Genomic DNA, 57,671 nt, shown 5'->3' with positions numbered 1-57,671 from the left:
GTCGGCGCTGCACCGGGGCGATCTGGTGCAGGTGCGCACCCAGCCGCAGTCCGATCCGCAGCTGCCGGTCCGGCTGATGCAGGTGGTGAACCTGACCACGATGCAGCCGCTGACCCCGCGGATCCCCACCCAGTGGTCGCACATGGGCCCGGTGATGTTGATGCAGGCCGCGGTCGGCGTGCTGTTCGCCGGAGCGGTGCTCGCACTGTGGCTGCGGTGACACCGGGATGATTCTGACGCCACGTGGGTAGAAAAGCCCGCCATGAAAGATCCATTGCCAGCCAGGCGCGAATGGGCGGTCGGCCTGAGGCGTACCGCCATTGACAGCGGTCATCATATGGCCGGGGGGATGACGGCTACGGCGCCGTGCGATCTCCTCCGTCTCTGACGGCTCGGAAGGTGGTGCGCGGTGGGCGAGAAAGTCGACCAGACCAATTTCACCCGTGAGGACCGGACCCGCTACCGGCAGAAGATCCGACGAAGTCTCGACGTGTTCGCGACGATGCTGCGCGAGGCACGCTTCGAGTTCGAACGGCCTCTGACCGGCATGGAGATCGAGCTCAACCTGATCGACGATCAGGTGGACCCGGCGATGCGTAACGCCGAGGTGCTGGGCGCGATCGCCGATCCCGACTTCCAGACGGAGCTGGGCCAGTTCAACATCGAGATCAACCTGCCACCGAGGAGGCTGGCCGGGGACGATTTCGCGGAGCTGGAGCGTGGCCTGCGGTCCAGCCTGAACCAGGCGGAGCGGCGTGCCCGGGCGGCCGGGGCGCACATGGTGACGATCGGCATCCTGCCGACGCTGCGGCGTGAGCACCTCACCGGCGAGGCGCTCACCGCGAACCCGCGGTACCAGCTCCTCAACGAGCAGATCTTCGCGGCCCGCGGCGAGGACCTGGACATCCGGATCGACGGGGTGGACCGGCTCGCGGTCACCACCGACACCATCGCCCCGGAGGCGGCCTGCACCAGCACCCAGTTCCACCTGCAGGTGAGCCCGGCGCAGTTCGCGTCGTACTGGAACGCCTCGCAGATCACCGCCGGCATCCAGGTGGCCCTGGGCGCCAACTCGCCGCTGCTGTTCGGCCGGGAGTTGTGGCGGGAGACCCGGATCCCGTTGTTCGAGCAGGCCACCGACACCCGGTCGGAGGAGATCCGGGCCCAGGGCGTACGGCCGCGGGTGTGGTTCGGGGAACGCTGGATCACCAGCGTCTTCGACCTGTTCGAGGAGAACGTGCGCTACTTCCCGGCACTGCTGCCGATCTGCGACATCCAGGATCCGGCGGAGATCCTGGAACGCGGGGAGATCCCGGAGCTCAGTGAGCTGCGGCTGCACAACGGGACGGTCTACCGGTGGAACCGGCCGATCTACGCGGTCGTCAACGGCCGCCCGCACCTGCGGGTGGAGAACCGGGTGATGCCGGCCGGGCCGACGGTCGCGGACACCATCGCCAACGCGGCGTTCTACTACGGCCTGGTCCGTACGCTCGCCGAGGCCGACCGCCCGCTCTGGACGCAGATGAGTTTCCGGGCCGCCGAGGAGAACTTCCACAACTGCGCCCGGCACGGCATCGACGCCACGGTGTTCTGGCCGGGGCACGGCACCCTGCCGGTGACCGAGCTGGTGCTGCGCAGCCTGTTGCCGCAGGCCGCCGCGGGACTGGACCTGTGGGGTGTCAACCCGGCGCAGCGGGACCGGCTGCTCGGCATCATCGAGCAGCGCTGCCTGCGGCACCGCAACGGCGCGTCCTGGCAGGTGGAGACGCTGCACGCGCTGGAGGCACAGGGTCAGGACCGGGAGCGGGCGCTGCACGAGATGCTGCGCCGCTACCTGCCGCTGATGCACGACAACATCCCTGTGCACGAGTGGCCGGCCGCCGCCAAGGCCTGAACCGTGCGCGAGCGGCCGACCGCGGACAAAGCGGCCGAGGCCTGAAGCCTCACGCCCGGTGCCGCCCCGCGCGGTGCCGGGCCGGAGCGGGTACCGGGGCGTTCTCGCGGACCACCGCGATGATGCCCACCCCGCCGGCCATCAGCATGGCGGAGAGCAGCACCAGCCCGGTGACCTGCGCCCCGGTGGTGGGCAGGTCACCGTCGCCGCCGTCGTCACCACCGCCGTTGTCCCCGTCACCGCTGTCGTCGCCGTCGTCACCGCCGTTGTCGCCGTCCCCATCACCGTCGCCGTCCCCGTCGTTGGAGGTGCCGGAGACCATCAGTGGGACACGCACCGAGTTGTCCTGGATGAACCCGTCGACGTCGGTGGTGCTGACCGTGACCGCCATCTGCCGCAGCCCGTTCTGGGCTCCGGCGCCGACCTTCAGCGTGATCGACACGTCGCTGATCGAGTCGGCCGACGCGTCCGGGGCGCCGCAGACCACCGCGTTGGCGGCCAGCGTGGTGTCGGCCTTGCAGCTGGCCTTCACCACGTCCGCCACCGCGGCGGCGGCCCGCACCCCCTGGGCGCTGACCCCGGTGCTCAGCGAGACCCCGGCGACCGTGACACCGACCGGCGGGACGATGCTCAGCGCCACCTGGGCGGCGGTCCTGCTGCCCCGGTTGGTGTACGGCAGGGTCACCACCACGTTCCCGCCGGCCGGCGCCGTGACGGTGCCGCCCGCGTAACTGATCTCCAGGTCGACGTCGTGCCGGCCGACGGTCAGGTCGGGCAGGGCCAGGTCACCCGTACCGCCGCAGATGGTGTCGGTCTCCGGGCCCAGGCACCCTCCGGTGAGCACACCGCCCTCGGTGACCGACGCCCCCACGACGGCGGGCAGGTCCAGGGTGACCGCGTCACCGGCGGGCACCGGCACCTCGCACGTCACGATCCGGGCGCTGTCGCCCGCCGCACACTCCGAGGGCAGGGTGCCGTGGGTGAGCCCGGTGGGCAGGACCACGGTCATCCGGTACGGGTCGGCGGCCTCGGTCCCCGCGTTGCTCAGGGTGATCGGCAGGGTGGCGGTCTGCCCGCGGGCCGGTGTCTCCGGGGACCAGGCGCCGGTCGTGACGGTCACGTCCGGGCCGGTGCCGGTGGTGCCGGTGCTGACCAGTTTCGCGGTCACGGTGAGGATGTCGTCCTCGGTCGCCGGGTCGGCCAGGGTGATGCCGGTGGCCTGCCAGTCGGCGTCGCCGGAGACCGTGACCCCGAGTTTCAGGACCCGTTCCACCCCGGCGGTCAGGTCGATGCCGGTGCAGGTGACCGCGTCGGCGCCGACGTCGCAGGTGGCGCCGTCGAGGGTGGCGCTGTCCACGGTGACGCCCGCCGGGCGGCCGGCCAGCGGGACGGTCAGCGTCAGGCCGGTGAAGTCGCCGGTGGCGGAGAAGGTGACGGCGGCGGTGCCGGAGCCGCCGGGCGGGACGACCGCCCCGGTGACCCCGACGGTGCCGCTGTCGCGCAGTGAGACCTGCGGCTCGGCGACGACGGTGATCGGGTCGATCGCGGTGTCCCCGGCGCCGCCGCACCCGGTGTCGCCGTCGGTGGAGACGCAGCCGCCGTCGAGTTTCTGCCCGTCGGTGGCGCCGGCGCCCACGGTCAGCGGCACCTCCCAGCTGAGGCTGGTGTCCGGTTCGAGGCCGGCGGTGCAGGTGAGCAGCTCGGCGCCGTCGGCCTTGCAGTCGCGGGCGGCGTTGCCGGCCAGGGTGCCGAAGGTGGTGCCGGACGGGGCCACCACCGCGACCGTGGCGCCGGTGGCGCTGGACGGGCCCTGGTTGGCGCCGGTGACGGTGAGGGTGCGGGTCGCGCCGGGCGCGGCGGTGCCTCCGGCACCGAGGACCGACCAGACCACCTTGGCGGTACGGGTACCGGCCTCGATTAGCCGGGCCACGCCGGTGAGCGACTCGGTGCCGAGACCGAAGGTCACGCCGGCCGGGGCCCAGGACGCGCCGGTCTCGACACCCGGGGCCAGCTGGACGGTGATCGACATCGCGGTGTTCGTGCCGGAGGCCAGGGCGACGCCGGTGCACTGGATCCGGACGGCGTCGCGGTCGCAGGCCGAGCCGTCCGGGCCGCTCGCCCCGGTGACGGTGAACCCGGTGGGCAGGCCGGTCAGCGGCACCGTGAGGGCGGCGCCGGTGACCGGCATGAGGCTGGTGATCCGGACCGTGCCGGTGCCGGAGCCGCCCGGTACCACGGTGGCCGGGCCGCCGGTGATCTGCAGCCGGTCGGCGAGCGGCTGGCGCAGCTGGATCGGCGGGATCGCCACGTCGGCGGCGGTGCAGGCGCCGCTGCGGTCGGTGTCGGCGCAGCCGCCGGTCAGCGGGGTACCCACGTCGGCGGCGCCGCTGACGGTGATCGGCAGCGGGAACCGGGTCCGGGCGTTGCCGCTGACGTCGACCGAGCAGTCCACCCGGAGCCCGGACTGGGACATCGCGCAGGTGGCGCCGGTGGCGGCGGCCGGGGCCCGGAACGTGGTGCCGGCCGGGGCGAAGAACGTGTACGGCAGTCCCCGGGCCGCCGAGCTGCCGGTGTTGGTGACGGTGGCGGTCAGGTCCGCGGCGTCGCCGGGCCGCAGGGTCTGTGCGGCCGGCACCTCGACGGCGACGCCGAGCGTGGTGTCGGCGGCGCCGACGGTGGCCGCGAGCAGGGTCCGGGCGGCGTTCTGCGCGCCTTCCACCACCGAGACGGTCGGGATCCAGGTGGTGCCGGGTTCGGCGGTGTCGCGCAGCACGGCGTTGAGGGTGATCTCCAGGGTGCCTCCGGCCGAGACGTCGAGCCCGAGGCAGGTGACCGCGGTGACGCCGACGACGCAGATCCGGCCGCCGGCCTGGGCCCGGACGATGGACATGCCGACCGGCAGCGAGGTCAGCGGGATGGTCACGCCGAGGCCGGTGCGGGCCCGGCTGGCGGCGATCCGGACGGTCAGCGTCCCGGTACGGCCCGGCTTGATCTCCGGCGGGTCGAGCGCCGAGATGGTCAGGGCCTGGGACAGCGCCGGGGTGAGGGTGACCGGCGGCAGCGGGGTGGTGCCGGCGCCGCAGGCGCTGCTGCGGCCGTCGACCAGGCAGCCGCCGGTGACCGCGGTGTTCGGGTCGGCGTTGGCCGGGATGCGGACCGGCAGTTCCCAGGTGAGCGCGGGCGCGTTGACCGCCAGGGTGGCCCGGCAGTCGAGCGCTCCGGTGCCGACCGCGGCGCAGCCGGCCGGGACCGGGGTGCCGAACGTGGTGCCGGCCGGGGCGTTGACCCGGACCAGGCGGTTGACGGCGTCGGACGGGCCGGTGTTGGTGATCACGGCCCGGAACGCCGCGGTGGTGCCCGGGGTGACGGTGACCGGCGGCAGGGACGGCGCGAACTTGAGACCGGGCACGGCCGGGCCGGTGCGCAGCAGGGTGCCGGTGAACTCGGCGACGTCACCGGCGGAGCTGGTCAGGGTGACCGGGGCCGCCGGGGTGAGCGCCCAGCCGATGCCCTCGGCCGCCGACGGGAGCGGCTTGACCTTGACGGTGACCAGGTCGGTGGTGGCCTGCGGCAGGTTGACGCCGGTGCAGACGATGGCGCCGGTCAGGGTGCAGACCGAGCCGTCCGGGCCCTTCGCGTCGACCACCTTGATCTCCGGCGGCAGGGCGGTCAGCGGGATCTCCACGGACATCCCGTTCAGGGCCCGGTCGGTGGTCGCCCGCAGCACGGTGGAACCGATGTCGCCCGGCGTGACGGCGCTGCCCGGGGCCACTCCGAGGCGGGCCTGGGCGCTGAACGGTTTGCCCAGGGTGAACGAGGCGAGGGCGGTGTCCCGGGAGTCGCCGCAGGTGCCGTTGCGGTCGCCGTCCAGGCAGCCGCCGCTGATCACCGCGCCGGGCAGGGTGGGCGCCGGCACGTGCAGCGGCAGCCGGAGCCGCCGGGTCTCGGCGCTCAGGTCGGCGGTGCAGGTGACCAGGGTCGACGACGCCTTGTCGCAGTAGGTGGCGGCCGGGTCGATCAAGTCGCCGAAGGTGGTGCCGTCCGGGGCCTTCACCCAGGCGGTGGCGCCGGGCAGCACGGACGGGCCCGGGTTGGTCATCACCAGCCGCAGCACGGTGTCGGCGCCGGGCAGCACGGTGCCGTCGGCCGGCGGGAGCACGCTGACGTCCAGGCCGCTGCCGGTGTCCGCGGCGCCGACGGTCGCGGCGAGCCGCTGCAGCAGGGCGGTCTCCGGGACGGTGCCGCCGGTGCTGACCCGGACCACCGGGCGCCAGGTGTCACCAGGCTTGGCGTCCGGGGTGGCGTCGACGGTCAGGTTCAGGGTGGAGCTGCCGCCGCCGGTGATGCCGACACCGGTGCAGGTGACCGTGTCGGTGGTGATGTCGCACGGGTTGCCGCCGATGCCGGCCGCGCTGATCGACAGACCGGCCGGGCGGTTGTCGGTGCCGACGGTGACGGTCAGATCGTTGCGGGCCGCCGTGGCGTCCAGCCGGATGGTGGCGGTGTCACTGAGGCCGGGGGTCACGGTCGCCGGCACGCCGCCGGCCGCGGTGATCACCGACGCGAGGGGGGTACGCAGGGAGAACGAACCGTAGTTCACGTCGCACCCGCCGCCGCCGAGGATCACGCAGCCGCCGGAGACGGTGCCGGACAGCTGCGGCGGGACGGCCAGCGGCAGGTCCAGGGTGGTGGACCGGCCGGCGTCCACGGTGACGGCGCATCCGGTGGCCACGGCGGTCAGTTTCAGGCACCCGTCCGGCAGGGGTGTGGTGAAGGCGGTGCCGGTGGGGGCGGTCAGCACGATCGGGACCGCGGTGGCCGTACCGGAGCCGGTGTTGTCGATCGTGGCCTTGATCGCCGTGACGGCGCCGGGCAGGACCGAGTCGTCGGCCGGCAGCGTCACCGCGGCGCCCAGCGTGTAGAGCGGGCTGCTGGTGCGGGCCAGGATGCCGCCGCCGGTGACGGTCTCGCCGGCGTCCCGGGTCACGGTGATGCCGGTGGCGTTCCAGACCGCGTCGGCACCCGGGGCCACCGTGATCGGCAGTGCGAGGGTGGCGGTGCCGGCTCCGGCGTACGTGGTGGTGCAGGTGATCGCGGCAGCCGTGGTGGCGCAGTTGCCGTTCGGGGCGATGGTCTCGCCGAGGATCGTCATGGCAGCCGGTTTGGTGTCCAGCGGAACCGTCACGGTCACCGGGTTCCCGGGTGCGCCGGGCGCGTCGACCAGGACCTTCGCGAGGCCCGCGGTGCCGGCCGGGATGACCGGGGTGTCCAGCTTGATCGAGGCCAGCCGGTCGAACGGGGTGGCCACCGACACCGGGCCGAGCAGGGTGTCCGGCGGGTCCAGGCAGACGCTGTCGTTGTTCAGGTCGACGCAGCCGCCGGTGAGGGTGGAGCCGGGGACGGCGCTGTCAGCGATCTTCAGGGTGAGCGGGAGCACCGGGTCGGGGCCGAGGGCCGGCACGTTCAGCGTGCAGGACAGCTTGTCGGTGTTGACCACGAAGGCGCAGCCGGGCGGCGGGGCGGTGAAGACGGCGCCGACCGGCGGGATCACGCCGAGGCTGATGCCCGTCGCGTCCGAGGTGCCGGAGTTGCCGATGGTGACGCCGAGGCTGCCGGTCCTCCCCGGTTCGACGGCGACGGCGGGCAGGGTGATCACCGGGTCGATGTCGATGTCGGCGGGGCCGATGACGGCCAGTTTGCGGTCCAGGGTGAGCAGGCCGTCGCCGTTGCCGACGGAGATCCCCGGTGCGGTCCAGACCGTGCCGGGCACCGCCGCCGGGCCGGCGTCCAGGTGGACGCCGACCTGCACCGGGACACCCGGGTTGACGGTGATCCCGGTGCACGCCGCGGCCGGGCAGGTGGTGCCGTTCACGTCCAGGTGGTCGATGGTGAGGCCGGCCGGCAGCCCGAGCGCCGGGACGCTGACCGCGACGTCGTTCAGGATGCCTTTGTCGGCGTTGAGCGCGACGGTGGCGATGCCGTCGGTGCCCGGCACGATGGTGGCCGGGGTGGTGTTCAGCGAGAGGGTGCGGGCGAACGGGACGGTCAGGTCGATGGCCGGGACGGTCTGGTCCTTGGCGCCGCAGCCGGGCACGCCGTCCAGGTCGACGCAGCCGCCGGTGAGCGCGGTGAACGGGTCGGCGAGCGCGGGCACCTTGACGCCGAGGCTGATCGGGCCGGTGTCGGCGCCGTCGGCGAGCGGGATCGCGCAGGTGGCGAGCAGTCCGGCGACCGACAGCGCGCAGCCGCTGGGCGGGGTGGCGGTCAGGTCGATCTTGGTGCCGAGCGGGGCGCTGACGGTGAAGACGGCCGGGCGGGCGTCGGACGGGCCGTTGTTGGTGACGGTGACGGCGAGCGGGGCGGTGCCGCCGGCCGGGACGCTGCCGGCCGCGGGCACCGAGACGACGGCGCTCAGGTCGCTGCGGGGCAGGCCCACCAGGGCCAGGTCACCGGCGTCGACGGCGATCTCGCCACCGCCGGTCACCAGGATCGGCGCGGCGGTCCAGATCCCCGGTGTGCCGCTGGGCGAGGACGCCACCTGCAGGTTCACCACGGCCGGGGTGCCGGCGGTGACGCTGAGGCCGGTGCACCGGACCGGTTCGGTGTTGGTGTCGCAGGTCCCGCCGCCGACCGGGGTGGCGGCGATCAGGTTCGCCCCGGTGGGCAGCAGCCCGGCGGTCGGGACGGTGACGCTCAGGTTGTTCTCGGTGCCGGTGGAGGTCACCTTGAGGACGGCGTTCGCGTCCTCGCCGGGCACCAGCTTGGCCGGGGTGGTGACGACGTCGATCCGCTGCTGCATCGGGGTGCCGACGTTGATGCCCGGGATGATCCGGTCGGCGGAGTTGCAGACGCTGTTGCCGTCCAGGTCGACGCAGCCGCCGGTGAGGGCCCGGCCGGACAGCACGTCGGTGCCGATGCCGACCTGGGCGCCGATGGTCACCGGGGCGCCGCCGGCGGGCAGGCTGACCTTGCAGTCGATCCGGGTGCCGAGCAGGGCGAGGCCGCAGTCCGGGGCGGCGGTGCCGGTCACCGCGCTGAGCAGGGTGCCGGCCGGGGCGATCACGCTGACCGGGACGGCGACGGCGTCGGACGGGCCGGCCGTGTTGGTGAGGCTGACCGCGAGGGTGCCGCCGCCACCGGGCAGCGGGCTGACGCCGGAGAGGTTGACGGTGGCGTCCAGGCCGGGCTGGGCTGCGGCGATCCGGGCCAGCTGCGGGACCAGGGTGATCTGGTCGGCGCCGAGCGACACGGTCACCGGGTTCGGGGTCCAGGTGCCGCCGGGGGTGGCGTTGGCGGCGGCCTTCAGTGCCACGTCGACGTCGAGGGTGGCGCCGTCCGCCACGGCCAGGCCGGTGCACGTCCAGACGGCGGAGTTGTCCCGGGCGCAGGTGCCGCCGGAGGGGCTGGACACGCCGGTGACGGTCAGCCCGGTGGGCAGGCCCGCCTCGGGGACGCTGACCGACAGCCCGGCCAGGTCGCCGTGCAGGGCCTTGACGTGCACGGTGGCGGTGCCGGTCCGGCCGGGCACGACGTCGGCGCGGTCGGTGGTGGCCGCCACCCGGGACGAGAACGGCGCCTTCAGCGCGAAGTCCGGGAACGGGCGGTCGCCGGAGCCGCCGCAGCCGGGGATCCCGTCGACGTCGACGCAGCCGCCGGTGACCGGGGTCCACGGGTCGGTGTTGGCGGCCACCGTGATCGGCAGGCTGAGCGGGCCGGTCGAGGCGTTGCGGGCCATCGACGCGACGGTGCAGGTGAGCACGTTGTCCAGCAGGAGCCGCAGGCAGCCCGCGGGCAGTCCGGTGGCGGCGAAGGCGGTCCCGTTCGGCGCCAGGATCCGGAAGATCGCCGGCGCCGCGGTGGACGGGCCGTTGTTGGTGACCGTCGCGCCGAGGGTGGTGGCGGCGCCGGGCAGCACGGTGTTGTCGGCGGGGACGGTGGCGGTGGCGGCGAGGGTGTAGTTGACGGTGCCGGTGGCGGCGAGCGGCCCGGTGAGGCTCGTCGACTCGGTGCCGCTGCCGACGGTGATCCCGGCCGGGATCCAGGCGGCCGGTGGCAGCACACCCTGGTCGACGGCGACCTTGACCGCGACGTCCTTGCCGGTGAGCGCGGTCAGGTCGACGCCGGTGCAGGTGACGGCGGTGGCGCCGACCGTGCAGGGGGTGCCGCCGGCGGTCGCGGACACCACGCTGAAGCCGCTGGGCAGGGCCGGCCCGGCCGGGATGGTGACGGTCAGGTTGCTCTCGTTCTGCAGTGATCGCAGGGTCAGCTTGCCGGTGCCGTCCTGACCGGGAGTGATCACCGCCGGGGCGAACGTGCCGGTGACCCGGACCAGGAACGGGGTGCGCAGCGTGATCGGGGGCAGCACCGGTTCGCCGGTCTGGCAGACGGCGTCGCCGTCCAGGCTGACGCAGCCGCCGGTGAGCGCCCGGGTGGGATCGGCGAGCGGGTTCACCGTCACCGGCACCGCGACGGTCAGTGCCGGCGCGGCCGCCGGGAGGTTGGCGGAGCAGGCCAGCTCGGTCCGGGTGAGGCTGCTGGTGCAGGTGGCGCCGGTCGCGGTGCCCAGGGTGGTGCCGGTCGGGGCGACCACGGTGAAGGTGGCCGGAGTGGCGTCCGACGGGCCGGAGTTCTCGATCTTCGTGGTGATGGTGGTGGTCTGCCCGGGGCTGACCGTGCCGGCCAGCGGCCCGGTGGCGGTGACCCCCAGGTTGAACTTGGGCGCCGGGGTGACGATCGAGCCGGTGGTGGTGCCGGTGGAACCCCCGGCGGTGGCGGTGATCGGCGCGACCGAGGTGGCGACCCACGGGGTGGTGACCGCCGGGGCCAGGGTGACCGGCACCGCCACGTTCACCGACTGCCCGGCCGGGACGGTGACGCCGGTGCAGGTCACGCCGGTGAGGCCGGTGGCGCAGGTGCCGCCGCCGGTGGTGGTGACCGGGGCGGAGACGGTGATGCCGGCCGGGGCCGCCGGGATGGTGATGGTGGTCGGGGAGGCGGCCAGCGAACCGGCGTTGGTGACCTTCACGGTGGCGGTGCCGGCCGACCCGCCGGGGATGGCGGTGGCCGGGACGACGGTGACCCCGCCGGACAGGTTCACCTCGGCGGCGCCGACCGTGATCAGGCGGCCGGCGCCGGTGACCGTGGTGCCGTTCATCAGGGCGGTCACCCCGGCCAGGTCCCAGGTGGTGCCGACCGGGGTGGTGACGGTGGCCGCCGTGTTGATCTTCACGGTGGCCTCGGCGCCGGCCGTGATCGGCACGGCGGTGCAGGTGATCGTGGCGGTGGTGACCGTGCACGGGGTGCCGTCCACGTCGGCCGAGGCGACCGTGACGCCGGTGGGCCGGTTCCCGATCGGGACGGTGATCGTGGCGGCGGCGTCCGACGGGCCCGGGTTGGTGACCTTGACGGTTCCGGTGGCGGTCCGGCCGGCCGCCAGGGTGACCTGGTTGACCGTGACGGTGCCGCCGGTGCTGGCCGGGACCTGCGGGTTCACCAGGGTGCCGTTGGCGGTCTGGGTCTTCGTCCGGTCGGCCTGCACGACCGGGGTGCTGGCCGCGCTGATCAGCTTGCCGGTGGAGGTGGCCCACGCGGGCGTGCCGGCGCCGGCCGACGACTTCAGGGTCACCGGCAGCGACACCTTGGCGTTGCCCCGGCCGGGAACTGTCACGCCGGTGCAGATCACGTAGTCCGGGTCGGTCGTCGAGCAGGTTCCGCCGCCGGTGGTGACGGGCGGGCCCAGGACGTACTGGGAACCGGGCTTGGGGATCTTGATCGTGGTGTTCTGCGCGCCGACGTCACCGCTGTTGGTGGCGGTCACGACCGGGGTGCCGGACTGGCCCGGGGCGAGCGCGACCGGGGTGACGGTCGGCTGGTCCAGGACGATCGTGCCGGAGCAGACCGACTCGGCGACCACGACCGAGCCGTTGGCGACGGTGCTGAGGATCCCGGCGCCGCCGAGCAGCGACACGTCGACGGCGCGGACCGTGTACTTGTAGACCCCGTTGGCGTCCCAGTCGGCCGTGCGGTGGTCGATGTAGACGCTGGCCAGGTTGCCGACCGGCAGCTTCAGGTTGACGTCCGGGTTGGCGATGGTCTGCCCGGCCACCTTCAGGTCGGCGATCTCGGTGGTCGTGGTGATACCGGAGCTCGCCATCACGCAGACCGTCCGGACCGCGCCGACCCCGATGCCGGTCGCGCCCAGGACCGACGCCCCGGCCACGCTCGACTCGGCGCGCCCGCTGGAGCCGGTGCCCGGCCCGGCGGTCGAGGTGACCACGCCGCTGCTCAGGATCGACTGGCCGAGCAGTTTCAGGCCCGGGTTCGCCAGCGTGGACGAGGAGGCGGCGCCGCCCTCGGTCCAGCTGCGTTCCGGGCTGGGCACCGCCACGGTCAGCGGCAGCACCCCGCTGAGCAGGTTGACCTCGGCGCGGATGCCCTGCGCCGTGGATTTCAGCACACCCGCCATCGCGGCCTCGGGCCGGGCGCACAGGGTGAGCACCAGCACCACGACTACCAGAATGGAGACTCTCCGACCCGATCGCACGGACGTATTGTCAGAAGACACGCCGCACGATCGGATGATTTTTAGGTAAATGTCGTGATTGATACCCGGGCGCTGTATAAGGCGACCGTCACTCCCCCGGCGGCCCGTTTGGGCAGGATCAACTCGGCGCCCGGACCGGCCGCCAGCAGGGCCGCGGCCTCCGCCACGCTCGGGGTGCCGACCGCGACCCCCGCGGCCCGGCCCGGGTTCGGGACCGGACAGGCGGCCAGCTCGTGCGCGGGGAATCCGGCCAGCCGCCAGCCGTGGCGCGCCGCCAAATCCCGCACCCGCGGTTCGGCCGCCCGGCGGTCCAGGGTCGCCAGCACCGCGACGTCACCCGGAGTCAGGCCCGCCACCGCCAGAGCCGCCCGGACCGGGGCTTCGAGATCGACACCGCTGCGGGCCCCGAGACCGAGAACGATCACCCGGCCGCCAGCTTCGGACTTCTCAGCCATCACCCGGCCGCCGGCCTCGGACTTCGCAGCGGTCACCCGGCCGCTGCGGTGACCAGCGAGCGGGCCAGCGCCGGTGTGCCCGCCCAGTGCAGGTGCAGGTAGGACGCGTGCAGCCGGGGCGACGCGAAACCCTCCGGATCGGCGCCCCGCCACGCCCACGCCGCGCCACCCGCCGGGGACAGCAGCAGGCCCGACCGCGGATGCACCACGGTGCGGTGGAACTCGTGCCCGGTCACCCGGGTGCCCGCCGGGCCCAGTGGGCTGTCCGACAACGCCACCGCGTCCCGGTACCCCAGCGTCAGCGACGGCGACATCACCGCCTCCGCCTCCAGGACCCCGCACATCGGCGCGCCGTCCAGCGACTCGCACAGCCACAGCAGGCCGGCGCACTCGGCGGCGATCACCCCGTCGAAGGCCTTGACCGCGGCGCGCAGCGGCTCGTTGGCGGACAGGGCGCTCGCGTACACCTCCGGGAAACCGCCGCCCACCACGATCGCCTTGGTGCCAACCGGCAGTTTCTCGTCGTGCAGCGGGTCGAACGACACCACCGTCGCACCCGCCCCGGACAGCAGTTCGGTGGTCTCGGCGTACGAGAAGGAGAAAGCCGGACCACCGGCAACCGCGACCACCGGACCGTTTTTGATCGGCTCTGCCGCGGCCGGGCTCCACGCCTGGTGCGGCAACGGCGCCGCCGACCGGGCCACCGCCGCCACCGCGTCCAGGTCCACCGACGCGGCGATCAGATCGGCCATCGCCTCCACCGACGCGAGGGCCTCCGCGCGCCGTTCCGCGGCCGGGATCAGCCCCAGATGCCGCGACGGCGCCGCCACCGCGTCGGCCCGCCGCAACGCGCCCAGCACCGGGGTGCCGACCTCCTCGCAGGCGTCCCGCAGAATCTGCTCGTGCCGCTCCGAACCCACCCGGTTCAGGATCACACCGGCCAGCCGCACCGACCCGAAACTGCGGAACCCGTGCACCACCGCCGCGATCGACCGCCCCTGCGCGGCCGCGTCCACCACCATGATCACCGGGGCGTCGAGCAGGCTCGCGACCTGCGCCGTCGAACCCTGGTCCCCAGAGCCGGTCCGCCCGTCGTAGAGCCCCATCACCCCCTCGACGATCGCCAGGTCAGCACCCTGCGAGCCGTGCGCGAACAGCGGCCCGATCAGGTCTTCCCCGACCATGACGGGGTCCAGGTTGCGCCCCGGTCGCGAAGCGGCGAGCGCGTGATAACCCGGATCGATGTAGTCCGGCCCCACCTTGAACGGCGCCACCCGCAGCCCGCGCCGGGCGAACGCCGCCAGCAGCCCGGTCGCCACCGTGGTCTTCCCGTGCCCACTGGCCGGCGCGGCGATGACAACCCGATTCACCATTCGATCCCCTGCTGACCTTTCCGCCCCGCGTCCATCGGATGCTTGATCTTCGTCATCTCGGTGACCAGATCCGCCGCCGCGATCAGATCAGCATGCGCATCCCGACCGGTGATCACCACATGCTGGGTGCCCGGCCGGTTCTGCAACGTCTCCACCACATCGGCGACATCCACCCACCCCCATTTCATCGGGTAGGTGAACTCGTCCAGAACATAGAACTTGTGCGTTTCCGCCGCCAGATCCCGCTTGATCTGCGCCCACCCCTCAGCGGCCTCCGCGGCATGATCCCGCTCGCTGCCGGCCCGCTGGATCCAGGACCAGCCCTCACCCATCTTGTGCCAGGTCACCGGGGTCGGACCGTGCTCACCGAGCGCCTTCAGCGCGGTCTCCTCCCCCACCTTCCACTTCTCCGACTTCACGAACTGAAAAACACCCACCGGCCAGCCCGCGCTCCAGGCCCGCAACGCCATTCCGAAAGCCGCCGTCGACTTCCCTTTACCCGGCCCGGTGTGCACCGCGAAAACCGCTTGCCGCCGCCGCTGACGCGTCGTCAGACCATCATTCGGAACGCTTGTCACTTTCCCTTGCGGCACAATCCAACCCCTTTTCTGATACGCCTTTCAGGTCCCGCCGGAACCACCCTGTCCCGCCCCCTACGCCCCACGAACTCAGCGCGGCTCCCGCCACGCACTCCCCGGCCCCACTCACCGGCTACCCCAGCCGCCCGCGCATCCCGGCCACCGCCCACGCGCCGCTGCACCCCGGCCGACAACCACACACCCGAGCCCATCACTACGCCCAAGCCGACCCGGTCCGGACCGGCCCTGGCCTTGGGCTGCCCTGGGTCCATGCGGTCCTGGGATCGGACGGTCCTGGGTCCATGCGATCCTGGGATCGGGCGGGCCTGGCCGAGCCTGGGCCTGGCCGAGCCTGGGCCTGGCCGAGCCTGGGCCTGGCCGAGCCTGGGCCTGGCCGTTGGCCGGCACCGGCTCGGCCTCGGTGGTCACTCATGTGGACTGGTCACCCATGCCGCGGATATTCGGGCCGTGGACTTTCGGGCCGTAGGCCTTCGGGCCGCGTGGTCGGAGGGCTGCCGGGACAGAGCGGAAATTGTCGGTTCCGGGATGTCACCGGATCATGCGGCGCGGCGGTAGGCACGATCGGGGGTGGACCCCGGGGCCGTGCCGGGCACCGTGCTGGAACCCCGGGCCGTATCGGAACCTCGGGCCGTGCTGGAACCCCTGGCCGCGCTGGAACCCCGGGCCGCGCTGGAGCCCGGGGCCGTGCCGGGGGTCGCGGTGGGCGACGCGGGGCGGGTTCGGACGGTGGCGGCTTCCAGCTGGTCGAGGGGCATCACCTCGGCGTTCAAGGCGGCGGCCAGGCGGCGGGCCAGGCCCAGGCGGATCGGGCCGGATTCGCAGTCGACGACCACGCTCGATACCCCGGACAGGGCTGGGACCAGGCGCAACGGGTCGGGGCCGCTGGTCGCGCGGCCGTCGGTGACCAGGACCAGCAGTGGGCGGCGGCGGGGGTCGCGGCGGCGTTCGGTGGCGATCGTCCGAGCCGCCGCCTGGAGACCGGCCGCCAGCGGGGTGCGGCCTCCGGTACGCAGCGCGGCCAGCTTCTGGACCCCGACCTCGTGGCTGGAGGTGGGCGGCAGCACCACGTCGGCGTCACTCCCCCGGAACGTGATCATGCCGATCCGGTCCCGCCGCTGGTAGGCGTCCCGCAGCAGGGACAGCACCGCCGTCTTGACCAGGGTCATCCGTTTCCGCGCGGCCATCGACCCGGAGGCGTCCACCACGAAGAGCACAAGGTTCGCCTCCCGCCCCACATGGACCGACTCCCGAACATCCCGCGGCAGCACCCGCACCATGGCTCCGGCCATCCCGGCGCCGCTCGCAAGCCCGGCACCCTCGCCATGGGTAAGGGACAGGCCGGCGGAGGAAGGATCGCCGGCGCCGAGAGCGGCGCGGTCCAGAGCGGCGCGGTCCAAGGCTGCCTGGTTCACCGCGGCATGGTTCACGGCAACGCGGTCCAGAGCGGCGCGGTCCAGGGCCGCTCGGAGGGTGGCGAACAGGTGCGGGGCGCCGGCCAGTTTACCCTGTGGGAGGCGACTTCCGACGACACGGCCCCGGCGGGCGAAGGCCGGGGAACGACGGCCGGTGTGGCCGCCTTCGCCGCGGGCCGCGATGCGGAGCGTGCGGGTGCGGTAGGCGGCTCCGGCGGAGGCCATCGCACCACGGGCAGGCTGGGACTCGCCCGTGGACTCGGCCGGGGACGACGATTCGGTGGAAGGCGGGGCGGGATCCGTACCCGCGGAGGGGTTGGGGGAACCGGCCGGGCCGCCGCTGTCGCGCTGACCGTCACCACCGCCGGGACCGCCACCGTCCGGACCACCTCCGGAAGGCCCACCTCCGGAGGGACCGCCGTCGGAAGGACCGCTGTCGGAAGGGCCACCACCGGAAGGACCACCGTCGCCGTCGGGATCGTCGTCCGGGTTCCGGTCCTCCTCGGCCTGGCGGTCCTCCTCGGCCTGGCGTTCGGCTTCGGCCAGGGCCTCGTCGAGTTTCTCCTCGTCGGTGCCGGGCGGGTCGAGCGGGTCGGTGCGGCGGCGGTGCGGCAGGGCCAGACGGGCCGCGTCGCGGACGTCGTCGGCGGTGACGCGGTCGCGGCCGTGCCAGGCGGCCATCGCGACGGCGCAGCGGGCCACCACGATGTCGGCGCGCATGCCGTCGACACCGTAGGCGAGGCAGACCCGGGCGATCCGGTCGAGTTCGGAGTCGGGCAGAGCCACCGCCGGGAGCTGGGCGCGGGCGGCGGCGATGCGGGCCGCGTACTCCTGCTCGTCGGCGCCGAACCGGGCCGCGAAACCGTCGGGGTCGGCCTCGTACGCGAGCCGCCGCCGGACCACCTCGGCGCGCTGCCGGGCGTCGCGGGGCGCGGCCACGTTGACGACCAGGCCGAACCGGTCGACGAGCTGCGGCCGGGGTTCGCCCTCTTCCGGGTTCATGGTGCCGACCAGCAGGAACCGGGCGGCGTGTTTGACCGAGACCCCGTCGCGCTCGACGTGGGCGCGGCCCATCGCGGCGGCGTCCAGGAGCAGGTCGACGAGGTGGTCCGGCAGTAGGTTGACCTCGTCGACGTAGAGGACCCCGCGGTGGGCGGCGGCGAGCAGACCCGGCTCGTACGCCTTGACCCCGTCGCTGAGGGCGCGCTGTAGGTCGAGGGTGCCGACGACCCGGTCCTCGGTGGCCCCGACGGGAAGCTCGACAAGGCTGGCGGGCCGGGAGACCGACGGAGCGGTGGAAACCACGGGTGCGGTGGAGACTGACGGCGCGGTGGAGACCAAGGGTGCGGCAGGGACCGGGGACTCGGCGGGAGCGTGCGGGCCGTCCGGGCAACCGGGGTCGGGGGCCGCTGGATCGCAGGCGAACCGGCAGCCGCGCACCACGTCGACGTGCGGGAGGAGACCGGCGAGGGCCCGGACCACGGTGCTCTTGGCGGTGCCCTTCTCCCCCCGGACCAGGACGCCGCCGACCGCCGGGGAGACCGAGGTCAACAGCAGGGCCAAACGGAGATCGTCGAGGCCCACCACGGCCGAGAACGGGTACGGAGTCGTCACCAGGATCCCTTCCGGCGGGTGTCCACGCCCGCGCGTCGGTTGTCACGAGCGGCCGGAGTCTCCTGGCTTCCGGACCCCCGCAGGGCCCGGTCACAGTGGCGGGACCGTCCCGGATTCACACCGGGTTCCTCCGCGACCGCTCGCCGCCACTCTTCCCGACCTCCCAGTCGCACGTCAACGCGGGGTCCGTCACGGCAGGATGCGCCCGGCGACGGACCGGGCGACGGCTTCGGTCTGGTCCAGGGTGAGTGGCGCCCCGTCCGGGTCGAGCGGTTTGTTCAGCGCGAACCGGTTGCTCACCTCCACCGCCAGCACCCGCTTGTCGGGGAGTTCGACCGAGGCGCGGTGCCGGTTCGCACCGGTGCTCACCGCCTTCGTCCGCCGGCCGTCCGGGAGCGTCCCGACGGCGCAGACCGGCTGGTTCGCGGCACAGGTGAAGTAGTTCGCCCAGTATTCCGCCATCGACGAGGCGTCCTCGCACTGGACGACCGCGCCCGGGGTGCACGGGGTGGGTGAGGAGATGAGGAACCGGAGCATGCCGCGCCGGTCGCCGGTCTCGACGCCCTGGCTGCCGCTGTAGACCTGCTGCGCGACGTCGGCAGCGGCCTTTCCGTTGATCATGGGCGGCTCCCCGTCGGCGGCGGTGTGCTTGAACAGCCGCCGCCAGCGGGCGTCCGGTGCGGTGGCCCGGAGCGCCTCGTCGAGGGCCTGTTCCAGCCGCCGGGCGGTCTGTTCGACCGACGCGTCGGTGTCCGAGACGAGGCGGAAGCCGCCGGCCACCGCGGCCGGAGGGGACGGGGAGGTGGCGGGATTCTGGACGACCAGGCCGGCGACCACCCCGACGGCGGCGAGCCCGGCGGCGATCCCGGTGAGCCGCAGGCCGAACCGGCGGCGCCTCTCCCGCCCGACGATGCCGGCGACGTCGACGGTGCTGGGTGGGGCGTCCTCGACGAGTTCGTCGAAAAGCTGCTTGTTCATCGATTCCCCGTTCACGCGCGCAGGGCGGATAGGCCGCGGGAGGTCTGGCTCTTGACGGTGCCGACGGAGATCCCGAGGATCTCGGCGGTCTGTTCGGCCGAGTAGTCGAAGTAGAAACGCAGGATCAGCACGGCCCGCTGGCGGGGCCCGAGGGAGGCCAGCAGGGCGGCCAGCGAGGTGCGGTCGTGCACCCGTTCGACGGCGGCTTCCGGCTGGTCGGGCAGGGTCTCGGCGGCCCGTTCCCGGCGCCACGGCCGGCGTCGTTCGTCGAGCCAGGTCCGGGTCAGGACCTTCTGCGCGTACGCGTCCGGATTGTCGGCGTGGCGGACGGCCCGCCAGTGCCGGTAGAGCTTCGTGATCGCCATCGACACCAGGTCGTCGGCGGTGTGCCAGTCGGAGCACAGCAGGTAGGCGGAGCGCCGCCACCGTTCCATGCGCTGTTCCACGAACTCGTGGAACTCACGGTCGTCCGCTCGGGACAAGGAGGGGTCCTTCCGGTGGGGGCGGGCATCGGCACGGGTACGACGCGGCCCCCACCGGGCCGGGTTGCACGGTTCAGGAACGAACCGCCTTCCCTGTGCCGGGAAGCGGGTCAGGAACGGACGGCCTTCTCGGTGCCGGGCAGCGGCTCGGGGGCGATCCGGTCGAGTTCGCTCACCACGTCGAGGACGGCGAGCGCGGACTTCTCCACGAGCGGGCGCAACCGCCGGTAGAGGGCGGCGTCCGCCGGGTCGGGGCGGGTGACGTCGCCGGTGGGCACCAGGGTGGCGGCCCGGTCCAGGTCGGGGAGTTCGCCGAGGGAGTGCCGGGCCAGCAGGCAGGCGCCCAGGGCGGTGCCCTCGGGCACGTCGGCGACGGCGACCGGCAGGTCCAGGGCGGCGGCCAGCACGTCGATCCACAGCCGGGAGGCGGCGGCCCCGCCGGTGGCCCGGATCTCGGTGAGCGGGGCGCCTTCGGCGTCGAACGAGTCGCGGACCAGGGCGAGCTGCTGGCAGACACCTTCGACGGCGGCGCGGACCAGGTGCGGGCGGCCGTGTTCGCGGCGCAGCCCGAGGTAGGCGCCGCGCATGCCGGGACGCCACCAGGGGGCGCGTTCACCGAGCAGGTACGGCAGGCAGAGCAGCCCCTCACTGCCGGCCACGATCCGGGCGGCCTCGTCGAGGAGCTGAGCGTCGCGGCCGTCCTCGTCGTCGTCGGCGGACGGCAGCAGAGCCTCACCCGCCCACCGGACCACCGATCCGGCGTTGTTGACCGCCCCGCCGATCACCCAGCGGTCCTCGGTCAGCGCGTAGCAGAACAACCGCCCGTCCTGGTCGCTGGTGGGGGCGTCCACCACGGTGCGCAGCGCCCCGCTGGTACCGAGCGACACCGCCCCGACACCCCGGGACACCGCGCCGACCCCGAGGTTGGCGAGCGGCCCGTCGGCGGCGCCGATGATCAGTGGCGTCTCCGGGGGCAGCCCGGCGGCGACGGCGACCGAGCGGTCCAGCGTCAGCGGGTGGGTGGTCGGGACGACCTCGGCGAGCTGCTCCGGGCGTACCGCGGCAATCGAAAGAGCGTCTTGGTCCCACTGCCGGGAGTGGATGTCGTAGAGGCCGGTGCCCGAGGCGACCGACAGGTCGACGAGGAAGGGACCGCCGGTCAGGGCGGCGACGACCAGCTCCTTGACCCCGCCCCAGCGCGGCGTGTCCCGGAGGAGACCCGAGTCCTCGTCGGCCCACCAGGCGAGTTTGGTCAGCGGTGACATCGGGTGCACGGGGGTGCCGGTGCGGGCCTGGAGTTCGCGCGCGTGGCCGTCGGCGACGATGCGTTCGCACTGTCCGGCGGCCCGGTTGTCGGCCCAGGTGACGACGGGGCCGCGCGGGCTGCCGTCGGCGTTCATCGGGACGAGGGCGTGCAGGAACGAGCTGAGTCCGATCGCGATCACCCGGTCGCCGCGCTCGCGGCAGGCGGCGGCGACCTCGGTCAGGGCTTGGCGGGCGGCGTCGGCCAGCGCACGGCCGTCGAGTTCGGCACGGCCGGGGCCGGGCACGGATAGCGGGTAGTGGACGCTGGTCAGGGCGCGGATCTCACCGTCCGGCCCGGCGGCGATCCCTTTTGTCGAGGTCGTCCCGGTGTCGATGCCGATGACCACGTCCATGAAGTCCCCCTACCGATGAAAGCCGAACGCCCCACCGGACGTTATCCGGTGGGGCGTCAGACGAAACGGATCAGCGCTGGTCGGCCGGGACGAAGTCGCGGACCGGGGATCCGGTGTAGATCTGCCGCGGGCGGCCGATCTTGTTGGCCGGGTCGACGATCATCTCGCGGTACTGGGCGATCCAGCCGGGGAGCCGGCCGATCGCGAACAGGACCGTGAACATGTCCGTCGGGAAGCCCATGGCCTTGTAGATCAGGCCGGTGTAGAAGTCCACGTTCGGGTACAGCTTGCGGGAGATGAAGTACTCGTCGGAGAGGGCGATCTCCTCCAACTTGAACGCGATCTCCAGCAGCGGGTCCGGCTTGTCCAGGGTGGAGAGCATCTCCTGGGCGGCCTTCTTCACGATGGCGGCGCGCGGGTCGTAATTCTTGTAGACCCGGTGGCCGAAGCCCATCAGCTTGACGCCTTTTTCCTTGTTCTTCACTCGCGTGACGAACGAGTTGACGTCTCCGCCGTCCTTGCGGATCTGCTCGAGCATCTCGAGGACCGCCGCGTTGGCGCCACCGTGCAGCGGCCCGGAGAGGGCGCCGATGCCGGCCGAGATGGAGGCGAACAGGTTGGCCTGCGAGGAGCCGACCAGCCGCACGGACGACGTGGAGCAGTTCTGCTCGTGGTCGGCGTGCAGGATGAACAGCATGTCCAGGATCTTGGCGATCTTGGGGTCGACGTCGTACTGGACGGTCGGCAGGCCGAACGTCAGGCGCAGGAAGTTCTGCACGTAGTCCAGGGAGTTGTCCGGGTACGGCAGAGGGTGGCCGATGGACTTCTTGTAGGTGTAGGCGGCGATGGTCGGAAGTTTCGCCATCAGGCGGATCGCCGAGATGTCGACCTGCTCGGCATCGAGCGGGTCGAGCGCGTCCTGGTAGAACGTCGACAGCGCGGTGACGGCCGAGGACAGCACCGACATCGGGTGTGCGTTGCGCGGGAAACTGGAGAAGAACGTGCGCATCTCCTCCTGCAGGAGCGTGTGCACACGGATCTTGTCGGCGTAGTCGCGCAGCTGCGCCGGGGTGGGCAGCTCCCCGTTCATCAGCAGATAGGACACCTCGAGGAAGGTGCTCTTCTCCGCGAGCTGTTCGATCGGGTAGCCACGGTATCGCAGAATGCCCTGGTCACCGTCGATGTAAGTGATCGCCGAGGTGGTCGACGCGGTGTTCACGAAACCCTGGTCCAGGGTTACGTAACCGGTCTCCTTCAGCAGAGCACTGACGTCGATGCCGCCCGGACCGTCGACGGCCTTCTTGACCGCCATCGACAACTGACCACCGGGGTGGTCGAGCTTGACATCCGTCATGTATTTCCCTCACTTCACCGGCAGATGTCCCAAAGATTTTGCCGTTCACCGTAAACCCTCAACCTGAATGGGTCATCAGGTGGCCACCCGTTGAGGCATTGGTCACCAGTACGTATGGGTCGTTGCGCCATAGACAATGGTCGGTATATTGCGACTCTGTTACGGGAGGCCCTATGCACATCGTCGTGGGAGTCGGCCGTCTCCCGGCCGATTCGGCCGCGATCCGGCACGCCGCGCGGGAAGCTGTCTCCCGCGGGCGCGTGTTGCGGGTGGTGCACGCCTTCGGCGGGCCCGCCGGCTCCGGCTACGGACCCGCTCGCCGGGTCGCCTCGCATCTCGTCGACGAGGCGGTCGCCGCCGCCCAGCGTTACACACCCGGCGTCCGTGCGCGCGGTCAACTCGTGGATGGCCCGGCCGGGCGGGTACTCCTGCGACTGAGCCGGACCGCTGTGCTGCTCGTGATCGGTGAGCCGTCCGCCCAGGTGGTGACCGGGGCGTGGTGCCCGGTGGCGGTGGCCCGCACCCATCGCACCCCGTCCGGGCCGGTGGTGGCGGCGGTGGACGGCTCGCCCGGCGCGGAGCCGGTGCTGCGGTTCGCGGCCGAGACCGCCCGGCGCCGCGGCGGGGCCCTGCACGTGCTGCACGTGGCCGCGCCGGGCCGGGCCACCGACGGCGGGCCGGTGCTCGCCGCGGTGCTGAAACGGGTTCCGGAGGCGGACGGGGCGCTGCGCCGGGTGCTCACCGGCAGTCCGGCGGCCACCCTGATCGGCGTCTCCCACCGGGCCGGGCTGCTGGTGCTGGGGCCGCGGGACACCGCGCCGGGCGGGCGGCTGGGCACGGTCGCCGACACGGTGCTGCGCCACAGCGCCTGCCCGGCTGTTCTGGTCCGGGCCTCGCTGGAAAACCCGATAAGGGCGGAAGCCCGGTAACATCCCTGCCCGAATTGCTACCGTTGGCCCATCTATTGATCTTCGGGCCGTACGGGAGGAATGCCCGGTGCGCTCCGTGCTCCCCACCGCCGTCATGCTCCGGTTGTGGCAGGTCATAGCCGCTGCCGGCATCGTCGTCACGCTGATCTACGCCACCGCTCCGGACTCGGCGATCGCCACCGCCGGTTTTGTCGGGCTCGGCGTCGCCACCGTCGCGGGCTGCTTCGCCGGGCCCCGCCGGTGGGGTGCCCAGCCCCGCAGCGCCTGGCTGACGATGGCCGCGTCCGCGCTGTTCTTCCTGATCGGCGTGATCGTCCGGCCGACCGTCACCGAGCAGCCGATGCCGTGGCCGCTGGTCGCCGACGTGGCCAGTTTCAGCGGGTACCTGCTGCTCGGCGCGTTCCTGGTGGCCCTGATGCGGCAGCGCGGCAGTCTGGACCGGCACGCGGTGCTGGACTGCGCGATCGTCTTCATCGCCGCCGGGCTGGTCAGCACCCTGCTGCTGGCGGTTCCGGCGGCCACCGTCCCGGGCCGCAGCCCGCTGCTGTCGATCATCCAGGGCACGTACCCGCTGCTCGACGTGATGTTGATGCTCCTGCTGCTGAACCTGACCTTCACGGTCAAGCACTGGCCGGTCAGCCTGATCGCCTACCTCGCCGTGATGACGATGCTGGCGGCCGGTGACCTCGCCTACGCGATCGCCGGGGTGAACGGGCAGATCTACGCGTCACCGCTGCTCAACGTGCCGTTCCTGCTGGCGTACACGGCTCTCGGGGTGGCCGCCCTGCACCCGTCGGTGGCGGACATGAGCCGGCCCGACAAGCTGCCCGCCCAGGCCTGGTCCTGGCCCCGGCTGGCGCTGCTGCTGCCCGCGCTGGCCACCCCGTTCCTGCTGCTGCCCACCGCCGGCGCCCGGTCCGGTGCGGCCCGGCTGCTGATCGCCACGTCCGGCCTGGTGATCGTCGGGCTGCTGCTGCTCCGGGCGGTCGCCGCGGTCCGGGCCCAGGTCGCCGCCCAGCTGCGCTCCGAGCACCAGGCCACCCACGACCCGCTGACCGGGCTGCCGAACCGGCAGTCGATGTCCGCCGAGATCACCCGTCTGGTGACCGTGCCGGACCCGGAGGGCCACAACCGGATCTGGGTCTACATGCTCGACCTGGACGGCTTCAAATGGGTCAACGACTCGTGGGGCCACGACACCGGTGACCAGCTCGTCATCGACGTGGGGCGGCGGTTGCGGACCGCGGTCCGCGGCGGGATCCCCCTGGCCCGGGTGGGCGGGGACGAATTCCTGCTGGCGTACGTCGGGGAGAAGGGCGACGCCCTGCGGCTCGTCGACGACATCCGCGGCTGTTTCGCCAGGCCGTTCCTGGTCCGCGACCACGAGGTGGTGATCAGCGCGTCGATCGGCATCTCGCACGCCGAGGCCGACCCGGCCAACGCCACGGTGATCGCCGAGGCGCTGATGCGCGACGCCGACACCGCGATGTACCGGGCCAAGGGCGAGGGCCCCGGCCGGTCCACCATCTTCGACACCAGCATGCACACCCAGGTCCGGGAACGCATCGAGCTGGAGGTGGCGCTGCGGCAGGCCCTGGAGAAGGACGAGCTGCACGTCGCGTACCAGCCGATCGTCCGTCTGGAGACCGGCGTGCCGGTCGGCGCCGAGGCCCTGGTCCGGTGGGACCACCCGGAACGCGGGTCGATCCCGCCGATGACGTTCATCCCGATCGCCGAGGACGCCGGGCTGATCACCGTGATCGGCGCCTGGGTGCGCAAGGAGGCGCTGCGCCAGCTCGGCGTGTGGCGCTCGGAGGGCACCGTCGGCGACGACTTCTACCTGTCGATCAACGTGTCGCCCCGGCAGCTCAACGACCCGGAGCTGCCGCTGATCGTCTCCGGCGAGATGGTCCGGTACGGGGTCCCGCCGCACTGTGTGGCCCTGGAGATGACCGAGTCGGTGATGGTCGACGGCTCCAGCGTCACCGCCCGGGTCCTGTTCGAACTGCGCGAGCTGGGCGTGAAACTGCTGGTCGACGACTTCGGCACCGGCTTCTCGGCGCTCGGTTACCTGCGCCGCTTCCCGGTCACCGGGGTGAAGATCGACCGCTCGTTCGTGACCGGTCTCGGCGTCAACCTGGAGGACGACGAGATCGTCCGGGCGGTGGTGGCGATGAGTCACGCGCTCGGGCTGTCGGTGATCGCCGAGGGTGTGGAGACCCCGCTGCAGCGGGAGGCGCTGCACGCGGTCGGCGTGATCAACGGGCAGGGCTGGCTGTGGGGGGCCGCGGTGTTCGCCCCCGAGTTCTCCGACCGGTGGCGGGAGATGGTCCGTCGTACCCCCGCCACCGCGATCGAACCCCGCCTCTACGGCGCCTAGACGCGCCGGCGTTCGGAGCCGCCGCTGACCCGGCGGTCCCGGATCAGGCCGCGCCGTTCCTCCCGGCGGGCCGGCAGACCCGCCTTGGGGAACTCGTACAGCCAGAACGACTGGGCGTCCATCCGGGTCGGCTGGGCCCGCCCCGCCGCCCGGCCCAGGATGATCGAGATCATCCGGGGCAGCGAGTGCCGGTCCTCGTTGTAGGAGCAGATGTCCACCACGACCTTGCCGTCCACCTCGCCGATCGGCTGGTACATCCGCCGCAGCAGGGCGATGAACACCCCCGAGCCGCGGGTGCCCCGGTCCGCGCCGACAAAACTGACGTAGAAGATCCGGTTCTCCCGGTACAGCTCCGGCCAGTGGTACTCGAAGTACTCCGGAGAGATCAGCGAGATCGCGTCCAGTTCGGTGGTCATCGCGGCCAGGCCCACCACCCCGCCGTCGTCGGCTCTCGCCACGTACTTCGGCACCCGCTGGTCCGTCATCAGGTCGTCGAACTCGTCGCGGTACAGCAGATGCCTGTTGACCGCGAGAACCCTCAGATCGTTGAAACAGTCCAGGTAGAAGTTCCAGGCCTCGTCCAGCAGATCGGCCGGCAACTCCGGCAAGACCTCCACATGCATGATCCGCCTCCTCTCGGAGACAAACCTTTCAGGGACCCTGGTGCCATGCGGGCAACTCCGGCATTATTCGCACGCGGATTCCACAGTTATGGGAGGGATCATGACCTTGCTCGTCACGCTCCTGGTGATCCTGATGGCGGGGCTGCTCACCGCCCTGGCCGCCGCGACCCGGTAGAACGTCTGTATGCGCTTCGCCACCTGGAACGTCAACTCGGTCCGAGCCCGGCTGCCGCGACTGCTCGACTGGCTCGCCGGCACCGCCCCCGACGTCGTGTGCCTGCAGGAGACCAAGGTCGCCGACTTCCCCGAGAAGGAGGTCGCCGACCTGGGGTACACCACCGCGTCGTACGGCCAGGGCCGGTGGAACGGGGTCGCCGTGCTGTCCCGGATCGGTCTCGACGACGTGCGCCCCGGATTCGACGGGATGCCCGGGTTCCCCGACCCGGAAGCGCGGGCCGTCAGCGCGGTCTGCGGCGGGATCCGGTTCATGTCGGTGTACGTGCCGAACGGCCGCACTCCGGAGGACCCGCATTACGCGTACAAGCTGCAATGGCTCTCCGCCCTGCGCCAGGCCCTGGTCCCGGACCTGGCGGCCGGCCCGCTGGTGGTGGCCGGCGACTGGAACGTGGCGCCGGACGACAGCGACGTCTGGGACATCTCGGTCTTCGCCGGCGCCACCCACGTCACGCCGCCGGAACGGGACGCGCTCGCCGCGATCCGCGGGATCGGGCTCACCGACGTGCCGGCCCGTCCCCTCAAAGGTGATCACCCTTACACCTATTGGGACTACCGTGCGGGCATGTTCCACCAGAACAAGGGCATGCGGATCGACCTCGTCTACGCGAGCGCCGGAGTGGCCGCGAAGGTCTCCGACGCGTACGTCGACCGGGAGGCCCGCAAGGGTAAAGGGCCGTCGGATCACGCCCCCGTGGTGGTCGATCTGACCGGTTCGCCGGGCGACCACGTAGGCTGATGAATGTGAGACGGACGAGACGGGAGGCACGATGACAGCTCTGCTCCAGGCATCCTTCCTGACCGAGGCGGGTCACCGGCTGTCCGCGTCCCTGAACACGCGGCGTGTCGTGCGGACCACGGTGGAGCTCGCCGTCACCCACCTCGCCGACGCCGCCGTGGTCGTCCGCCCGGCCCACCGCCGGCAGAGCGCGTGGACCAGACTCGCCCCCGGTAACCAGATCGAGGAGGGCACCCTGCGGGAGAGCCTGCTCGCCGAGGTGCCCGGCCTGACCGAGGCGCTCGGTGGCTTCCCGCCCATCCCGAGCCGCTGGCTGGACCCGGCGCAGGCCCCGGCCTGGCTGGTGCCGGCCTCGCTCGGCCCGATCGGCGCGCTGCTGGTCGTCCCGCTGCCCGGCAACGCCGAGCCGGCCGGGGCGCTGATCCTGGCCCGCGGCGGTCCGGACGCGGTCTTCACCCCCGAGGACGAGATGCTCGCCCGGGTGTTCGCCGCCCGCGCCGGCACCGCCATCGCGGCCGCCGTGCTCTACCAGGAGCAGGTCGAGATCACCGCGGTCCTGCAGGCCGACCTGCTGCCGCCCGAGCTGCCGCGGGTCGACGGGATCGAGCTGACCGGCTCCTACCAGGCCGCCCGTGAGGCGCTGCGGATCGGCGGCGACTTCTACGACGTCTTCACCCCCGACGACGACAACACCGACACCGTGATCGCCCTCGGCGACGTGTGCGGCACCGGCCCGGAGGCGGCCGTGCTCACCGGCAAGATCCGGCAGACCCTGCGGGCGCTGCGGCTGGTCGGCACCGGGCCCGAGCAGATGCTGCACGTGCTCAACAAAGCGCTGCAGCAGTCCGGCCGGCAGTCCCGGTTCGTGACCCTGGTGGTCGGCTCGGTCACCCGCTCCGACCACGGGCGGGTGCGTCTCGACCTGGCCACCGGCGGCCACCCGCCGCCGCTGATCCTGCGCACCGACGGCACCGTCGAGGAGGCGCCGGTCAGCGGCACCCTGATCGGTGTGCTGCCGAAAACCGTGGTGCGGCCCGCCACCGTCGAGCTGGCCCCCGGCGAGCTGTGCCTGATGTTCAGCGACGGCCTGACCGAGGCCCGCGGCGGCCCGGCCGGCAGCGAACAGTACGGTGAGGAGCGCCTGCGCCAGGCCCTGTCGTCCTGCCGCGGCATCCCCGGCGCCGCCGCCGTCGAGCGCATCCGGCAGCTGGTCTCGGACTGGTCACACGGCGGCCACTCCGACGACATCGCCATGCTGGCGGTCCGGGCCCCCACCCGAACCCCCCTGAGCCTCCGCGGAGGCGGAGCGGCCACCCCGTCCCCCTGGGCGATCCCGGACCGACCGCCCCGCCCACGCCCGTGACCACCACCGCCGTGCCCGTCTCCGCGCCGCCCGCGCCCGCCGCCGTGCTCAGCTCCGCGCTGCCCGCGCCCGTGACCGCCGCCGTGCTCATCTCCGCGCCGCTCGCGCCCTTTGCTCCGGCGGCCCGGCGATGACCGCCCATCAGGTTGTCACCCGGATCGACGGTGCGCTGGCCGACCATTACCTGTCGCTGGTCGCCGACGGTGACGAGCAGGCCGCCGCCGAGCTGGTCCTGGGCCTGCTCGACGACGGCGTCCCCGCCCAGCGGATCATCGTCGACCTGATCGGCGCCACCCAGGCGAGGGTCGGCGAGTTGTGGGCCGCCAACGAGTGGTCGGTGGCCCGCGAACACGCCGCCACCGCAGCCGGCGAACGAGCCCTGGCCGCCCTGGCCGGCCGAACCCCACCCGTCGGCCGATCCGGCCGCCCGTTCCGCGGCCGGATCGCCCTGGCCTGCGTGGACGGCGAATGGCACGGCCTGCCCGCCCGCATGCTGGCCGAGCTGCTGCGCCTGGACGGCTGGCGCGTCGACTACCTGGGCGCCAGCGTCCCCGGCCGCCACCTGATCACCCACCTGCACCAGACCGGCCCGGACGCGGTGGCCCTGAGCTGCATGCTCCCGACCCGCCTCCCCAGGGCACACGCCGCCATCACCGCCTGCCGAGCGGCAGGCGTCCCGGTGATCGCCGGCGGCCGAGGTTTCGGCCCCGACGGCCGCTGGGCCCAACGCCTGGGAGCCCACGCCTGGGCCGCAACCGGCGAGGAGGCGGTGACCCGCCTGTCGGTCGACTGGCCCCCGCCGTACGTCTCCGACCTGTCCCCCGACGGGCCCAACCTCGGCGACGAGGAGTACACCCACCTGGTCCGCAGCCGACCGGAACTGATCACCACCGCGATGCAGCGCCTGGCGGCGGCGTACCCCGAGGCGGACCACTACGACCAGTCCCAGGCGGATTCGACAGCCGAGGATCTGGGCCACATAGTCGACTTCCTGGCCGCAGCGTTGTACATGGGTGAGCCGGCCATCTTCCTGGACTTCACCCGGTGGACGGCCGAGGTCCTGCAAGCCCGGAACGTCCCCCCGAACGCCCTACGGGCAGGCCTGCACCTGATCCAGGACCAGCTGTCCGACTTCCCGTCCGCAGCCGACTTGCTGAACAGGGCTTCGACCCAGATCCCCAAAACCTGACCCCTTTTTCGGTACGAGTCAGCCAGAGCCCCGTGGCCACGACGCGAGGCAGGCGCCGGGTCACCACCGCCCCGCGACCGCCGGGCCGGATGCGGTGGTCCCGAACTCCTACCGCGACGTCTTCTCCCCGGGCCGGCCGAGCCATCGCGGGGTCTCCCACGCGTGCCTGCCCAGCAGGGCCATGAACGCGGGCAGCAGCACCCCGCGTACTACCGTCGCGTCGATGACGACCGCTACTGCCATGCCGACACCGAGCATCTTGTACTCGATGGCGCTGAGCACCACGAACACCAGGAACACCGCGGTCATGAGAACGGCCGCGCTGGTCACCACCCCGGCGCTGCGGGCCACCCCGTCCACGATCGCGTGCCGGGACGGCGCGCCACCGGCCCAGCGCTCGCGAATCCGGCTGAGGATGAAGATGTGGTAGTCCATGCTCAGCCCGAACAGCATGACGAACATGAACAGCGGCAGCCACCCCACCACCCCGCCGTAGGGGGTGAACCCGATCGCGCCGGCCAGGTGTCCCTCCTGGAAGACCCAGGTGAGCACTCCGTAGGCGGCACCGATCGACAGCAGGTTCAGCAGGATCGAGACGACCGGAACGGTCCACGACCGGAACATCACGACGAGCAGCACGAAGGCCAGCGCGAGCACGAATGCGAACACCCACGGCGCCCGCCCGCTCATCCGGTCCGCGAAGTCGTGCGCCGTGGCGGTGCGCCCGCCGACCGCATACCTGACGTCACCGCCCGGCCGCGCGGGACCGTCGACGGCGCTGAACGCGGCCGGCAGGACCCGTTCCCGCAGATCCTTCAGGGCACGTACCGAAATCTCGTCGGTTCCCGAACCGGCCAGCGGAACCCGGACCACCAGCGCGTTGCCGACCTCCGCCACGGCGACCGGGCCGCCGAGCAGGCCCCCGGGCCGCTCAGCCTCGGCCGTGAGCGCGGCGATCGCGTCCCGGACGGCCGGGGTGCCGGCTTCGCCACCGTCCGGCTTCCAGATCACCACCTGGGACGGCGCGGCCGCCCCGGGAAACGGGTCCTGCATCCGGATCGCCGCGTCCACGACCGGCACGGTGCGCGGCAGGCTGTCGATCACCGCCGGGTCCTGCGGGCGCATGCCGATCGCCGGCGCGGCCAGGACGAGCAGCGCCAGCACCGAGACGCCACCGGTGATCAGGGGGCGCCGCACCACGGCCCGCACCACGACGGCCCACACCCGGGACTCCCCGGCCTCGGTACGCTGCCGGCCCAGCCACGGCAACCGGAGGCTGTCGACCCGCCGGCCCAGCACGCTGAGCAGCGCGGGCAGCACACTGACCGACCCGGCGACGGTCAGCCCGACGACCAGGATCGTGCCGACGGCGAGACCACGGAACACGCCGATACCGGTGAGCAGCAGACCGCTGAGACAGAGCATGACGGTGAGCCCGGAGGCGAGCACCACCCGGCCCGACGTACGAGCGGTGATCCGCAGCGCGGCGCCCACATCATGACCGGCCAGCCGTTCCTCCCGATGCCGCCGCAGGTGGAACAGGCAGTAGTCGATACCGACGGCCATGCCGATGAGCAGGACCATCGCGTTGACCGCACTGTTGATCGGCAGCCAGTGGTCGACGACCCGTAACAGCCCGAACGTGGCGAGCACCGCCGTGGCCGTCAACACCAGCGGAACGGACGCGGCCACCGCTGATCCGAAGACGACGAGCAGCAGAACGAGGCTGATCGGCAGCGCCAGCAGGTGCGAGGTCCGGAAGTCGTCCTTGATGGAATCGTCGACCGCCGTCGCCAGGCTGCGGTCCCCCGCCTGCACGACACGAACTCCGGGATGCGCGGCGGCGGTGGCGTCGACCGCCGCCACCGCGGCCCGGAAATGCGGTCTGATCTGCTCCGCGGTCCCGGCGATCTGGAAGGTCACCAGAGCCGAGCGACCGTCGGCGGACACCAGATCGGGGCGGTCACCGCCGAGCGGCGACCCGATGCCGGTGACCGCGCCGGAAGTGCCTTTCAAGGCCCGGACCAGGTCCCGGACGGCCGACCGGAGAGCGGGATTCTCCCGGAACCCGGCACTGCCACCGTTCCCTTCCCCGGGCTGGATCAGGACGCTCTCCCGAACCGGGTTGAACCCGTCCTGCGCCATCAGCGCCCGCGTCGCCGTCCCGGCCTCACCCGGGTCGACGTTGCGCGCACCCGCACCGAACGAGAGGGATCCGGCGGCGACCGAGACGGCGACGAGAAGGATCCAGGCGGCGACCGCCTTCCCGGGATGGCGGACGGACCAGCCGAAGACCCGGGTGGTGGCTCCGGTGTCTTCCGGAACGTGAGCCCGAGCCCGTACACCAGGCAATTCCGGGGCCTTCTCCCCCAGCGCCTCCGGGGGCCGTTCAGCGAGCATGGAGTATCGTCCTTTCCCAGATCAGGGGCATTGCGGAGAAACTCGCCGCGAGGCGAGGTGATGTTTCCTGTCCGGGTCGCCGAGTTGCAGCTCGGCGGCCCGGTGCACTGTCTGCAGGGTGTCACTCGACCTGTTTGAGCACCGTCTCGATGCGATCGATCCGGGTCCGCAGGCCGGCCAGTTGGTCATTGGCCGACACGAGCTGCTGTGCGATCGACTCCTGGCCGGCGACCAGCCGTTCGGCGAGTTCGCGGTACTCCGAGTCCCGGCGCTGTCGCGCACGGGACCGCCCTCGCGCGCCCAGGAGCGCCGCCGCGACGATGATCACGGTGATCAGGAGTGCGAACATCCCGACAGCACCGACAACCTCGGTCCAGTCGCTGCTGCTGGTCATGACAAGTTGTCCTTTCCGATGTCCGGACCGTGATCTCTGATGTCCGGATCGTGATCGTCAGGGCCGGTGAGACTGCCGGCCGCATCACGGACGACTTGCGGCGTCAACGTGAGTTCAAAGGGAACGACCTCGTAGAACTTAAGAGCCTTGCCGTCCTCGGAGAATTCGAGATCCGAGGTGACCAGCCCCGCCGCTTCGAGCTTGCGCAGGTGAACCTGCAGCAGGGCACGGCTGATTCCGAGATCCCGGGCGAGTCGGCTCACATAGTTCCGCCCGCCGGCAAGAGCGGCCAGAACCCGGAGCCGATGCGGACTGGCCAGGGCGGCCAGAACCCGGAGCAACTCATCCCCGCCGCCCTCAGTCACAACAAAACCCTGCACATGCAAAGAAACGTTAGCAGGTACTCCGGAGATCGGTAACCCTCCATTCCCGGCGGCCCTGAGCGGTGCGGCCCTCCACGGTGCGGCCCTGAGCGGTGCGGCCCTGAGCGGCGCGGCCTTGAACGAGCCCAGTCACCCTGCAGCCACCGGCACCCCTCAGCGACCACCACATCCGGCCCGCGGTCGCCGGACGGTCTTAAGCAGGGAAAACCTCGCGTGGCAGTCCGTGACCTGTCGACTTGTGCGAGGCCTCGGTGGCGTACCGAATAAATGGGTTGCGGGTCTTCGGGCACCGCAATAGCGTGAGCGCCATGCTGTGATTCCTTCCCGCCGCCGCCCGCCGTGCCTCGTGTACCGGCTCGGGCCGCGCTGTTCTCCGCATGCCGCATCGAGCCGGAGTGGGTTGGTTCACGCTCTTCTCCGGTCGGCGGCCGACAGCCCCGGGCAGACCGATCACCTGCCGCCCTTCGTCACCCCGGCCCTGTTCCGGCCGGTGACACCACGGTCAAGGCTGTCGTCGCGATCACGGATCGGCTCTGTCCAGCTGTGATCCGGCACTTCTGTTCTCACCGTCCCGGTGGCACCGGATGATCCGGCCCCACCACGTTCTCGGCGAGTCCCACCATCATCCCGGCCGATGCTGCGTTCCCGGTTCGTCCGCGTTCCCGGTTCACCCGTGTCCTTGGTTCACCCGTGTCCTCGGTCGATCGGATCCTCGATCCGGTCGGGGTGCTCGGCTGGGTCGTGAACCTGATGGTTCCGTCGTGGATTGTTCTGGTGGTCAATCGGTTCGGGGATCGCCGTTCGCTTCTCCGCTCCTCTGTGGAGCGCTCAAGGAGGTTGCCTCATGCCTGCTGAACCGTTTTCCGTACGACTGGATCCGGATGAACTCGCCGAGCGGGACATCGCCGCTGCCCTGCGGCCGTCGATGACGGCGGGGTCCGGCAAGGATCACTCACGTGGGTCCGGCGCCGCGCATCACGGCGCCGGGGACGATCGTCAGGCGGCGCGGGAACGTTCCGGCCGCGCTCGGGCGCATCACTCCGGTGGAGGTCGCAGCTACGCCTTTCGCCGCAGCTAGGCCGACCCCTCGCGGCACGACGATCGGCGCCACCCAATGAGAGATGCCCGGCACCGGGATCACCGGTACCGGGCATCTCTCATTACGGTGGGAGTTCAGTCCGCGGCGCGCCTGTCCGGAACCGGTCAGCCGAGCTGGATGAAGATGTCGTCGAGTTGGCCGTGGTACATGTCGCCCGCTCCGGCCAGGTTGGGGCCTCCGACGCGCATCGGCATGTCGTTCTCCACCGACACCGTGGCGGGGACTGCCATGCGGCCGCTCACCACGCCGTCGACGGCTACCGCGAGGGTGCCGTTGGCTCGTTCGCAGGAGATTCGGTGCCAGCTGCCGTCGGCGACCGGGCGGGCCGAGGTCACCGCGAACGTCTGGGCGCTGCCGCGTGCCACCAGCACGCACTGCACCCGGCCGGTCTTGCTGGTGACCTGCATCTTCCACTGGCTCTCGGTGTTGGCCACGCCCTTCTGCATCACGTTGGCGTTGCCGCTGAGCTGGGCGGCGGTCAGCCGCACGCTGGCGGCCCATTTGAAGTTGCGGGTGCCGGGGTCCAGGTCGGCACGGTCGGGCGTTTCGAGGAGCGCCTTGGCACAGTTGGGTACGGCGGCGGCGCAGATGGCGGGGAAGGCGGCGTACCGGCCGGCCCCTTCGGTGAGGATGCTGACCTGGCCGGTGTTGGCGCCGCGCAGGGTGAGTGCGGCGCCGCGACCGGACAAGTCGTTGATCTTGCCGTCTACGGCGCCGCCGTCGAAGTTGTAGCGGGCGACGAGCGCCGGACCGGTCGGCTCGACGGCCGCGGACGCGGGGGCGCCGAGGAGGGGAAGCGTGAGGAGGGCGGACAGGGCCGCGAGCCGGAGGATCTTCATGCAGTCAAACATCCCCTATTGGGAAGTTTCGTGCATTAAGTCCGGTTCAGATTACCTCGTTCGAGGTCACCGCCAGGAGGCAGATCGCGACCAGGCGCAGCAGCGGGAAGTCCGCGGCGGCCCACTCGGCGACGGTCGTCGGGGCGTCGCCGGGCTCGGGCAGCGGGCGCCCGCTGCGGACCGCGGCGGCGGCGAGGCTGCGGGCGTACGCCGCGAGCCCCTCCGCGTCGACCGGGCGGCCGGCGTCCAGAAGCGCGTCGCGCACCGCGGCGGCGTGGCGGTCGACCAGGGCGAGCAGCCCCGGCTCGGCGAACGCGGCGGTCAGGCCGTCGACACCCACACGGGCCATCATCTCGTCGAGGTAGGCCCCGGCGGGGCGGACGGCGGCGACAGAGGCGGCGAAGGCGAAGTTCGTCATGCCGAGAAACCTAAACTGTGCCGCCCGGTCACCACCAGACGAGTGACCGAACGGCACCAGGGGCGAACCGACCTGCTCCTTTTCAGATCGGCAGCGAGTCCATCGCCTTGAATATGCGCTTGTCAGAGACGGGATAGGCGGTCCCCAGAGCCTGCGCGAAGTAGTTGATCCTCAGTTCCTCGATCATCCATCGGATCTCCCGCAAGCCCTCTTCGGCGGGACCGTTGCGTCCCGCTTGCGAGCGAAGTTCGCGGTATTCCGACTCGATCTCGTGAATCTGCGTGGTCAGTTGCCGGTCCCGTCCGAGGCTGCCGCCGAGCCGGTCCAGCCGGTGCACGATGCCGCGCAGGTACCGGGGCATCTGGTGGATCTGCCGCCACCCGGCCTCGGTCACGAACCCGGTGTGCACCAGGCCCTTGAGCTGCTGGCGGATGTCGGCGAGCGCGGGCAGCAACTGCGGGTCGCGCAACGACTTGAGCCGCTGTTCCACGTCGTACGCCGTGGCCAGCACCGCCTGCACCTGGGTGACCAGGTTGGCCACCGCGTCGACCAGGTCCTGCCGCACGGTGTCCCGCAGCGACGCGAACTCGATCGACGACCAGACCGGTCCCCCGGCCTCGGCGACGAGCCGGTCCACGGCGGCGCCCGCGCAGTCGTCGAGCAGGTCGGCGATCGACTTGTACGGGTTGGCCCGGGACAGTTCGAGCTTGGCCCGGTTGTCGAGGCGCCCCTGCAGGAAGCGGGCCGCCGGGGGCAGCGTGAGCAGCAGCAGCCGCCGGGTTCCGGCGGCCATCGCGACCCGCTGCGACGCCTCGTCCTCGAAGACCCGGATCGCCACGCTGTCGGTCTCGTCGACGAGCGCGGGCCAGACGTTGACCTCGTACCCGCCGCGGACCTGGCCGATCCGCCGGGGCAGCATCCCGAAGTCGTTGGCGGTGATGCCGCGCCGTTCCAGGTCGCCGGCCGCTTTGGAGATGGTGGCCTGCACCTTGGGCGCGAGTTGCCGCCGCAGCACCTCCAGGTCACGTCCCTGGGCGACGGTCTCGCCGGCTTCGTTGACGATCCGGAAGTTCATCCGCAGGTGGTCGGGCACCTGGTCGGGCCGCCACGCGTCGCGGGGCACGACGGTGCCGGTGAGCCGGCGCAGCTCGCTGCCGATCGCGTCGGGCAGCGGGCCGCGCCGGACCGGCGCCCGGTCCAGGGCGGCCTCGGCCCAGTCCGGGACCGGCACGAACGCGGTGCGCAGCTGTTTGGGCAGGGCCCGGATCAGCGCGATCACCACGTCGCGGCGGAACCCGGGCACCGACCAGCCGAAGTCCTCGGCGTCGATCTTGTTGATGAGTTCCAGCGGAACGGTCGCGGTGACGCCGTCGGCGGGGGTGTTCGGCTCGAACGTGTAGGACAGCGGAACGCGGACACCGTTGCTGATCCAGGCGTCCGGGAACGATTTCGGATCGACCGTGTCCCGGCCGGCGTTGACCAGATCCTCACGAGTGAACGTCAACAGTTCCGGATCGTCGTGGCGGGCTTTTTTCCACCAGCTGTCGAAATGCCGCGCCGACACCACGTCGGCCGGGATCCGCGCGTCGTAGAGGCCGTGAACGGTCTCGTCGTCGACCGCGATGTCGCGCCGCCGGGCCCGGTTCTCGGTCTCGCCGATCCGTTCCAGGAGCCGTTTGTTCTCGGCGAAGAACTTGTGGTGGGTCTCCCAGTCGCCTTCGACCAGCGCGTGCTGGATGAACAGATCCCGGGACGCCACCGGATCGACCCGGCTGTATCCGATGCGCCGTCGTGGCACGATCGGCAGCCCGTAGAGGGTGACCTTCTCGAACGCCATCACGGCGCCCATCCTCCGGTCCCAGTGCGGTTCGCTGTAACTGCTCTTGACCAGGTGCGGCGCGAGTTTCTCGGCCCATTCCGGTTCGATCCGGGCATTCACCCGGCCCCACAGCCGGCTCGTCTCGACCAACTCGGCCGACATCACCCAGCGCGGCTGTTTCTTGAACAGCGCCGAACCGGGGAAGATCGCGAACTTGGCGCCCCGCGCGCCGATGAACTCGCGTTTCTCCTGGTCCTTCATGCCGATGTGGCTGAGCAGTCCCGCGAGGAGGGCGGTGTGCACCGGTTGCGGCGCGACTCCGGCCTCCCAGTCCTCCTTCAGGACCAGATTGAGGGTACGCGCGACCTGCTTGAGCTGCGAGTAGATGTCCTGCCACTCGCGGATCCGCAGATAGTTGAGGAATTCGTTGCGGCACATCCGGCGGAACTGGTTCCCGGACAGCTCCTGCTGTTTCTCGCGCAGATAACGCCACAGGTTGAGATAGCTGAAGAAATCCGATTCCTTGTCCACGAACCGGGCGTGCTTCTCGTCGGCCTGCTGCTGTTTCTCGGCCGGGCGCTCGCGCGGATCCTGAATCGACAGGGCCCCGGCGATCACCATCACCTCGGCCAGGCACTCCTGCCGGTCGGCTTCGATCACCATCCGGGCCAGTCGCGGGTCGACCGGCAGCTGGGCCAGCTGGCGCCCCATCGGGGTGAGTTTGCGCGACTCCAGGGCCCCGAGTTCTTCCAGGAGCTTGATGCCGTCGGTGATGTTGCGCTGGTCCGGCGGGTCGATGAACGGGAACTTCTGCAGATCGCCGAGCCCCAGGTTGGTCATCTGCAGGATGACCGAGGCGAGGTTGGTGCGCAGGATCTCCGGTTCGGTGAACTCCGGCCGCTGCTCGAAATCCTCTTCGGAGTAGAGGCGGATGCAGATGCCGTCCGACGTACGGCCGCAGCGGCCTTTTCTCTGATTGGCGCTGGCCTGGGACACCGGCTCGATGGGGAGACGCTGCACCTTGAGCCGATGGCTGTACCTGCTGATCCGGGCGGTGCCGGGGTCGATCACGTACTTGATGCCGGGAACGGTCAGCGACGTCTCGGCGACGTTGGTGGCCAGCACGATCCGGCGCTCGCTGTGCCGTTCGAAGACCCGGTGCTGTTCGGCGGCGGACAGCCGGCCGTAGAGCGGGACCACGTCGGTGTTGTACAGATTCTTCTTGGTCAACGCGTCGGCGGCGTCCCGGATCTCCCGCTCGCCGGAGAAGAAGACCAGGATGTCGCCGTCGCGGGGCAGCTCGTCGACGGCGGCCGAGATGCCGTCGACCACGTCCACCGGCTCCTCGGTCTCGTCCTCGGTCACCGTGATCAGCGGCCGGTAGCGGACCTCGACCGGGAACGTCCGCCCGGACACCTCGATCACCGGCGCGGGCTTGCCGTCGGCATCGGCGAAGTGCTGCGCGAACCGCTCGGTCTCGATCGTCGCCGACGTGATGATCAGCTTGAGGTCGGGGCGTTTCGGCAGCAGGTCGCGCAGGTAACCGAGGATGAAGTCGATGTTGAGGCTGCGCTCGTGCGCCTCGTCGATGATCAGCGTGTCGTACCGGTACAGCATCCGGTCGTTCTGGATCTCGGCCAGCAGGATGCCGTCGGTCATCACCTTGACCATGGTGTCGTCGCTGACCTGGTCGGTGAACCGCACCTTGTAGCCGACCGTCGACCCGAGCGGCCGGTCCAGCTCCTCGGCGATCCGCTCGGCCACCGTGCGCGCCGCGATCCGCCGCGGCTGGGTGTGCCCGATCTGACCGCGGACGCCCCGGCCCAGCTCGATGCAGATCTTCGGGATCTGGGTGGTCTTGCCGGATCCGGTCTCACCGGCGACGACCACCACCTGGTGGTCCCGGATGGCGCTCGCGATGTCGTCCTTACGAGCCGAGACCGGCAACCCTTGCGGGTACGACACGACGGGCACCGAGGCGATCCGGCTTTCCAGCCGTTTCAGGGATCGACCGACCTCGGTCTCGATCTCGGCGAGCGCGGTGGCCCGCGCGTCGTCGTCGCGGATCCGCCTGGTCCCGTCGAGGCGGCGCTGGAGCCGCCGCTGATCGCGGGGCAGCAGTTCGGTGATCTGGGTGCGCAGGGCGGCAGGCGTTATCGACATGGCGCAGCAAGGATAGGCGCAACCGCCGCCGACCGCCCCGTGATTAACGACGCCCTCGACCACCCGGTGGCTCCGGCGGGTCAACGGCCGTTTCCCGGCACGTGGGTGGATCGATATCCCAGACGACGGGATTCGCGCCTAGAGAACGAGGGCGAAACGGTGATCGTAGTTGCGGAAGATCACGATGACATCCGGTATGTGCTGAAACGCTCCCTGGAGCGGGCCGGGCACCGGGTCGTCGCGGCGACGGACGGGGCCGCCGCCCTGGCCGCGGTCAAGGAGCATCGGCCTGATCTGGTGGTCACCGATGTGGACATGCCGAACATGACGGGGCTGGATCTGTGCCGGGCCATCCGGGCCGACGACGATCTGCGGCACATCCCGGTGGTGGTGGCCAGCGGGTCACTGATTCCGGGAGACGGACAGGCCGAGGACGCGGGAGCCTCGGCGACATTGCTGAAACCGTTCCAGCCGGCGCAACTGCTGGCTCTGATCGCACGGCTGCTGCCACCCCGCGTCGTCACGGAGACGTAGGGCTGCGCAACGGGTTGGGCGAGGCGAGTCCGGGCAACCGGGTCGCCTCGATCAGCGCGGCCCGGTCCCGCATCGCCTGGGCCAGGGCGTCCCTGATGTCGGCGTCGGAGGATGCGGTGGCGTCCGAGTCGGCGGGGGCCGCGGCCGGGAGCGTGAACCAGAAACGCGTACCGCCGCCGGGTCCGCCGTTGTCCTCCACCCCGATCTCACCGCCCTGCCGTTCCACGATGCGGCGGCAGATCGTCAACCCCAGACCGGTTCCGGCGTACGCCGCGGCGGCCTCGGCCCGGTGGAAGGATTCGAAGACGTACGGTTTCTCGGCGTCCGGGATACCGATCCCGGAGTCGGTCACCTCGATCCGCACCCGGTCCCCGGCGGTCGTGGCGGTGACGGCGACCCGCGGGGTGGTGCCGGGCCGGACGTATTTCAGGGCGTTGCCGATCAGGTTGTCCAGGACGTGCCGCAGCATCGCCGGGTCGGTCTCGATCAGCGGCAGCTCCCCGATGCTCCACTCCGGCTCGGCCGCGTCCGGCCCGAGCGCCGCGATCCGGTCCTCGACGACGTCCCTGGTCAGCGGCGTCGGGTCGAGGGTGACGGTGCGCAGCGGGGCGTGCCGGGCGGTGGTGTAGGCGAGCAGCGTCTCGATCAGGGCGTCCATCCGGTCGACGGAGCGGATGATGCGCCGCAGCGCGTCGGGTGACGCCTCGACGTCGTCCAGGGCGAGATCGGCATATCCGCGTACGACCGAGAGGGGCGCCTTGAGGTCGTGGGCCACCACCCCGGCGAAGATCGAGAGGTCGGTCTCGTAGCGGCGGAGCTCGGTGATGTCCCGGCTGACGGCGACCGCCCCGTGCTCCCCGGCGCTCGGGTCCAGCGGCCGGGCGTCGATGCTGACCAGCACCCCGTCCGGCCGGCCGGCGTTGCGGACGAACACCTCGCACCCGTCGACGGCCTCCCCGGCGAGGGCCCGGATCAACGGCATCTCCTCGACCGGCAGCGGGGTGCGCCCGTCCGGCCGGTAGACGCCGTAGAGCTCCTGCCATTCGTCCGGGTTCCCGGGGTTCTCGGTGACACCGAGCAGTCGTTTGGCGGCCGGGTTCTCCAGCAGCACGTGCCCGGTGGAGTCGACGACGCTGACCCCGTCCCCGATGGTCGTCATGATCGCGCCGAGGAGTTCGGCCTGCCGGCGGCTCCCGGCCTCGGCCTCGCGCAGCCCGGCGGTGGCGGTGTCGACCTGTTCGCTGGCGCGGGCGTGCCGGGTGGCCAGCACCTGCACCAGCCACGCGGCCAGGCCGGTGAGGATCAGCCCGGCGACGACGGCGACGACCGGCAGGTACCAGCCGGCCCCGGCCAGCCGCCGGTAGTCGCCGCTGGTCTCCAGGATCCAGTCCCGGTCGGCGACCCGCAGCGGCCCGGCCTCGTGCAGGTCACCGCCCTTGTCGGCGTCCCAGGAGGCGACCACGTCACGGCCGCCGGAGGCGGACACCGAGACCAGTTGACCGGCGATCTGGTCCTGGCCGGCGTTGTCCAGGACGTCGCGCAGGAAGTCGCCGCCGCGCAGCCCGGAGACCACCCAGCCGCGGAACTCGGGGGTGTTCTCCTGGGTCCAGACCGGTGCGGCGAAGGCGAACGACTGCTGCTGCTCGGTGGTCGGCAGCTTCCGGTCGCGCATCAGCACGAACGCGTCGGACACGGTGGTCTGGCGGGTGTCGCGGGCGTTCTCCACGGCGGTGGTCACCGGCGGGAACGCGGCCAGGTCGGTGCCGGTGAGGGTGCTGTGCTCGTTCTGGTCGAGCACCCGGGTGTAGACGGCGAACCAGTGCTCGCCGACCGACGGGGCCGGGTGCAGGGTGAGACCGCTCGAACCCTTCTCGCGCCACCGCCGCTCGGCCTCGGACAGCTCGCCGGTGCGCACCGGGACGACGTAGGCGACCGGGGCGGCGCCGATCAGGGCGGCCTGGACCAGCGGGTCGGCCGCGGCGGAGAAGTCGTCGGCGGTCATGTCCGGGGCGTTGGCGATGCCGGCGGCCAGGGTGTCGATCATGCCGCGGTACCGCTCGGTCTCCAGCCGGATCGTCTCCAGGGCGGCCTCGTGCCGCTGGGTCATGATCCGTTCGGCGGTGCCGTGCTGGGCGTCGTAGAGGGCCACGGCGGACACCGCGGTCGCGACCAGGCCGATCAGGAGCACGGAGACGGAGAGCAGCGGGCCACCGGCCCGCCACACCCCGTTCTCCCGTTGCCCCACCATAGGGAGCGTAGGCCGCGAATCACTTCCAGGTGTCGTACCGGTACAAATCGTGTTTCACCATGATTTTGGTGACCTTGGCGACGTACTCCGGGTCGGTGGCGTAACCGGCCTTCCACACCGCGGCGATGAACTTGTCGGCGTCCTTGGTGAAGCTGAACGCGGGCGCGTACCGCTTGTTGTTGCGCAGGAAGTGCCCGTGGTCCTGGAAGGAACGCGCCATCGTGGCGTACGTCCGGAAGGCGTCCTCGGTCACGAAGCACCTGCCGGCCTTGTCGCACTCGTTCGTCGTGTAGACGTGGCAGCCGGTGGCGTGCGGGCCGTACGCGCCCCTCTGGCACTTGATGCCGAAGAAGTTCTTGTCGACCGAGGAGAGCCCGCTGCGCCCCCAGCCGGACTCCAGGATCGACTGGGCGATCGTCACCGAGGCCGGCACCCCGTACTGCCGCCAGCCCTGCTGCGCGCCGGGGACCGCGGCCTTGATGAACTGCTCGGGCGTCAGCACCGGAGCGGGAGCGGGTGCCGGCGGCGGGGTCACGGCCGGGCACGTCTTGATCGCACCGGCGGCGAGCACGTAGGCGTGCGCGACGTAACCGCCGTCGGCCAGGCGGTCCCACAGGCTGCTGGTCCGCACGGTGCCCTTGATCGGGGTGCCGGGGACCGAGCACTCCAGCTTCACGGCGCCGCCGTTGGCGATCTTCCGGAGACCCTGGGTCTGCGCGGAGGGGCCGCTGCGCACGTTCACCGCGCCGTCGCTGGTGCGGACCTTCCCGCTGACGTACGCCGGGCCGGCCGCCTGTGCCACGCCGGGCGATCCGATCGTCCCGGCCCCGGCGGCGAGCGCCAGCAGTACGCCGGTGAGCAGTCGTCGGGTGGTGTGCCCCATGTATGCAGGTCCCCTCGTATCGGCGCCGGCACAGGTGCGCCGGCGTCGAGTACGAAGATCCGTGTCCCGTGGTGCGGGGCGAGAGCGCGAACGGGTGCGGAACCGTTGCCGACGTCACGCTTCAAATTCGCGGCGAATGGGAAAGCGCGTTGCACACCGCACGCCCAGGAGGCCTCATGACAGCCGTCGCGTCCCGTCCGGGACCGGCCCCATCGCCCGTGAAGACACAGGTCAGCACGTGGCACACGATCAGCCCGCTGGTGGTGGCGCTCTTCGCCGCGGCCGCCGCGTACGCGGTACACCGGCTGTTCATAGGCACGTCCCTGGGACAGACCATCGACACAGCCGCACTGCAGGGCGGCGACATCGACCATCCCCGGGTCAGCGAGGTCCTCGGCCGCACCCTGAACGGCACCCGGCTCGTGGTGCTCGCCGGGGTCTGTCTGCTGGCCGCCGCGTTCGGGGCGCTGCGCCGCCGGATGGACCTGGCGCTGGCCGCCGGTTTCCTGGTGGTGGCCGCGAACGTGGCCACCCAGCAGCTCAAGGCCGGCCTGGAACGGCCGCTGCTGGACGGTGTCCCGATGCCGAACTCGTGGCCCAGCGGTCACGCCACGGCGGCCGCCTCCGCCGCGTTCGTGCTGGTGCTGGTCTTCCCCCGGGCGATGCGCGGCATGGTCGGCCTGGCCGGCGCCGGTTACGTCGCGATCGTCTCGGTGGCCACCGTGTGGGCCGAGTGGCACCGCCCGAGCGATGCCATCGCCGCCCTGTTCATCGTGCTGGCCTGCGGATCACTGGCGCTGTTCGGTGTCCGGCTGGCGCGCCGGGGTGGCCCGAGCCGCTCCCTGCAACTGCCGAACCGCCTGGTCATGATCTGCCTGGGCATCGCCGCCGCGCTGTCCGTGGCGGGCGCGGTGTTCGGGATGGCGTCGGTGGCGGTCTCCGAGCGGGCCCTGCCCGAGCTGGTCTCGGACCGGTTCGCCTTCCTGACCGGCACCGCCGGGATCCTGGCCGCGACCGCCGTCACCTTCATCGTCTGGGTCCGCCTGACGGCGGCCGAGCCCGCCCCCGCGCCCCCGGCTCCCGCACCCGCCCGGACCCGGCCGGCCGTGCCCGCCAGGTCCTCCACCAAGTCTTCCGTCAAGACCTCCGCCAAGCCCGCTACGAAGCCCTCCGCCGAACAAGGAGCCAAGTCATGACGACCCCCACCGAGAACCGGCCCGAGCCGGACACCAAGTCGACCGTCTCGCTGAGCCCCGCTCCCCCGGTTCCGCCCGGCCCCGCCGGAACCGTTCCCGTCCTGCCCGCACAGACCACCGGCACCGGCACGGCGGCGACCGGCCCGACCGTGGTGGTCGGCACCTACCCCGACTACGCCCTGGCCCAGCAGGCGGTGGACCACCTGTCGGACAACAAGTTCCCGGTGGAGCGCACCACTATCGTCGGCACCGACCTGCGCCTGGTGGAGAACGTGCTGGGCCGCCTGACAGTGGGCCGGGCCGCCGGCGCCGGCGCCGCCAGTGGCGCCTGGTTCGGTCTGCTGATCGGCCTGTTCTTCGGCATCTTCAGTGACTCCAGCTGGATCTCGATCCTGTTGACCACCGTGGTGATCGGCGCGATCTGGGGCGCCATCTTCGGAGCCATCGCCCACGCCGCGACCGGTGGCCGCCGGGACTTCACCTCCCGCAGCTCCATCCAGGCCGCGTCCTACGAGGTGCACGCCGACGCCGAGGTCGCGGACGAGGCCCGCACCCTGCTGATCAGCCTGAACTGGCAGGCGAGCGGAGCGCAGTAGGCACCCCGCCGCACCGCAGTGGCCGGGCCGAAGCCGTCGAGGCTTCGGCCCGGCCACTGTGTAGGGATCGAACCGGTGACCACCGCATCCGGCCCGGAACCCGCGGGGACACCGCGACCGGCCGCCCACCCGGCGCGACAGCCACGAGACGCGCCGGTGCTTCCGGGTTCCCCACTCCCGTACCGGAGGAAGAGGGGTTCAGATCGTGGTGTCCAGCTGGTGGCGGAGCTTGGTCAGGGCCTTGGTGAGCAGCCGGGACACGTGCATCTGGGAGATGCCGATCTGGTCGGCGATCTGGGACTGGGTCAGGTTGCCGTAGTAGCGCAGCGTCAGGATCTTCTGCTCCCGGTCGTCGAGGGTGGCCAGGGCCGGGCCCAGGGCGACGCGCGTCTCGGCGATCTCGAACTCGTGGTCCTCGCCGCCCAGGGTGTCGCCGAGTTCGGTGGTGCCGTCGGCGCTGATCGGTGTGGACAGCGACGTCGCGTTGTAGGCCCGGGCGCCCTCCAGGCCCTCCAGCACGTCCTCCTCGGTGATGCCCAGGTGGACGGCGATGTCCGGGACGGTCGGCGAGCGGCCCAGGGTCTGTGTGAGGGTGCTGTTGGCCTCGGTGATGGCCAGCCGCAGCTCCTGGAGGCGGCGCGGCACCCGGACCGACCAGGTGCGGTCCCGGAAGTGGCGTTTGATCTCGCCGATGATCGTGGGGATGGCGTAGCCGGCGAAGTCGACACCGCGGTCCGGGTCGAACTTGTCGACGGCTTTGATGAGGCCGACGGTGGCGGTCTGGATCAGGTCGTCGGTGGGTTCGCCGCGACCGGAGTACCGGTGGGCGAGGTGGCGGGCGAGAGGCAGCCAGGCCTCGATCGCCCGGGCGCGCAGCCGGGCCCGTTTCGGGCCGGCCGGGGCGTTGTGCAACTCGGTGAGCAGTTCGGAGGCGCTGGTCCCGGGCACCGTGTGTACGGGCTGCCGTGGCGCCATGAGCAGGGTCATGAGTGGTCCTCCATCAGCGGGCAGAGAGCCGTGCCCGCACGCGGCGACCGTTCTGAAGTGCAACGTTAACCAAATAGCCTAGACGCCGTAGACCGAAAGTATGAGTCACTTGACGTGAAGCCGTCAGTTACGCAGCGAATTCACTCCCAGGGGGCAGCGGTTGGGACGGGCACCCACGTGGTAAACACCATCCGCGGAAACAACGGCAGAACGGAAGACGCATGACCATCCTCGGCATCGACATCGGCGGCTCCGGCGTGAAGGGGGCCCTGGTCGACCAGGCGCGTGGTGAGCTGATCGGCGAGCGCTTCCGGGTGCCGACCCCGCAGCCCGCCGACGTGGCCAGCGTGGTGGAGGCGGTCGCCGAGGTCGCCGCCCAGTTCGACGGGTTCGACAGCGTCGGCGTGACGTTCCCCGGCGTGGTGGTCGACGGCGTGACCCGCACCGCCGCGAACGTGGACAAGTCGTGGCTGGAGGCGCCGGCCGCGCGCCTGTTCTCCGAACGGCTGGGCAAGCCGGTGACGGTGCTGAACGACGCGGACGCGGCCGGGGTCGCCGAGGTGGCGTTCGGTGGCGGCCGGGACCAGTCCGGCCTGATCATGATGCTGACCTTCGGGACCGGGATCGGCAGCGCCCTGTTCCTGGACGGGGTGCTGATCCCGAACACCGAGTTCGGCCACCTGGAGCTGGACGGGGTGGACGCCGAGTCGCGGGCCGCCGACCGGGCCCGGGAGTCGGAGGATCTGAGCTGGGAGCGGTGGGCGGTCCGGGTGGAGCGCTACCTGCGTCACGTGGAGATGCTGTTGTCGCCGCGGCTGTTCGTCATCGGCGGCGGTGTCAGCAAGAAGTCGGAGAAGTTCTTCCCGCTGCTGGACATCAAGACCCCGATCGTTCCGGCCACGCTGCTGAACAACGCGGGCATCATCGGAGCGGCGATCGCGGCGGCACAGGCCGCCGAGGGCCCGGGCGGCCAGGATCCGGGCGCGATCGCCGTCGACACCACGGAGGTGCACTGATGGCTCGCACGGTCGCGACCAACAACAAGGTCGAGCGCGCGGAACTCCTCGAGTTCCTGCGCCCGCGGCACCACGCGATCCTGCTGACCACGAAGAAGGACGGCCGGCCGCAGTCGTCACCGAACACGTGCGGCGTGGACACCGAGGGCCGCATCGTCATCTCCAGTTACCCGGAGCGGGCGAAGGTGGCGAACATCCGCCGCGACCCCCGGGTCACGCTGACGATCCTGTCCGACGAGTGGAACGGCCCGTGGGTGCAGGTCGACGGGGTGGCCGAGGTGATCGACCTGCCGGAGGCGGTGGAGCCGCTGGTCGAGTACTTCCGGGTGATCTCCGGTGAGCACTCGGACTGGGACGAGTACCGGCAGGCCATGACCGACCAGGGCAAGTGCCTGATCCGGGTGACGATCGAGTCCTGGGGCCCGATCGCCACCGGCGGTTTCCCGGCGCGCCTAGCTTAGGAGTTCGAGACGCTTCGCGGCGGCCTTCACCAGGCCCCGCACCTCGGCCGGTGACGCGGTGCCCGACTCGTAACCGATGGTTTCGAGCATGGTGACCGCGTCGCCGTCCCGGACGGCGGCGATCCACGTGACGCGACGGCCGCCCGCGACGCTGCCGTCGTCGTTGTAGGCGGCGGTCGATCGTTCCACCAACAGGGCATCGTCGCTGTTTTCGACGAGCCGGAACTTCGCGGCGCGAGCGCCGAAACGACCCAGCGGACATTTCCGTACGGCGGTGCGCAGCTCGGTGATGAACTGTGCGGCGCCACCGGCGCGGTAGACGGTGACGGTGTTGTGCACGGTGTCGGTGGGGATGTAGTCGGTGCTCAGCCGGGCCGACCGGTACTGGAGTTCGATCGACGCCCGCGACCGCACCAGCCGGTCGCTGGGGAAGTCCGCGTCACAGACGGCCGGGGCCCGGTACGCAGCGGCGACCGGTGGGCCGACGTGACCGTCCGCCTGGGTGAGCAGGGTGCCGGGCGGAACCGGACCGGCCAGGACGAGAGCCAACAGAGCGGTCTTCATGCCGCAGGAGTATCAGCGCCCGGACACGCCCGGCGGGACCGATTGTCCGATGTCACAGAAAAAAGGAGGCCGCGGGAACAGCAGGAGGACTCGCCGTTCCCACGGCCTCCGGAACCCCTCCCGATCCGGCGGGACCGTCTGCACCCGCGTGCGCGGACGGTCCCCTCCGGGAGGGGGTAGCCGATTTCAGGCCGCCAGGGGGGTGCGGTCCTGCTCGGCGTCCAGGAGGTAGAGCAGCTGGTCGCGGTGCATCGAGGCGATCGGGTCGAGCAGGTCGGGGTGGCGCAGCAGCGAGGCGGCGTCACGGTCACGGGCGTCCGGCTGCAGCAGGCGGCGGAACTCGTTGGGCAGGCCACCGCGGCGACCGTGCGGGCGGGGACGCTGGTCCGGGACCGGCATCGCGGCGATGACCGCGTCGACGCCGCGCCGGGCCAGCAGCGGGTCGGCGAGCAGGCACGCGGCCCAGGAGACGACGACCTCGTCGACCCAGGTGCGCCAGCCCTCGCCGTCGGCGAACTCGTCCTCGGGCTCGCTGCCGGCCCGCCAGTCCAGGATCGCGGAGCCGCCGGGGCCGGCGATCGCGACCAGCGCCGCGTCGACCTCGGTGGGGTAGCGCAGCCAGGCGGCGACCGTGATCGCCTGCCGGGCCTGGAGCTCGGCGAGGGTGTGGGAGACCGTGTTGGCCTCGCCGCCCGGGTAGGCACGCGCCAGCCAGTGGGTGCTGGCGGCGATCACCGGGGACAGGGCGCTGGACGGTCCGGCCACAGTTCATCTCCTCCGTTGTGCGCTCGCCGTCGGCTTGCGTCGAGGGATGTTTCGGTGCCCCGGGACCGGGTTTGAGCGATGGTCCCCGATGGCAACCCAGGGCAACCGACGCGCTCCCGACCGTGTTTTAAAGGTGAACGCCTGTTGCGAACAGGTGAAATCATCGCGATCCGCGGTGGCACCCGGCCGCGTCTGGATGCGGTGCGGGGGTCCGGCTCCGGTAGGTTGGGACGCATCGGCGGTCGGCCGTTTCAAATTTCCCGCTGCGGAGAAGTCTTAGGGACACCGCGCGCTGGTTTTCCCGGTCGCCGAGTCCTCCCGCACCCCTCTGACTACGGTGGAGATCATGACCGGTCGCTTCCCCATCGAAGACGTGACACCGGCTGTTTCCGGTGGCCGCTACCCCGCGAAAGCGGTCGTCGGCGAACTGGTTCCCGTCTCGGCGGTGTCCTATCGCGAAGGTCATCACGCGCTCGGCGTGAACGTGGTATGGCGCGGCCCCGACGGCGGCACCCAGGCTTTCACGCGGATGACCCCCGGTGAGCCGGGCCTCGACAAATGGCACGCCGCGATCCGCCCGGACGAGGTGGGCCGGTGGACGTTCACGGTGGAGGCGTTCGACGATCCGTACCGGACGTGGCGCGACGCCGTGGTGAAGAAGATCGGCGCCGGGCAGGGCGCCGAGGATCTGGCGAACGATCTGGCCGAGGGCGCCGAGACGCTCGACCTGGCCACCAAGATCGTCCCGGCGGACCAGGAGGAGCGGGTCCGGGAGGCCGCGGCCGCGCTGCGCGACACCGAGAAGTCGCTGTTCGCCCGGGTCACCCCGGCGCTGGACCTGGAGGAGCTGCTCTGGCACAACCCGGTGCGGCACCTGGTCACCACGACCCGCTCGTTCGCGCTCTGGGTGGACCGCAAGCGCGCGCTGTACTCGTCCTGGTACGAGTTCTTCCCGCGCTCGGAGGGCGCCGAGATCGGCCCGGACGCCACGCCGATCAGGCACGGTGACTTCCGGACCGCGGCGAAGCGGCTGCCGGCCGTGGCGGCGATGGGCTTCAACGTCGTCTACCTGCCACCGATCCACCCGATCGGCAAGATCAACCGCAAGGGCCGCAACAACACCCTGGTCGCGCGGCCGGAGGACGTCGGCTCGCCGTGGGCGATCGGCTCCGACGAGGGCGGTCACGACGCGATCCACCCGCAGCTGGGCACCCTCGAGGACTTCGTGGCGTTCCGGGAGAAGGCCGAGGAGCTGGGCATGGAGGTCGCGCTGGACCTCGCGCTGCAGGCCGCTCCGGACCACCCGTGGGTCAAGCAGTTCCCGCAGTTCTTCACCACCAAGGCGGACGGCACCATCGCGTACGCCGAGAACCCGCCCAAGAAGTACCAGGACATCTACCCGATCAACTGGGACAACGACTACCGCACGCTGCGCGACGAGGTCTACCGCGTGGTGATGCACTGGGTGGAGAACGGGGTCCGGATCTTCCGGGTGGACAACCCGCACACCAAGGCCGTCAACTTCTGGCAGTGGCTGATCCCGAAGGTCAAGGAGACCCATCCGGACGTGCTGTTCCTGGCCGAGGCGTTCACCCGCCCGGCGATGATGAACGGGCTCGGCAAGATCGGTTTCACCCAGTCGTACACGTACTTCACCTGGCGCACCTCGGCCGCCGAGATGAAGGAGTACATGGGGCAGCTGCTCGCCTCGGTCGACTGGATGCGGCCCAACTTCTGGCCGAACACCCCGGACATCCTGCACGAGTCGCTGCAGAACGGCGGCCCGCCGATGTTCAAGATCCGGGCGGTGCTGGCGTCGATGCTCACCCCGTCCTGGGGCCTCTACTCCGGGTACGAGCTGTTCGAGCACGTGCCGCGCCCGGGCGCCGAGGAATACATCGACAACGAGAAGTTCGAGCTGAAGCCCCGGGACTGGGCGGCGGCGGAGAAGGCCGGCCGCTCGCTGGCCCCGTTCCTGACCAAGCTGAACCGGGTCCGTGACGAGAACCCGGCCCTGCACTGGCTGCGCAACCTGCGGTTCCACGAGATCGACAACGGCTCGCTGCTCTGCTTCTCCAAGCGCGATCCGGAGACCGGGAACACGGTTCTGGTGATCTGCTCGTTCGATTCCAGCAACGTGCAGTGGGGCAACACCACTCTGGACATGCCGGCTCTCGGCCTGGACTGGCACGAGCGCTTCACCGTGGTCGACCAGATCACCGGGGCGTCGTATGAGTGGGGGCAGTACAACGCGGTGCGGATCGATCCATTCGTGGAACCGGCGCACGTGTTCGTCGTACAGGCACGGTAGCAACAAGGGGAGAAACACGATGGAGCTGTCGACGTCCGAACACGATCCGGCTGAGGGAAGCCACACCGAGGACGGGGTGGTCGAGCATCCGACCTCCGAGGACTTCGGGCACGCCCGGACCCTTCCCGCCGACCGGACCTGGTTCCAGCGGGCCGTCTTCTACGAGGTGCTGGTCAGAGCCTTCTACGACTCGGGTTCGGACGGCGGCGGTGACCTGCGCGGCCTGATAGAACGGCTCGACTACCTGCAATGGCTGGGTGTCGACTGCCTGTGGCTGCCGCCGTTCTACGACTCGCCGCTGCGCGACGGCGGCTACGACATCCGCGACTTCTACAAGGTGCTGCCCGAGTTCGGCACGGTCGAGGACTTCGTGGCCCTGCTGGACGCGGCGCACAAGCGCGGCATCCGGGTGATCACCGACCTGGTCATGAACCACACGTCGGACTCGCACCCGTGGTTCCAGGCGTCCCGGCACGACCCGGAGGGCCCGTACGGCGACTTCTACGTCTGGAACGACACCAGCGAGAAGTACCAGGACGCGCGGATCATCTTCGTCGACACCGAGGAGTCGAACTGGACGTTCGACCCGGTGCGGCGGCAGTTCTACTGGCACCGGTTCTTCTCGCACCAGCCGGATCTCAACTACGAGAACCCGAAGGTGCAGGAGGCGATGCTGGACGTGCTGCGGTTCTGGCTCGACCTGGGCATCGACGGGTTCCGGCTGGACGCGGTGCCGTACCTCTTCGAGGAGGAGGGCACCAACTGCGAGAACCTCCCGCAGACGCACGCGTTCCTCAAGCACTGCCGCAAGGTGATCGACGACGAGTTCCCCGGCCGGGTGCTGCTGGCCGAGGCGAACCAGTGGCCGGCCGACGTGGTGGAGTACTTCGGTGACGCCCGCTCCGGCGGCGACGAGTGCCACATGGCGTTCCACTTCCCGCTGATGCCACGGATCTTCATGGCCGTACGGCGGGAGTCGCGTTTCCCGATCTCGGAGATCCTGGCCCAGACGCCACCGATCCCGGAGAACACCCAGTGGGGCATCTTCCTGCGCAACCACGACGAGCTGACGCTCGAGATGGTGACCGACGAAGAGCGCGACTACATGTACTCGGAGTACGCCAAGGACCCGCGGATGAAGGCGAACGTCGGCATCCGCCGCCGGCTCGCCCCGCTGCTGGAGAACGACCGCAACCAGATCGAGCTGTTCACCGCCCTGCTGCTGTCGCTGCCCGGTTCGCCGGTGCTCTACTACGGCGACGAGATCGGGATGGGCGACAACATCTGGCTCGGTGACCGCGACGGGGTGCGCACCCCGATGCAGTGGACCCCGGACCGCAACGCCGGTTTCTCCACGGCCACGCCCGGGCGGCTCTACCTGCCGGTCAACCAGGACCCGGTGTACGGCTACCAGGCGGTCAACGTGGAGGCCCAGCGCGACAGCGCCACCTCGTTGCTGAACTGGACCCGGACCATGCTCGCGGTCCGGCGGCGGCACGAGGCGTTCGCCACCGGCACGTTCCGGGAACTGGGCGGCTCCAACCCGTCGGTGCTCGCCTTCCTGCGCGAGATCGGCGACGACGTGGTGCTCTGCGTGAACAACCTGTCGCGCTTCCCGCAGCCGATCGAGCTGAATCTGCAGCACTGGAACGGGTACACCCCGGTGGAGTTGACCGGGCACGTGAACTTCCCCCGGATCGGGCAGCTGCCGTACCTTCTGACCCTTCCGGGGCACGGTTTCTACTGGTTCCAACTGTGCGGGTCCGAGGAGAAGCAATGACGCTGCCGTACGCCGAGTGGTTACCGAAACAGCGCTGGTACGCCGGGCGCAGCCGGGTCCTGTCCTCGGTCAAACAGGCGTCCGCGACCCCGCTGGGCGAGGACCTGGAGCTGGTCCTCGTCGACGTGGAGTACACCGACGGCAGTTCCGAGCGCTACCAGATCGTGGTGGGCTGGGGTGACGGCCCGATGGCCGAGTACAGCGCGGTGGCCACCATCGGCACCACCGACGACGGCCGGACCGGCTACGACGCGGTCTACGACCCGGCGGCGGCCCGCTACCTGCTGACCCTCTTCGACCGCTCCGAGCTGACCGGTGACATCGCGTTCGAGAAGGAACCGGACGTCACGCTGCCGCTGGAGGCCTGGCCGCGGGTGTTCGACGCGGAGCAGTCCAACACCAGTGTGATCTTCGACGAGGCCGCGATCTTCAAGATGTTCCGGCGGGTGACCAGCGGCATCAACCCGGACATCGAACTGAACCGGGTGCTCGGCCGGGCCGGGAACCCGCACGTGGCCCGGCTGTTCGGGTCGTACCGGGCGGCCGACGACTTCTCCCTGGGCATGGTCACCGAATACGCGGTGAACTCGGCCGAGGGCTGGGCGATGGCCACCGCCTCGGCCCGGGACCTGTTCGCCGACGCCGCCTACGGCGCGGACGAGGTGGGCGGCGACTTCCAGGGCGAGTCGTACCGGCTCGGCGAGGCGGTCGCGTCGGTGCACCTGACGCTGGCCGAGCAACTCGGCGGCGGCCCGGCGCCGTTCCCGCTGGACGCGGTGCTGGCCCGGTTGCGGACCGCCGCCAACGCGGTGCCCGAGCTGCAGCAGTACGTCCCGGCGATCACCGAACGGTTCACCGCCCTCACCGGCGAGCAGGTCGACGTCCAGCGCATCCACGGCGACCTGCACCTGGGCCAGGTGCTGCGCACCCCGGAGAGCTGGCTGCTGATCGACTTCGAGGGTGAGCCCGGCCAGCCGCTGGACGAGCGCCGGCTGCCCGACTCACCCCTGCGGGACATCGCCGGAGTGCTGCGGTCCTACGAGTACGCCGCCTACCAACTGCTCGTCGACTCCGACGACGACGAGCACCTGGCGGCGCGCGCCCGGGAATGGGTGGACCGCAACCAGGCGGCGTTCTGCGACGGATACACCAGCGCGGCCGGCACCGACCCGCGGGACCGCGGTGCGCTGCTGGCCGCGTACGAGCTGGACAAGGCGGTCTACGAGGCCGCCTATGAAGCCCGACATCGGCCCGGCTGGCTGCGGATCCCCCTGCGGTCCATCGCCAGGCTCGTCGGATGAACCCCGGAGGGCACCGCAAAACCATGATCGGTCAGACCACCGCCCCACTCGCCGCCGACAAACGCCTGATGGACGGTGTGATCGCCGGGGACACCCACGATCCGCACGCCGTCCTCGGCGCCCACCCGCACGACGGGCGCACCGTCATCCGGACCCTGCGCAAGGACGCCACCGAGGTGACCGTCGAGCACGACGGTGAGCGTCACCCGATGACGAAGGTGCACGACGCCGGCATCTTCGCCGCCGAACTGCCCGGCACCGTGCTCGACTACCGGCTCGACGTCGACGGGACGACCCACGACGACCCGTACCGGCACACCCCCACACTCGGTGAGCTCGACCTGCACCTGATCGGCGAGGGCCGGCACGAGAAGCTGTGGCGGGTGCTCGGCGCCCGTCCGCACGGCACCGGCGTCGCGTTCGCGGTGTGGGCGCCCGGCGCGCGCGGCGTGCAGGTGGTCGGTGACTTCGCCGGCTGGGGGCCGCACGACGGCTGGCCGATGCGGTCGCTGGGCTCCAGCGGCGTGTGGGAGCTGTACATCCCGGCCGCGCACGTCGGCACCCGGTACAAGTTCAAGATCCTCGGCCGGGACGGTACGTGGCGCGAGCACGCCGACCCCCTCGCGCAGCACACCGAGGTGCCGCCGGCCACCGCGTCGGTGGTGTTCCAGTCCGAGTACGAGTGGGCCGACGAGCAGTGGATGCGCGAGCGGGCCGCCAAGTCGTGGCATCAGGAGCCGATCAGCGCGTACGAGGTGCACCTGGGCTCGTGGCGGCCCGGCCTGTCGTACGTCGAGCTGGCCGAGCAGCTGGTCGACTACGTCGTCGAGACCGGCTTCACGCACGTCGAGCTGATGCCGGTGATGGAGCACCCGTTCGGCGGGTCGTGGGGTTACCAGGTCACCGGCTACTACGCGCCGACGTCCCGGTTCGGCACCCCCGACGAGTTCCGGTACCTGGTCGACAAGCTGCACCAGGCCGGCATCGGCGTGATCCTGGACTGGGTGCCCGCACACTTCCCGAAGGACGAGTGGGGCCTGGCCCGATTCGACGGCAGCCCGCTCTACGAGCACGGCGACTGGCGGCGTGGCGAACACCCCGACTGGGGCACGTACGTCTTCGACTTCGGCCGCCGTGAGGTCCGCAACTTCCTGGTCGCCAACGCGCTGTACTGGTGCGAGGAGTTCCACGCCGACGGTCTGCGGGTGGACGCGGTCGCGTCGATGCTGTACCTGGACTACTCGCGCAAGGACGGCGAGTGGACCCCGAACCAGTACGGCGGCCGGGAGAACCTGGACGCGATCAGCTTCCTGCAGGAGATGAACGCGACCGTCTACAAGAACCACCCCGGCGTGATGACGATCGCCGAGGAGTCCACCGCGTGGCCCGGCGTCACCCGCCCCACCCACCTCGGCGGTCTCGGGTTCGGCTTCAAATGGAACATGGGCTGGATGAACGACACCCTGTCGTACATGGAGCACGAGCCCGTCCACCGGCAGTGGCACCACCACCAGATGACCTTCGCGACGGTCTACGCGTGGAGCGAGAACTACACGCTGCCGATCAGCCACGACGAGGTCGTCCACGGCAAGGGCTCGCTGACCGGCAAGATGCCCGGCGACCTGTGGCAGAAACTCGCCAACACCCGGGCGCTGCTCGGCTTCATGTGGGCGTTCACCGGCAAGCAGCTGCTGTTCATGGGCGCCGAGATGGGCGACCTGCGGGAGTGGAGCGAGGAACGCGGCCTGGACTGGGACCTGCTGAGGGATCCGCAGTTCGGTGGTGTCAAGGGCCTGGTCGGTGACCTGAACCGGGTCTACCGGGACACCCCGGCGCTGTGGACGCAGGACACCACGCCGTCCGGGTTCCGGTGGATCACCAGCGAGGACTCGCAGCACAACACGTTCTCGTTCGTCCGGTTCGCCCCGAACGGCGACGCGCTGGCCTGCGTGGTCAACTTCGCCGCCGTCCCGCACGAGGGCTACCGGATCGGTCTGCCCCGGGCCGGCCGCTGGGACGAGGTGGTCAACACCGACAGCGAGCTGTACGGCGGCTCCGGCGTCGGCAACCTCGGCGGTGTCGAGGCCGAGCACCTGCCCTGGCACGGTTTCGACGCCTCGGTGTCGCTGCGGATCCCCCCGCTCGGCACGGTCTGGCTGCGCTACACCGCGTCCTGATCGCTATCGGTCTGCTGGTCGCCATTCGGTGGCCAGCAGACCGTACAGCAGGTCGTCGGTCCACTCCCCCTTGATGAAGGTCTGCTGCCGCAGCAGCCCCTCCCGCTGGAACCCGAGCCGCTCCATCAGCCCCGCCGACCGCACGTTCCGGGCGTCACACTCCCCGGTCACCTTGTGCAGGCCCTGTTTGAGGAGGAGCCGGTCCAGCACGGCGGTCACGGCCTCAAAGGCGAAACCCTTGCGCTGGTACGCCGGGTCGAAGGTGAACCCGATCTCCCCCTGTTTCAGGTTGTCGTGGATCCGCACCCCCACGTCCCCGATGAGGCGCTGGTCAGCCGTGTGCTCGACGGCGTATTGAAACCACCCCGCCGCCGTCGGCGACCCTTCGGCATAGGCCTTGACGGCGCCGTCCGCCTTCTCCACCGGATAAGGCACCGCCCAAGGTTGATACCGAGCCACCTCAGGAATCGATCGATAGGCCGCCAGCATCGGCGCGTCCGACGCCCGGAACCGCCGCAGAATCAATCGCTCGGTAGTCATCAGCACGCGCTGAGAATAGGCGCTCCCCCGTTCGGACGACGACAGCTCCCCACCGCCTTCGGAGTAGGCGAAGGTGTCGTCATGGATTTCATCATCGATGTCCCCGATGACGTCGCCGCCTACCTTCAGCGTCACGGGGACCCGTCCGCCGCCGTGGTGGAAGCCGTCGAGCGCCTCCTCGGCGAACAGCGGGCCGACGACGATCCGATTCCACGCGACACCGAAGCGTGAACCGCGGCCGGGGGCCGACGTGGCCGGGGGTTGGAGGCGCCCGTTCCGGTTCGTCGCCGGTCAGGCCCACGGGAGCACACGATGACTCATCGTCTGCTCACGCCGGGCCGATGACACCAATGCGCGCGCATACGGGCCGGACCGTGACGCCCGGCCGGACGTGGAGCCGGGCGGGCGCACACGTTCGCTGATCGTGGGCGCTGATCGGGGCCGGTCAGGCGGCCACCGCCGGACCGGGCTCCCGGCGAGGGCCGGTCAGGCGTCGACGATGTCGGAGACGATGACCGTCACGTTGTCGGGGGCTCCGTTTTCGAGGGTTCGGTTGACCAGGGCCGCGGCGCACTCCTTGCGGTCGGCGACCTCGCGCAGGGTCTGGGCGATCACGGTGTCCTCGACGTAGTCGGAGAGGCCGTCGCTGCACTGCAGGAAACGGTCGCCGACGCGAGCCGGGATGGTGCGGCCGGCCGGGCGGTACGGCCCGCCCTGGACGGCCTGGGTCACCAGGGCGCGCTGCGGGTGGCGGCGGGCGTCGTCGCGGGTCAGGACGCCCTGGTCGACGAGCGCCTGCACATACGTGTCGTCCCGGGTGAGCTGCTGGAACTCGCCGTCGCGGAGCAGATAGCAGCGGGAGTCGCCGACGTTCAGCACGGCCAGGCGATCACCGGACAGCAGCAGGGCCGTCACCGTGGTGCCCATGCCGTCGCGGGCGTCGTCCTCGGCCACCGACGCCTCGATCCGCTGGTTCGC

40 protein-coding genes and 1 riboswitch (2 of these 41 cut by a window edge) are annotated in these 57,671 nt (G+C 71.3%); of the genes, 17 read left to right on the top strand and 23 right to left on the bottom strand.

Annotation, left to right across the window (positions count from 1 at the left end; translation table 11 throughout):
- Together Aco03nite_RS02520 and Aco03nite_RS02515 are read left to right on the top strand one after the other, a co-directional pair.
- Positions 1-220, top strand: the 3' portion of a protein-coding gene (locus Aco03nite_RS02520) for a hypothetical protein (RefSeq protein WP_203792922.1). Its footprint begins 302 nt before the window's first position; only the last 220 of its 522 coding nucleotides appear in the window; its start codon lies beyond the left edge, outside the window; it ends in the stop codon at positions 218-220.
- A gap of 189 nt (positions 221-409) precedes the next feature.
- A complete protein-coding gene (locus Aco03nite_RS02515; protein WP_203792921.1) occupies positions 410-1,894 on the top strand; it encodes a glutamate-cysteine ligase family protein in 1,485 nt (494 codons plus the stop codon).
- A 49-nt stretch (positions 1,895-1,943) separates the two neighbouring features.
- Here the strand turns inward: Aco03nite_RS02515 and Aco03nite_RS02510 are convergent, their stop codons facing one another.
- The 9 genes from Aco03nite_RS02510 to Aco03nite_RS02470 form a co-directional block, all read right to left on the bottom strand.
- Entirely contained in the window at positions 1,944-12,401 is a 10,458-nt protein-coding gene (locus tag Aco03nite_RS02510) for a hypothetical protein (RefSeq protein ID WP_203792920.1), read from the bottom strand.
- Between the two features lie 77 nt (positions 12,402-12,478).
- Positions 12,479-12,928, bottom strand: coding sequence for a cobalamin biosynthesis protein (locus Aco03nite_RS02505; RefSeq protein ID WP_203792919.1), 450 nt, complete (start codon positions 12,926-12,928; stop codon positions 12,479-12,481).
- Positions 12,925-14,265, bottom strand: a complete 1,341-nt coding sequence (locus Aco03nite_RS02500) for a cobyrinic acid a,c-diamide synthase CobB (RefSeq protein ID WP_203792918.1) — start codon at positions 14,263-14,265, stop codon at positions 12,925-12,927. The genes Aco03nite_RS02505 and Aco03nite_RS02500 overlap by 4 nt, the downstream gene beginning before the upstream one ends.
- A complete protein-coding gene (gene cobO / locus Aco03nite_RS02495) occupies positions 14,259-14,858 on the bottom strand; it encodes a cob(I)yrinic acid a,c-diamide adenosyltransferase (RefSeq protein WP_203792917.1) in 600 nt (199 codons plus the stop codon). The genes Aco03nite_RS02500 and cobO overlap by 7 nt, the downstream gene beginning before the upstream one ends.
- Before the next feature lie 542 nt (positions 14,859-15,400).
- Positions 15,401-17,890: a VWA domain-containing protein gene (locus Aco03nite_RS02490; RefSeq protein WP_203792916.1), complete on the bottom strand. Its 2,490-nt coding sequence runs from the start codon at positions 17,888-17,890 to the stop codon at positions 15,401-15,403.
- Between the two features lie 55 nt (positions 17,891-17,945).
- Positions 17,946-18,021, bottom strand: a riboswitch (cobalamin riboswitch).
- 58 nt (positions 18,022-18,079) lie between these two features.
- Entirely contained in the window at positions 18,080-18,868 is a 789-nt protein-coding gene (locus Aco03nite_RS02485; protein ID WP_203792915.1) for a hypothetical protein, read from the bottom strand.
- An 11-nt stretch (positions 18,869-18,879) separates the two neighbouring features.
- Positions 18,880-19,350: a SigE family RNA polymerase sigma factor gene (locus tag Aco03nite_RS02480; protein WP_203792914.1), complete on the bottom strand. Its 471-nt coding sequence runs from the start codon at positions 19,348-19,350 to the stop codon at positions 18,880-18,882.
- Between the two features lie 110 nt (positions 19,351-19,460).
- Positions 19,461-21,008, bottom strand: coding sequence for a gluconokinase (locus tag Aco03nite_RS02475; protein ID WP_203792913.1), 1,548 nt, complete (start codon positions 21,006-21,008; stop codon positions 19,461-19,463).
- Positions 21,009-21,078: 70 nt separating this feature from the next.
- Positions 21,079-22,362 carry a citrate synthase gene (locus tag Aco03nite_RS02470; protein ID WP_203792912.1) on the bottom strand — a complete coding sequence of 428 codons (1,284 nt, stop codon included), beginning with the start codon at positions 22,360-22,362 and terminating at the stop codon, positions 21,079-21,081.
- 173 nt (positions 22,363-22,535) lie between these two features.
- Between Aco03nite_RS02470 and Aco03nite_RS02465 the strand changes: the two genes are divergently transcribed.
- On the top strand, positions 22,536-23,291 hold the full coding sequence (locus tag Aco03nite_RS02465) for a universal stress protein (protein WP_203792911.1): 756 nt from the start codon (positions 22,536-22,538) through the stop codon (positions 23,289-23,291).
- Positions 23,292-23,358: 67 nt separating this feature from the next.
- A complete protein-coding gene (locus tag Aco03nite_RS53960; RefSeq protein WP_203792910.1) occupies positions 23,359-25,671 on the top strand; it encodes a putative bifunctional diguanylate cyclase/phosphodiesterase in 2,313 nt (770 codons plus the stop codon).
- Here the strand turns inward: Aco03nite_RS53960 and Aco03nite_RS02455 are convergent.
- Positions 25,668-26,294, bottom strand: coding sequence for a hypothetical protein (locus Aco03nite_RS02455; protein ID WP_203792909.1), 627 nt, complete (start codon positions 26,292-26,294; stop codon positions 25,668-25,670). The two genes, Aco03nite_RS53960 and Aco03nite_RS02455, sit on opposite strands and share 4 nt — an antisense overlap.
- Before the next feature lie 184 nt (positions 26,295-26,478).
- Here Aco03nite_RS02455 and Aco03nite_RS02450 point away from each other — a divergent pair, with 184 nt between their 5' ends.
- From Aco03nite_RS02450 to Aco03nite_RS02440, 3 genes are all read left to right on the top strand, one after another.
- Positions 26,479-27,267, top strand: a complete 789-nt coding sequence (locus Aco03nite_RS02450) for an exodeoxyribonuclease III (RefSeq protein ID WP_203792908.1) — start codon at positions 26,479-26,481, stop codon at positions 27,265-27,267.
- Positions 27,268-27,298: 31 nt separating this feature from the next.
- Positions 27,299-28,630, top strand: a complete 1,332-nt coding sequence (locus Aco03nite_RS02445) for a PP2C family protein-serine/threonine phosphatase (RefSeq protein ID WP_203792907.1) — start codon at positions 27,299-27,301, stop codon at positions 28,628-28,630.
- Between the two features lie 130 nt (positions 28,631-28,760).
- On the top strand, positions 28,761-29,819 hold the full coding sequence (locus tag Aco03nite_RS02440) for a cobalamin B12-binding domain-containing protein (protein WP_203792906.1): 1,059 nt from the start codon (positions 28,761-28,763) through the stop codon (positions 29,817-29,819).
- A gap of 108 nt (positions 29,820-29,927) precedes the next feature.
- Here Aco03nite_RS02440 and Aco03nite_RS02435 read toward each other — a convergent pair whose 3' ends face one another.
- The 6 genes from Aco03nite_RS02435 to hrpA all read right to left on the bottom strand — a co-directional run bounded on the left by Aco03nite_RS02435 (position 29,928) and on the right by hrpA (position 39,334).
- Complete coding sequence (locus Aco03nite_RS02435) at positions 29,928-32,219, bottom strand: MMPL family transporter (protein WP_203792905.1); 2,292 nt, start codon at positions 32,217-32,219, stop codon at positions 29,928-29,930.
- A 121-nt stretch (positions 32,220-32,340) separates the two neighbouring features.
- Complete coding sequence (locus Aco03nite_RS02430; protein WP_203792904.1) at positions 32,341-32,613, bottom strand: hypothetical protein; 273 nt, start codon at positions 32,611-32,613, stop codon at positions 32,341-32,343.
- On the bottom strand, positions 32,610-32,978 hold the full coding sequence (locus Aco03nite_RS02425) for an ArsR/SmtB family transcription factor (protein ID WP_203792903.1): 369 nt from the start codon (positions 32,976-32,978) through the stop codon (positions 32,610-32,612). The genes Aco03nite_RS02430 and Aco03nite_RS02425 overlap by 4 nt, the downstream gene beginning before the upstream one ends.
- 1,221 nt (positions 32,979-34,199) lie before the next feature.
- A complete protein-coding gene (locus tag Aco03nite_RS02420; RefSeq protein WP_203792902.1) occupies positions 34,200-34,934 on the bottom strand; it encodes a LamG-like jellyroll fold domain-containing protein in 735 nt (244 codons plus the stop codon).
- A gap of 46 nt (positions 34,935-34,980) precedes the next feature.
- Positions 34,981-35,352, bottom strand: a complete 372-nt coding sequence (locus tag Aco03nite_RS02415) for a DUF6401 family natural product biosynthesis protein (RefSeq protein WP_203792901.1) — start codon at positions 35,350-35,352, stop codon at positions 34,981-34,983.
- An 82-nt stretch (positions 35,353-35,434) separates the two neighbouring features.
- Positions 35,435-39,334: an ATP-dependent RNA helicase HrpA gene (hrpA, locus tag Aco03nite_RS02410; RefSeq protein ID WP_203792900.1), complete on the bottom strand. Its 3,900-nt coding sequence runs from the start codon at positions 39,332-39,334 to the stop codon at positions 35,435-35,437.
- A gap of 159 nt (positions 39,335-39,493) precedes the next feature.
- Here hrpA and Aco03nite_RS02405 point away from each other — a divergent pair, with 159 nt between their 5' ends.
- The gene (locus Aco03nite_RS02405) at positions 39,494-39,868 is read left to right on the top strand and encodes a response regulator (protein ID WP_203792899.1); all 375 of its coding nucleotides are present in this window, start codon (positions 39,494-39,496) and stop codon (positions 39,866-39,868) included.
- Here Aco03nite_RS02405 and Aco03nite_RS02400 read toward each other — a convergent pair.
- Both Aco03nite_RS02400 and gsmA read right to left on the bottom strand, forming a co-directional pair.
- Positions 39,855-42,113 carry an ATP-binding protein gene (locus tag Aco03nite_RS02400; protein ID WP_203792898.1) on the bottom strand — a complete coding sequence of 753 codons (2,259 nt, stop codon included), beginning with the start codon at positions 42,111-42,113 and terminating at the stop codon, positions 39,855-39,857. The two genes, Aco03nite_RS02405 and Aco03nite_RS02400, sit on opposite strands and share 14 nt — an antisense overlap.
- Before the next feature lie 22 nt (positions 42,114-42,135).
- Positions 42,136-42,999, bottom strand: coding sequence for a sporangiospore maturation cell wall hydrolase GsmA (gene gsmA / locus Aco03nite_RS02395; protein ID WP_203792897.1), 864 nt, complete (start codon positions 42,997-42,999; stop codon positions 42,136-42,138).
- A gap of 218 nt (positions 43,000-43,217) precedes the next feature.
- Between gsmA and Aco03nite_RS02390 the strand changes: the two genes are divergently transcribed.
- Positions 43,218-44,195 carry a phosphatase PAP2 family protein gene (locus tag Aco03nite_RS02390; RefSeq protein ID WP_239144851.1) on the top strand — a complete coding sequence of 326 codons (978 nt, stop codon included), beginning with the start codon at positions 43,218-43,220 and terminating at the stop codon, positions 44,193-44,195.
- Complete coding sequence (locus Aco03nite_RS02385; RefSeq protein ID WP_239144850.1) at positions 44,192-44,791, top strand: YflT domain-containing protein; 600 nt, start codon at positions 44,192-44,194, stop codon at positions 44,789-44,791. The genes Aco03nite_RS02390 and Aco03nite_RS02385 overlap by 4 nt, the downstream gene beginning before the upstream one ends.
- Positions 44,792-44,989: 198 nt before the next feature.
- Here Aco03nite_RS02385 and Aco03nite_RS02380 read toward each other — a convergent pair whose 3' ends face one another.
- The gene (locus Aco03nite_RS02380) at positions 44,990-45,778 is read right to left on the bottom strand and encodes an RNA polymerase sigma factor SigF (protein WP_203792895.1); all 789 of its coding nucleotides are present in this window, start codon (positions 45,776-45,778) and stop codon (positions 44,990-44,992) included.
- Between the two features lie 221 nt (positions 45,779-45,999).
- On the opposite strand from Aco03nite_RS02380, the gene ppgK reads away from it, so the two are divergent.
- Positions 46,000-46,794: a polyphosphate--glucose phosphotransferase gene (gene ppgK, locus Aco03nite_RS02375; RefSeq protein WP_203792894.1), complete on the top strand. Its 795-nt coding sequence runs from the start codon at positions 46,000-46,002 to the stop codon at positions 46,792-46,794.
- Positions 46,794-47,255, top strand: a complete 462-nt coding sequence (locus Aco03nite_RS02370; RefSeq protein ID WP_203792893.1) for a PPOX class F420-dependent oxidoreductase — start codon at positions 46,794-46,796, stop codon at positions 47,253-47,255. The genes ppgK and Aco03nite_RS02370 overlap by 1 nt, the downstream gene beginning before the upstream one ends.
- On the opposite strand, the gene Aco03nite_RS02365 is transcribed toward Aco03nite_RS02370, so the two are convergent.
- Together Aco03nite_RS02365 and Aco03nite_RS02360 are read right to left on the bottom strand one after the other, a co-directional pair.
- Positions 47,247-47,819: a hypothetical protein gene (locus Aco03nite_RS02365; protein ID WP_203792892.1), complete on the bottom strand. Its 573-nt coding sequence runs from the start codon at positions 47,817-47,819 to the stop codon at positions 47,247-47,249. The two genes, Aco03nite_RS02370 and Aco03nite_RS02365, sit on opposite strands and share 9 nt — an antisense overlap.
- Positions 47,820-48,005: 186 nt before the next feature.
- The gene (locus Aco03nite_RS02360; protein ID WP_203792891.1) at positions 48,006-48,584 is read right to left on the bottom strand and encodes a hypothetical protein; all 579 of its coding nucleotides are present in this window, start codon (positions 48,582-48,584) and stop codon (positions 48,006-48,008) included.
- A 346-nt stretch (positions 48,585-48,930) separates the two neighbouring features.
- On the opposite strand from Aco03nite_RS02360, the gene Aco03nite_RS02355 reads away from it, so the two are divergent.
- The 4 genes from Aco03nite_RS02355 to glgB all read left to right on the top strand — a co-directional run bounded on the left by Aco03nite_RS02355 (position 48,931) and on the right by glgB (position 56,153).
- Positions 48,931-50,895, top strand: a complete 1,965-nt coding sequence (locus Aco03nite_RS02355) for an alpha-1,4-glucan--maltose-1-phosphate maltosyltransferase (protein WP_203792890.1) — start codon at positions 48,931-48,933, stop codon at positions 50,893-50,895.
- 19 nt (positions 50,896-50,914) lie between these two features.
- On the top strand, positions 50,915-52,675 hold the full coding sequence (treS, locus tag Aco03nite_RS02350) for a maltose alpha-D-glucosyltransferase (protein ID WP_203792889.1): 1,761 nt from the start codon (positions 50,915-50,917) through the stop codon (positions 52,673-52,675).
- Positions 52,672-53,976: a maltokinase N-terminal cap-like domain-containing protein gene (locus tag Aco03nite_RS02345; protein WP_203792888.1), complete on the top strand. Its 1,305-nt coding sequence runs from the start codon at positions 52,672-52,674 to the stop codon at positions 53,974-53,976. Before treS ends, Aco03nite_RS02345 begins: the two co-directional genes overlap by 4 nt.
- 68 nt (positions 53,977-54,044) lie before the next feature.
- Positions 54,045-56,153 carry a 1,4-alpha-glucan branching protein GlgB gene (gene glgB, locus Aco03nite_RS02340; RefSeq protein ID WP_203792929.1) on the top strand — a complete coding sequence of 703 codons (2,109 nt, stop codon included), beginning with the start codon at positions 54,045-54,047 and terminating at the stop codon, positions 56,151-56,153.
- Between the two features lie 3 nt (positions 56,154-56,156).
- Here the strand turns inward: glgB and Aco03nite_RS02335 are convergent, their stop codons facing one another.
- Positions 56,157-56,693, bottom strand: a complete 537-nt coding sequence (locus Aco03nite_RS02335; protein ID WP_275415804.1) for a GNAT family N-acetyltransferase — start codon at positions 56,691-56,693, stop codon at positions 56,157-56,159.
- An 81-nt stretch (positions 56,694-56,774) separates the two neighbouring features.
- Between Aco03nite_RS02335 and Aco03nite_RS02330 the strand changes: the two genes are divergently transcribed.
- Positions 56,775-56,924: a hypothetical protein gene (locus tag Aco03nite_RS02330; RefSeq protein ID WP_203792931.1), complete on the top strand. Its 150-nt coding sequence runs from the start codon at positions 56,775-56,777 to the stop codon at positions 56,922-56,924.
- Positions 56,925-57,179: 255 nt separating this feature from the next.
- Here the strand turns inward: Aco03nite_RS02330 and Aco03nite_RS02325 are convergent, their stop codons facing one another.
- A protein-coding gene (locus Aco03nite_RS02325; protein ID WP_203792887.1) for a PP2C family protein-serine/threonine phosphatase crosses the window boundary here: on the bottom strand, positions 57,180-57,671 show its 3' portion. 228 nt of this gene lie beyond the right edge of the window; 492 of the gene's 720 nt are visible here — the last part of the coding sequence; its start codon lies beyond the right edge, outside the window — the gene reads right to left on this strand; the stop codon is at positions 57,180-57,182.

This window comes from Actinoplanes couchii (assembly GCF_016862075.1).
GTDB classification, from domain to species: Bacteria; Actinomycetota; Actinomycetes; order Mycobacteriales; family Micromonosporaceae; genus Actinoplanes; species Actinoplanes couchii.
Note: the sequence above shows the minus strand (reverse complement) of the source record. Positions and strands in the feature narration are given on the sequence as shown.

Bases quoted from the DNA above. Each gene is read 5' to 3' on its own strand.
- treS (WP_203792889.1), top strand. From the start codon at position 50,915: ATGGAGCTGTCGACGTCCGAACACGATCCGGCTGAGGGAAGCCACACC.
- Aco03nite_RS02455 (WP_203792909.1), bottom strand. From the start codon at position 26,294: ATGCATGTGGAGGTCTTGCCGGAGTTGCCGGCCGATCTGCTGGACGAG.
- Aco03nite_RS02355 (WP_203792890.1), top strand. From the start codon at position 48,931: ATGACCGGTCGCTTCCCCATCGAAGACGTGACACCGGCTGTTTCCGGT.
- Aco03nite_RS02365 (WP_203792892.1), bottom strand. From the start codon at position 47,819: ATGAAGACCGCTCTGTTGGCTCTCGTCCTGGCCGGTCCGGTTCCGCCC.
- Aco03nite_RS02465 (WP_203792911.1), top strand. From the start codon at position 22,536: ATGCACATCGTCGTGGGAGTCGGCCGTCTCCCGGCCGATTCGGCCGCG.
- Aco03nite_RS02420 (WP_203792902.1), bottom strand. From the start codon at position 34,934: ATGAAGATCCTCCGGCTCGCGGCCCTGTCCGCCCTCCTCACGCTTCCC.
- Aco03nite_RS02335 (WP_275415804.1), bottom strand. From the start codon at position 56,693: ATGACTACCGAGCGATTGATTCTGCGGCGGTTCCGGGCGTCGGACGCG.
- glgB (WP_203792929.1), top strand. From the start codon at position 54,045: ATGGACGGTGTGATCGCCGGGGACACCCACGATCCGCACGCCGTCCTC.
- Aco03nite_RS02440 (WP_203792906.1), top strand. From the start codon at position 28,761: ATGACCGCCCATCAGGTTGTCACCCGGATCGACGGTGCGCTGGCCGAC.
- Aco03nite_RS02345 (WP_203792888.1), top strand. From the start codon at position 52,672: ATGACGCTGCCGTACGCCGAGTGGTTACCGAAACAGCGCTGGTACGCC.
- ppgK (WP_203792894.1), top strand. From the start codon at position 46,000: ATGACCATCCTCGGCATCGACATCGGCGGCTCCGGCGTGAAGGGGGCC.
- Aco03nite_RS02370 (WP_203792893.1), top strand. From the start codon at position 46,794: ATGGCTCGCACGGTCGCGACCAACAACAAGGTCGAGCGCGCGGAACTC.
- Aco03nite_RS02450 (WP_203792908.1), top strand. From the start codon at position 26,479: ATGCGCTTCGCCACCTGGAACGTCAACTCGGTCCGAGCCCGGCTGCCG.
- Aco03nite_RS02485 (WP_203792915.1), bottom strand. From the start codon at position 18,868: ATGAACAAGCAGCTTTTCGACGAACTCGTCGAGGACGCCCCACCCAGC.
- Aco03nite_RS02500 (WP_203792918.1), bottom strand. From the start codon at position 14,265: ATGGTGAATCGGGTTGTCATCGCCGCGCCGGCCAGTGGGCACGGGAAG.
- Aco03nite_RS02475 (WP_203792913.1), bottom strand. From the start codon at position 21,008: ATGGACGTGGTCATCGGCATCGACACCGGGACGACCTCGACAAAAGGG.
- Aco03nite_RS02470 (WP_203792912.1), bottom strand. From the start codon at position 22,362: ATGACGGATGTCAAGCTCGACCACCCCGGTGGTCAGTTGTCGATGGCG.
- Aco03nite_RS02385 (WP_239144850.1), top strand. From the start codon at position 44,192: ATGACGACCCCCACCGAGAACCGGCCCGAGCCGGACACCAAGTCGACC.
- Aco03nite_RS02330 (WP_203792931.1), top strand. From the start codon at position 56,775: ATGGATTTCATCATCGATGTCCCCGATGACGTCGCCGCCTACCTTCAG.
- Aco03nite_RS02435 (WP_203792905.1), bottom strand. From the start codon at position 32,219: ATGCTCGCTGAACGGCCCCCGGAGGCGCTGGGGGAGAAGGCCCCGGAA.
- gsmA (WP_203792897.1), bottom strand. From the start codon at position 42,999: ATGGGGCACACCACCCGACGACTGCTCACCGGCGTACTGCTGGCGCTC.
- Aco03nite_RS02430 (WP_203792904.1), bottom strand. From the start codon at position 32,613: ATGACCAGCAGCAGCGACTGGACCGAGGTTGTCGGTGCTGTCGGGATG.
- Aco03nite_RS02415 (WP_203792901.1), bottom strand. From the start codon at position 35,352: ATGACGAACTTCGCCTTCGCCGCCTCTGTCGCCGCCGTCCGCCCCGCC.
- Aco03nite_RS02380 (WP_203792895.1), bottom strand. From the start codon at position 45,778: ATGACCCTGCTCATGGCGCCACGGCAGCCCGTACACACGGTGCCCGGG.
- Aco03nite_RS02445 (WP_203792907.1), top strand. From the start codon at position 27,299: ATGACAGCTCTGCTCCAGGCATCCTTCCTGACCGAGGCGGGTCACCGG.
- hrpA (WP_203792900.1), bottom strand. From the start codon at position 39,334: ATGTCGATAACGCCTGCCGCCCTGCGCACCCAGATCACCGAACTGCTG.